This window comes from Caballeronia ptereochthonis, from assembly GCF_001545075.1.
GTDB lineage: Bacteria > Pseudomonadota > Gammaproteobacteria > Burkholderiales > Burkholderiaceae > Caballeronia > Caballeronia ptereochthonis.
The window spans coordinates 56,687-111,954 of record NZ_FCOB02000002.1 but is presented as its reverse complement, the minus strand read 5'-3'; the positions used below and the strand labels follow the sequence as shown (position 1 = coordinate 111,954).

Sequence of the window (55,268 nt, the reverse complement as noted above, 5' to 3'; positions counted from 1 at the left end):
CGATCATGAAATGCTTAGGCATACTGCGCAACGCTTTTTTCAGCGCGAATGCGCGCCGCGTCAGGCCGAATGGGACAAGGCCGGTCGCGTCGACCGTGAAACATGGCTCAAGGCAGGCCGCCAAGGGCTGCTGTGCGTGTCGATTCCCGCCGAGTACGGCGGGGGTGGCGGCGACTTCGGGCACGTCGCCGTGCTCGCGGAGGAACTGACGCGCACGGGCGTGAGCGGACCGGGATTCGCCGTGCATTCGGACATCGTGGCGCCCTATATCGCGCGCATCGGCAGCGAGGAGCAGAAGGAGCGCTGGCTGCCGGGTATTTGCGCGGGCGAGCAGATCCTCGCGATAGCGATGAGCGAGCCCGGCGTCGGCAGCGATCTGAAGGCGGTGCGTACCAGCGCCCGGCGCGAAGGCGACGAATACGTCATCAATGGCAGCAAGACCTTCATCACCAACGGACTGAACGCGGACCTGATCGTGGTCGTCTGCACGACGGATCCGTCGGCGGGTGCGAAGGGCGTGAGTCTGATCGTCGTCGAGGCGACGCGCGAAGGCTTCAGACGCGGGCGCAAGCTGGACAAGATCGGCATGCAGGCGCAGGACACGGCGGAACTCTTCTTCGACGACGTGCGTGTGCCCGTCTCCAACCGGCTTGGCGAGGAAGGCAAAGGCTTCGCCTATCTGATGAGCGAGTTGCCGCAGGAACGGCTTTCGATCGCGGTGAGCGCTGCCGCGCGCCTGGAAGTGTGTCTCGAACATACGCTGAACTACGTGAAGGATCGCCGAGCATTCGGCCAGACCGTCTGGGACTTCCAGAACACCAAGTTCAAGCTGGCCGACATCAAGGCGCAGGCGACCGCCGTGCGTCTGATGATCGATCACTACATCGGCGAACACACGCGCCGCCGGCTGACGCTCGAGGAATCCGCAATCGCGAAGCTCTACGCAACCGAAACACTCGGCAAGGCGCTCGACGAGATGGTGCAACTGCACGGCGGCTACGGCTACATGCTCGAGTATCCGGTCGCGCGCGCGTTCGTCGACGCCCGCGTCTCACGCATCTACGGCGGCACGAGCGAAGTCATGCGCGACCTCATCTCGCGCAAGCTGTGAATCCATCGAATCAACCCACGCGTTTATCGATAACCAGGAGAAGCACATGAGTCGCAAGGTGTATGTCGCAGGCGTCGGGATGATCCCGTTCAAGAAGCCGGGTGCGAGCGAAACGTATGACGTGATGGGCGCCACCGCGATCAGGGACGCGCTCGCCGATGCAGGGCTCGACTACAACGCCGTCCAGCAGGCGTATGCGGGCTACGTCTACGGCGATTCGACCTGCGGCCAGAAAGCGCTGTATCGCGTCGGCATGACGGGCATTCCGGTCATCAACGTCAACAACAACTGCGCCACGGGCTCGTCCGCGCTGTTTCTCGCACGCCAGGCCGTGCAAAGCGGCGTGGTCGACTGCGCGCTCGCCGTCGGCTTCGAATTCATGCGGCCGGGCGCGCTGGCGTCGAACTGGACGGACCGCGCGCCCGCGCTCGAACGGGCGCTCGAACTGACGAACAAGCTCGTCGGCCATACCGAGATTCCCACAGCCATTCGCCAGTTTGCGGGCGCGGGCCTCGTGCACATGCGCAAGTACGGCACGAAGCTCGAGACTTTCGCGCGCATCCGCGCGAAGGCGAGCGAGCACGCGGCGCGCAATCCGCTCGCGGTGTTCCGCAACGTCGTGACGACCGAAGACGTGATGAATTCGCCGATGCTCTGGGAAGGCGTCCTCACGCGTCTGATGGCGTGCCCGCCGACATGCGGCGGCGCGGCGGCGATCATCGTCTCCGAGGCGTTCGCGCGCAAACATGGCCTGCGCACCGATGTCCTGATCGCGGGTCAGGCGCTGGCGACCGATCTGCCGAGCACGTATGAAGCCGACGACATGATTCGCGTCGTCGGCTTCGACATCACGCGCAACGCGGTGCAGCAAGCTTATGAACAAGCCGGCGTCGGCCCCGACGATATCGACGTGATCGAACTGCACGACTGCTTCGCGCAGAACGAACTGCTGACCTACGAAGGCCTCGGCCTGTGCAAGGAAGGCGAAGGCGAGCGCCTCGTGCTCGACGGCGACAACACCTATGGCGGCAAGTGGGTGGTCAATCCGTCGGGCGGACTGCTGTCGAAAGGTCATCCGCTCGGCGCGACCGGACTTGCGCAATGCTACGAGCTCACGCATCAGCTGCGCGGCACGGCGGGAGACCGTCAGGTATCGAACGCGAAGCTCGCGCTGCAGCACAACCTGGGGCTGGGCGGTGCGGGCGTCGTCACGATCTACCAGAAGGCCGCGCAATGACGCTCGACGAAAAACACATCGGCATGAAGCTGCCGGTTTATACGGCGACGGCGGATGCATGGCGCCTGCGTTTCTTCGCGAAGGCGACCGGCGAAACCAATCCGGTCTATTTCGACGAGGCTGCCGCGCACGACGCCGGCTATCCCGGGCTGCCGCTGCCGCCGACGTTCCTGTTCTCGCTCGAGTTTGAACAGCCGTCGACAGCCTGGCGCGATGCGATCGGCATCGAACCGTCGCGCATCCTGCACGGCGAGCAGTCGTTCACCTATCACCACATGGCGTTCGCCGGCGATGTCCTGCGCTTCGAGAGCCGTATCGCCGATATCTACGACAAGAAGAACGGCGCGCTGTGGTTCATCGTGCGCGAGACGCGCGTCGGCAATGCGTGCGGCGAGCACGTGGCCGACCTGCGCAGCGTCATCGTTCAGCGATAAGCAGGAGCATGCGAATGAGCACCATCAGATTCGAATCGGTGAATATCGGCGACACCTTGCCGCCGCTCGCCTTGCCGTCGATCAATCGCACCGCGCTGGCCCTCTTCGCGGGCGCGTCGGGAGACCACAACGCGATTCATATCGATACCGACTACGCGCGCCGCGCCGGTGCGCCGGACGTATTCGCGCACGGCATGCTGTCGATGGCGTATCTCGGCCGGTTGCTGACTTCGTGGGTCGACCAGCGGCAATTGCGTGCGTTCGGTGTGCGCTTCGTCGGCATCACGCAACTGGGACACGTCGTCACATGCACGGGCAAGGTCGTCGACAAGTATGAAGCCGAGGGCGAGCGCCGCGTGCGGCTCGAAGTCCAGACGGTCAATCAATACGGCGAGCCGCGCGTGATCGGCGACGCGGTGGTCGCGCTTTGACGACATTCATTTGAGATTCATGGAGACGTGGTTATGGGAAAGCTTGAAGGGAAAGTGGCTCTGGTCACCGGTTCCGGTCGCGGCATCGGTCAGGCGATCGCGCGAAAGCTCGCGAGCGAGGGCGCGCGGCTCGTCATCAACGATCTCGACGCCGAGCCCGCGATGGAGACCGTCGAGATGCTCAGGAAGCAAGGCACTGAAGCGGTGGCGTGCGTCGGCAACGTGACGGCAGCGGACTTTGCGGATCGCTTCATCGGCACGGCGATGAATACGTACAAGGGCATCGACATTATCGTGAACAATGCCGGCTTCACGTGGGACGACGTCGTGCAGCGCATGACGGACGAGCAGTGGTATGCCGTCATCGACTGTCATATGACCGCGCCGTTTCGCATTCTGCGCGCGGCGTATCCGCATATCAAGGCGCTGCATGCAGCGGATAAGGAAGCGGGGCGGGAGAATCATCGCAAGATCGTCAATATCTCGTCGACCTCGGCGCTCAACGGAAATGCCGGGCAGATGAATTACTCGTCGGCGAAGGCCGGGGTGATCGGGATGACACGCGCGCTGGCTCGTGAATGGGGGCGGTTCAATGTGAATGTGAACTGTGTGGCGTTTGGGCTGATTCACACGCGGATGACGGTGAGCACGGCAGAAGCCGCCACGGTGAAGATCGATGGAAAGGATATTCGCGTCGGGTTGAACGCGGAGACGCTCAAGATGCATGCACAGCGCAATCCGCTTGGCAGAGGGGGTACGCCGGATGAGGCGGCGGGCGGGGTCTATTTGTTCTGCTCGCCGGAGTCGAATTACATCACCGGGCAGACGATCGCCGTGGCGGGGAATGTGCAGTAAGGGGCTTTTCGAAAAATAGTCGGTTCCCTTTTGGGCACGTTCGCAGCGACCGCGGACGTGCCTTTTTCTTTGCTTCTCCGGCTTGCTCCGTGACACGCTTTCCTTGCATCGATGTGTGCGCCGGCATGAGGCGCGTAGCGGTCGAGTCCATGTGTTGCCTGGCTTCGTGACGATTACATCCGATGTAATTGGCGTACAGCACGACCCGCTCTACTCTTTGGCTGTCAGTCACGACCGTCGGAACACCGCAAAACGTTGCCGCGCAGGAGCTGCGCATGGAATGCATGTTGCCCGCGGATGAAGCCACCGAGGCGCGCCATCATCAACTGCTCGCCGCGCATTCGAAGGACCGCTGAGCGGCTTGCGGATACGCCGGGGGTTGCCCCGGCGGCATCTTCGTTTTGAGCCAGCCATCCAAATCCGCTATCCTGACGCAAACCACCTTATTCATCCCCGATGCTCACCCTGTCCCCTCGCGACACCGCCATGCTCAACGGCGACTTGGGCGATGGCCTCGCGCTCGCGATGCGCATTGTCGCGGCGACGGCGCACGTCATGGATGCCGGCACGCTCATCGACGTCACATCGGCGCACATCGACGGCTGCCTCTACCACGGCGCCGCGAGCCTCGACTTCGTGGAGCGCTTCGTCGCGAGCGGCGCCAAGGTCGCGGTACCGACCACGCTCAACGTCGGCTCGCTCGACCTCATTCACCCCGAACTCTTCCGAGGCGAAGCCGACATCGCCAGCGCCGGCAAGCGGCTCATGCAGGCGCACATCGAACTCGGCTGCGAGGCGAGCTTCACCTGCGCGCCATATCAGCTGAAGCATCGTCCGCGCAAGGACGATCAGATCGCATGGGCCGAATCGAACGCGATCGTCTTCGCCAACTCCGTGCTCGGCGCGCGCACGAGCCGTTACGGGGATTTCCTCGATCTTGCCGCCGCCATCACCGGCCGCGTGCCCTATGCGGGCCTGCACGTGACTGAGAATCGCGCCGCGCGCGTCGTCATCGAAGCGCCCGATCTGAGCGCCTCGCCGCATCGCGATGCGAGCTTCGCCGCGCTCGGTTTCCTGCTCGGAGGCGAAGTCGGCGCCACGGTTGCCGCCATCACCGGCTTGCCGGGCGATACCACCGAGGACGAGCTGAAGGCGCTTGGCGCGGCGGCGGCATCGAGCGGATCGGTGGCGCTCTTTCACGCGGTGGGCATCACGCCGGAAGCCGCGACGCTCGATGAAGCGCTGCAAGGCCGCGCGCCGGAACGCACGCTGCGCGTGACCGCGTCGGACCTCGCCGCCGTGCGCGCGCGCTGGAGCCGTGCGAAGCCGGGCGACGCGCTCGCCGCCGTCAGTCTCGGCACGCCGCATTTCTCCGTCGATGAATTCAGCAGGCTCGCCGCGCTCTTCGAGCGTCACGAAGGCGCGCCGCGTTGCGATTTCTATGTGAACACGAGCCGCTTCGTCCTCTGGCAACTCGAAGAGGAAGGTCTCGTGCAAAAGCTCGCGGCTCGCGGCGTGCAGATCGTGACCGACACCTGCACGTACATCACGCCGGTGATGAAGCAGGTGAGCGGGCTCGTCATGACCAACTCGGGCAAATGGGCGCACTATGCGCCCGCGAACATCGGCGTGACGGTCGCGTTCGGCAGCATGAGCGAATGCGTGCGCTCGGCCTTCGAAGGAAAGGTGTGCATCGATGAAAGCGTTTGAGGCCGTCGCCCTCGTTCCGGGCCATGCGCACGCTTCAGGAATCGCGTTGCCGCCGCTCAGCTTCTGGGGCGGCTATGACGCCGAGCGCGGCGTCATCGTCGATGCGACGCACTCCGGCCACGGCCGAAGCCTCGCCTCGCGCGTTCTCGTGATGCCGCGCGCACGCGGATCGAGCTCGAGCAGCAGCGTACTCGCCGAGGCGTTGCGCAACGGCACGGGGCCCGCCGGCATCGTGCTGACGGAGCGCGATCTGATCCTGTCGATCGGGGCGATCGTCGCGAACGAGCTGTATGCGTCGAACGTGCCGGTCGTGATGGTCGACGAAACCGCGTTCGCGCAGATCGCGGCCGCCGACGTTCACATCGAAATCGATGCGCGCGACGCGGCGCGTCCCGCGAGCGTGCGTCTCATCGCGCCATGATCGTCTCGACCACCGAGATGATCTGCTGCGCCGCCGTCTTCACGTGCTGTTCGAGGAGCTTCGCGCCGAGCTTCGCATCACGCTTCCTGCACGCTTCGATCAAGTTCATGTGCTCTTCGTGCGATTGCTCGCGGATCGGCACCTGCACCACCTGAAAGCGGAAGTAGCGGTCGCTGCGGTCGTGCAGCACGCGCAGCATCTGCAAGGTGATGTCGCGCCGCGCGGGCAGATAGAGCGTTTCGTGCAGACGCCAGTTCAGTTGACCCCACATGCCCGATTCCGCCTGATCCATCTCGCTCACGAGCTTCTCGGCCTTCGCGATCTCCGCATCGGTGATATGCGGAATCGCCTGCGAGAACAACCACGGCTCGAGCCGCAGGCGAATCTCGAACGTCTCCTGCACTTCCTCGATCGACAGCTCGGCGACATACGCGCCCTTGTGCGGCACCTTCGTGAGCAAGCCTTCGCCGGTCAGGCGCGTGATCGCTTCGCGGATCGGCACGCGGCTCACGCCGAGTTCTTCGGCGAGCGCTTCCTGCCGCAGCACCTCACCTGGCGCGAGATCGCCGGAGAGAATGCGTTGCCGGATCGCGGTCGTGACGAGCTCGACCGTCGTCGTTCGCACGATCTTGCGCGTGGAATCGCTCGCGCTCGGCGTTTCCATGCGACGGGGTTTGGTGGCGACCGGAGGCATGTGTTTCTGGCGCTTATTCGTAGTGTTGCGGCATCGTAGCATGCCCCGAAGGGAGCCCCCGCAGGGGGCGAACCGTAGGAAATCCCCTTGGGGGACGCACGTCTAGCGCAGCGCCTCGCGCACCCATGCGCCGTTCTTCATCACGCCCGCAATGCGCTCGCCCTGCCCCGTCAGCACGCGAATGTCCCTCAGCGGATCGCCGTCCACGACGAGCAAATCCGCGCAAGCACCCGGAGCGACGATACCCAGCTTGCCTTTCATGTTGACGATTTCCGCACCCACGGCCGTCGCCTGACGAATGACCTCGAACGCGCCGACGATGTCCGCGCGTATCGACAACTCGTCGCTCTGGAACTGGTGCATGTCGCCGAGCAAATCGGTGCCGAGGCCGATCTTCACGCCGCGCCTGTGCAGCATCGCCAGCGCCTCGAGGCCGCGCTTGCGCACCGACTCGTTCTTGTCGAGCGTGTCCTGCCCGAGACCCATCTGCGCGCCGACCCTGGCCATCGCGTCATACGTGACGAGCGTCGGCACGACATAAGCGCCATGCTCGGCCATCACGCCGGCGGCTTCCTCGTCGATCAGATTGCCGTGCTCGATCGTCCGCACGCCCAGCTTCACGGCGCGCGCAATCGCCTTCGGCGTGTACGCGTGCGCCATCACATACGTCTGGTGCGATTCCGCTTCCTCGACGGCGGCCTTCACTTCATCGACCGAGAATTGCAGGTTGCCGATCGGATCGGTCGGCGAAGCCACGCCGCCCGACGCCATGATCTTGATGTGATGCGCACCCGCACGCATCTCCTCGCGCACGGCCTTGCGCATTTCGTCGACGCCGTCGACCACGCGCCCGATCGCGCCCATGTTGCGATTGCAGCCGCAGGGGTCGGGGTCCGAGCTGTCGAAGCGCTCGCGAAAATCGCCGTGGCCGCCCGTCTGCGACAGCGCCTTGCCCGCGACGAACAGGCGTGGCCCCGCGATCACGCCCTCTTCGATCGCGCGCGACAACGCATAGTCCGCGCCGCCCGCATCGCGCACGGTCGTGAAGCCGCGGTTCAGCATGCCCGCGAGAATCGGCACCGCGCGCAGCACGGCGAACGTGTTCGGCAGACGGCTGTTGTTGCCCAGATGCGCCACCGAAGCGATCACGTGCGCATGACAATCGATCATGCCGGGCATCACCGTCTTGCCGCCGACGTCGATGACTTGCGCGCCGCTCTCCCGCACCGGCTCGCGCGTGACTTCGCGAATCGTGCCGCCCTCGACGACGATCGAATAACGGCCGTCGTCGCGCTCATGATCGGCGTCGAGCACGCGCGCGTTCTTCAGTATCAGCATGGTCTCGTTTCTCCCGTTATTTCAGCAGGAATCCGCGTGCGAGCGGATCGCGGTCGTCGACGAAGATGGTGTTGTGTCCCGTCACGCGCGCCCATCCTTCGATGCTCGGCACGATCGCATCGTATTCGCCGACGCGCGCCGCTTCCGTCGGCACGCCCTCGAACAGGGTGCCGATGATGCTCTCATGCACGAAGCGCTCGCCGATCTTCAACTGCCCTTTGGCGACGCGCTGCGCCATGCGCGCCGACGTGCCTGTGCCGCACGGCGAACGGTCGATGGCCTTGTCGCCGTAAAACACGGCATTGCGGGCGCTCGCGCCTTCGATCGCCGGTTCGCCCGTCCACATCACGTGACTCAGGCCGCGTATCGCATCGTTCTCCGGATGCACGAACGTGTATTTCTCGTTCGCCTTCTGCCTCAGCAATGGACTCAGGCGCTGAATGTCGGAAGGCTTCAGTGCATGCAAGCCTTCATAGTTGCGCTGTGGCTCGACGATCGCATAGAAGTTGCCGCCATATGCGACATCGAAACGAATCTCGCCCAGGCCTTCGACTTCGACCGACAGGTCCCGCGAATGCAGAAACGAAGGCACGTTGACGAGCTGCACCGAATCGACGTGCTCGCCATTCATCCGGTAACGCGCGACGACGAGACCCGCGGGCGTATCGAGCCGCAGCACGCCGGGCTCGCGCGGCCGCACGAGTCCGTTTTCGATGGCGCTCGTCACCGTGCCGATGGTGCCGTGCCCGCACATCGGCAGGCAGCCGCTCACTTCGATGAAGAGAATCGCCAGATCGCAGTCGGGGCGCGTCGGCGGATAGAGGATGCTGCCGGACATGACCTCGTGCCCGCGCGGCTCGAACATCAGCGCGGTGCGGATCCAGTCGAACTCGCGCAGGAAGTGTGCGCGCCGCTCGATCATGCTGGCGCCCTCGAGCGGCGGCGCGCCGCCCGCGACGACGCGCACCGGATTGCCGCACGTGTGTCCGTCGATGCAGAAGAACGTGGACTTCATCGCGAGAGTGCCCGCACGTTGGCTATCGCCTTCTCGACGACAGCAATGGTCCGCTGCCGCTCTTCTCCTTCGAGCATGAGACGCGGCGCTTTCACATACTCCGGATAACCCGCCGTGATGTTCTCCGCGAGCTTGATGTACTGCACGAGCTTCACGTGCGTGTCGAGATGGAACAGGTCGATCAACGCGCGATACAGCGCGCGCGCCTTGTCATACTCGCCGTTGACCGCATGATTCAGCAAGTCGACGGACTCTTTCGGCATCGCGTTCGCCATGCCCGAGACCCAGCCCTTCACGCCGAGCGCGACCGATTCCACGATCAGATCGTCGACGCCGCAGAACACGGCGAAGCGATCGCCGAAGCGCGCATAGAGATCGGTGACGCGCGTCGTGTCGTAAGTCTCTTCCTTGATCGCGACGACGTTGGGTTCATCGGCCAGTTGCGCGAGCAGGTCCGGGCGCATGTCCACGCCATAGCCGCGCGGGTTGTTGTAGATCATCAGGCCGAGCTTCGTGGAACGCGCGATCGAACGATAGTATTCGACCGTCTCGCGATGGTCCGAGCGATACGTCAGACCCGGAAACACCATCAGACCTTGCACGCCGATCGCTTCCGCGTCCTTCGCGAATTGCATCGCGTTGGCCGTATTCAGCTCCGCAAGGCCCGAAATGACGGGCACGCGCCCGTTCACCGTTTCGACGGCGATCTTCAGCACCGTGCGCTTTTCCTCGGGCGTCAGCTGGGCGTTCTCGCCGACCATGCCCATCATGACGACGCCGCCGACGCCGTTGTCGATCAGTCGATTCAGGCCGTTGGCGATCGCGTCGCGATCGAGCGAGCCGTCTTCCTTCAGTTTCGTCGTGACGGCGGGGAATACGCCTTTCCAGTTCACTTGCATGTTCGTTCCTCCAGTGGATTGCAGTCTCAGTTCTCGAAGCGTGCGATTGAGTAAGGCGCGAGCGGCAGGCGCGGCGTGCGGCTCGCGAGCACATCGGCGACGAGCGCGGCGGTCGTCGCCGATTGCGTCAGGCCGAGATGCCCGTGACCGAATGCATAGACTACGGACGGCACGCGCGGCGACGCGCCGATCACCGGCAGCGAATCGGGCGTCGCGGGGCGATTGCCCATCCACTTCATGGCCTCCGTATCGTCGATGCCGGGAATGAAGCGTTTGCCGAGCGCGAGCAATGCATCGCTGCGGCGATAGTTCGGCGGTGCATCGACGCCCGCGAACTCCGCCGCGCCGCCGATGCGCACGCCCACATCGAGCGGTGTCGCGACGAACTTGCGCTCGGCGAAAATCACTTCGCGATTCAGCCGGACGCCGTGCTTCGGCAGGGTCGCGTTGTAGCCGCGCTCGCTCTCCAGAAGCACGCGATCGCCGATCGACTTCGCGAGCGCCGACGACCACGCGCCCGCCGCGACGACGATGCGCCGTCCCTTCACGCGCGTGGCGTCGTCGAGCAACACGGCGTCGGGCGATTCGATCGCGCGCGCGACACCCGTCACGAAGCGCGCGCCGAGCGCACGCACGCGCTCGCGCAAGAGCGTGACGATGCGGCGCGGATCGCCGACATGCGACCAGTCGTCGAGAAACACGCCGTGCCGGAACAAGGGGGCGAGCGCGGGCTCGCACTCACGCACTTGCTGCGCGTTCATCGCATGCCAGCGCGCGCCGAGTTCGCGCTTGAGCATCCATTCGGCCTGATCGGCGGCAAACGCCTCATCGGTCTCGTAGACGGTGAGCGCGCCCTGGCGATAGTGCATCGAGGTCGCGCCGATGTCGTCGAACATGGGCAGGATGTCGTCGTAGACACGGTTGTTCAGCAGGGCCAGCGCGTGGGAGATCGCCTGATAGCGCGCCGGCTCGGTCGCGCGGCGAAACGCCATGAACCAGGGCAGCGCCTTCGGCAGATGCTTCCAGTCGAGCGCGAGCGGACCGAGCGGATCGATGAGCCATTTCGCGGCCTTCGTGAACATGCCGTGCACGGCGATGGGCGTGCTCTCCGTCACCGCGATCCCGCCCGCGTTGCCGTGCGACGCGCGATCGCCTTCGAAATCGCGATCGACGATCGTCACGCGCGCGCCGTCGCGCAGAGCGGCCCAGGCGCAGGCGAGTCCGACGATGCCCGCACCGATTACCACGACATCACTCATTTCTTCGTTCGACACATTCATGGTCATTGCAGCGGATCGTGCGCAGTCTCGCGAATCGTCGCGACGGTAATGGTCGAGAGCAGCGCGGCGAGCATCACGAAGTACGCGGGCGAGAGCGGCGAGCCCGTGGCCTTGATGAGCGCGATCGAGATCATCGGCGCGAACCCGCCGAACACCGCATTGGCGATGCCGTAGCCGATCGACATCCACGTCGTGCGGATCTTCGTCGGAAAGAGCTCGGACAGCACGGCCGGCCCCACGCCCGAGAAGATGCCGATGATCACGCCGCCCAGCAGCTGCACCGCGCCGACGATCGCCGCCGACTTGTACTCCAGCATCAGATGGAAGATCGGATACGGCAGCACGAGAAACGCGATGCAGCCGATGGCATAGACCGGCTTGCGGCCGAAGTGGTCCGAGGCCGCGCCCCAGAACGGGATCGATACCGTCATCACGATCAGCCCCGCCGTGTTGAGCCACAGCGCCGTCGACGCATTCATGCCGACGTACTTCGTCGTGAAGGACGGCAGGTAGTTGAGCAGCACATAGAGCGAGACCGTCCACACGATCACGAGCCCGCATGCCTGCAGGCCGAGCAGCGCGGGCGCGCGGCCCTTTGCCTTGGGCGCTTCGTCGTTCGCGTGCTGGTAGACCGGCGTCTCCTCGCTGCGCTTGCGGATGATCCAGCCGATCGGCCCGATTACGATCGCGCCGACGACGAACGGCACGCGCCAGCCCCAGTCGAGCATCGCTTGCGGGCTGAGCAAAGTCGTCATGAGCGCGGCCGCGCCCGAGCCGAGCAGCATGCCGCCGAGGGTGCTGCATTGCTGGAAACTGCCGTAGAAGCCGCGCTTGTTCGGCGGCGCCCATTCGACCAGAAACGCCACCGCGTTGCCCAGCTCGCCGCCGACGGAAATGCCCTGCAGCATGCGCGCGGCAATGAGCAGGACCGGCGCCATGATGCCGATGGACGCGTACGACGGCAGCAGCGCCATGAAGAGCGTGGCGGCGGCCATCAACGGCATGACGAAGGTGAGCGTCCACTTGCGGCCTTTCTTGTCGCCGAGCCAGCCGAAGACGATCGCGCCGAGCGGCCGCGCGGCGAAGCCCAGGCCGAACGCGCCGAAGGTGCCGAGCATGGCGGCGAAATCGTCGCCGGCGGGGAACATGACCTTGGCGATGACGGTCGCGAGGAACGCGTAGGTTCCGAAATCGAACCATTCGAGGATGTTGCCGACGACCGCGGCGGTCACGGCGCGGCTGGACTGGGACGAAACGCGGGGGCTGTCCCCCGCGGCGTAAGGATTCGCAACGGCGTGGGCTCGGTCGGTCATGGCGGCTCCGGGAGTGGACGCTGGCTCTGGGGATGCGATGCGGTTCCGGTGGATTGTGCGCCCATGTCAAAATTGAATCAAGGATTTTGGATCCAAAATAAACGAACGCATGATCGCATTCAGTGCGCCGAAGCGGCTCAGGCCGCCGCGAACTCCACCGTCACGACGAGCCCGCGCGCGGAATGCTCCCGCATGCCGAGCGCGATTTCTCCCCGATGCGCCTGCACGATTTCCTTCGCAATCGAGAGCCCGAGCCCGGTTCCTTCGGTATCCGCCGATGCGCGATAAAACGGCTCGAACACGCGGCTGCGCGCTTCGGCGGGAATGCCCGGGCCGTCGTCGGCGACGGTCAGCGTGACGCGTTGCGCATCGCGCGCCACGGAGACGGTCACGTGACCGCCCGGCTGCGTGTAGCGAATCGCGTTCTCGGTGACGTTGTAGACGAGCGCCGACAGCAGCGCTTCATGCCCGACGATCCACGCGGAATCGGCCAGCTCCGCGCCGAGGTCGATGTCGCGCTTCTGCGCAAACATCGCGAGATTCTCGACGACATCCTGAGCGATCGCGGAAAGATCGACTTTCTGCCTGGCGAGCTGCGTGTAATCGGCGGCTTCGGCCTGCGCGAGCAGCAACAGCTTGTTGGTGAGACCGACCATCGAGCGGTTGCTTCGCTGCATCGCGGACAGCGCCTCGGAAAGCGACGGCTGGATCTCGCGATGCTGCCGCGCGAACTGCAGTTGCGTCTCGAGCAGCGTGAGCGGCGTGCGCAACTGATGCGCCGCGTCCGCGATGAAGCGCCGCTGCGCCGCCACCTGCAGGCCGAGCCGCGCGATGCACTGATTGATCGCCTCGACGATCGGCCGCAACTCCGTGTGCAGGCGCTCGACGCGCAAGGGCTCGAGCTGCATCGGATCGCGGTCCATCACGTCTTCCTTCACCTTCAGGAGCGGCCGCAGTTCGAAGGTGAGGCCGATGCACGCGAGCGCCACCGCGAGCAGCACCATTTCGATCTGACGCACGAGCTGCGGCCGCCACAATTCGCGGATCATCGCGTCGCGCGAAGCCTGCGTCTTGCCGACCGATACGAGCACGCGCCGTATCGCGCCGTTGTCGTACATCTGACGCACGTAGCCGACGGCGCGTATCGATTGGCCGTGAAGCTCCGCGTCGTAATAATTCGGCGAGTCGTGGCCCGCCGCCCGGCGCGTCGGGAAATCGGGCACGCCCGCGAGCAGACGGCCATCGTCGACGCTCACGTTATAGAAGACCTGATCGCCGTATGGCGACGCGAACACTTCGAGCGCGGCAGGCGGAATATCGACGAGCAACCTGCCGTCCGACCATTCCACTTCGCCCGCGATCATCCGCGCGGACGCGAGCAGCGTGTTCTCCTGCACGAGCTCCGCGGTGTGGCGCGCGTTATCGTATGCGGCCTTGCCGGTCACGAACACGTAGATCGCGAGCGGCACCAGCAGCCACCACAGGAGACGAACGCGCAGGCTATTGGTCATCGTCCTTCTTGCGCAACAGATAACCGAGCCCGCGCAGCGTGACGATCGCGGCGGCGCTGCCATCGAGCTTCTTGCGCAACCGCGACACGTAGATTTCGAGCGCGTCCTCGCTCGGCTGGTCCTCGTGCGTGAAGATCGCGTCCAGCAGCGCCGCCTTCGACACGGTCTTGCCCATGCGCAATATCAGCGCTTCGAGCACGCTGCGCTCGCGCGGCGTCACGTTGAGCGGCGCGCCCTTCAGCGTGAACTGGCGGGTGTCGATGTCGAACACGAGATCGCCGCACGATACCTCGTTCGCCGTCGACGACGTGCGTCGGCGAATCATCACCTTCACGCGCGCGACGAGCTCGCGAACTTCGAAAGGCTTGACCAGATAGTCGTCGGCGCCGGCGCCGAGCAATTCCACTTTCTCGTCGATGGAACCGCTCGCCGTGAGGATCATCACCGGCGTCGCATCGCCGCGCTGGCGCAGTCTTCGCAGCACGTTCTTGCCCGAAAGACGCGGCAGGTTCAGATCGAGCAGCACGACATCGTAATGATTCGTGCGCAGCAGTTGATCGGCGGACTCGCCGTCCTGCACGGCCTCGAGCGCGAACGACTCCTGCTCCAGCATCTTCGCGAGCCATAGAGAGAGCGTCGGGTTGTCTTCGATCAGCAGCAGCTTCATGGGTGGTCACGCGGTCGTTCGCGGCATTGCGCGCGATTGTAGGGTGTCTCGCGGCCGGAAGGCGCATCGGGTTAACACCCATGGTTTGTCATCGGGCCAGAAAGCTGGCAGAAGGTTTCACCTTCCTATAATCGCCGCACACATTCGAATAGCGGGCCTTCCATCGACCGACGGCCCCCACCAAGGAGACTACTGATGCGTACCTTGCGCCAGATCGCTGCTTTGTCCGGTATCGCCTTCGCACTCGCGGCCGCTTCCGTATCCGCCCACGCCGAGAAGATCTCGATCATGGTCGGTGGCGCGACCAAGATCATCTATCTGCCGGCGAAGCTGACCGAACAGCTCGGCTACTTCAAGGATGAAGGGCTCGACGTCGAAATCCTCTCGCAGCCCGCCGGCGTCGATGCCGAGAACGAGCTGCTCGCGGGCGCGGTGCAAGGCGTCGTGGGCTTCTACGACCACACCATCGACCTGCAGAGCAAGGGCAAGGAAGTCCAGGCGCTCGTGATCTTCGGCCAGGTGCCGGGCGAAGTGGAAATGGTCTCGACCAAGGCCGCCGACAAGCTCAGGAGCATGGCCGACGTCAAGGGCAAGACGCTCGGCGTGACGGGCCTCGGCTCGTCGACGAGCTTTCTCACGCAATACCTCGCACAGCGCGCGGGCGTGACCTCCAAGGAGTACACGCTCCTGCCGGTGGGCGCGGACGCGAGCTTCATCGCGGCGATCAAGCAGGAGCGCATCGATGCGGGCATGACCACCGAGCCGACCGTCTCGCAACTGCTCAAGACGGGCGAAGCGAAGGTGCTCGTCGACATGCGCACGATCGAAGGCACGCGCGCGGCGCTGGGCGGCACGTATCCGGCGTCGAGCTTCTATGTGCAGCGCGCGTGGGCCGAATCGCACAAGGCGGACGCGGCGAAGCTCTCGCGCGCGTTCGCGAAGACGCTCAACTTCATCGCGACGCACAGCGCCGAGGAGATCACCGAGAAGATGCCGAAGGACTATTACGCGAAGAACAAGGACCTGTACGTGGCCGCGCTGAAGGCGTCGCTGCCGATGTTCACGAAGGACGGCAAGATGCCCGCCGACGGCCCCGACACGGTGCTGAAGGTGCTCGCGGCGTTCAATCCGTCGGTGAAGGGCAAGCATATCGATCTCGCGCGCACGTACTCGAACGAGTACCTCTCGGGTGTCGCAACGGCTTCGAAGTGAGGCGCCCGACAATGAACCAGACGAAACAACCCGCCATCGAGCTGCGCAACGTATCGTGCCGTTTCATCTCGCCGGACGGCCGTGCGACGGTCGCGCTGCGCGACTTCAGCATGTCGGTCGCGAGGGGCGAATTCGTCGCGGTGGTCGGTCCGACCGGCTGCGGCAAGTCCACGACGCTCAGCCTGATCACCGGCCTGCTCAAGCCGACGACCGGCGAAGTGCGCGTAATGGGCCAGCCGGTCGATGGCATCGATCCGCGCATCGGCTTCGTGTTTCAGGCCGACGCGGTGTTCCCGTGGCGCTCGGTGCTCGATAACGTCGCGGCCGGTCCGCTCTATCGCGGCCGCTCGAAGTCGGCGGCTTACGACGAAGCCAACGAATGGCTGCGCCGCGTCGGTCTCGACAAGTTCGGCAAGCATTATCCGCATCAGTTGTCGGGCGGCATGAGAAAGCGCGTCGCGCTCGCGCAGACCTTCATCAACAAGCCGGAAATCCTGCTGATGGACGAGCCGTTCTCCGCGCTCGACATGCAGACGCGCACGCTGATGCAGGACGAACTGCTGCAGCTGTGGTCGGCGAATGCGGGCTCGGTGGTGTTCGTCACGCACGATCTGGAAGAAGCGATCGCGCTCGCGGACCGGGTGTTCGTGCTGACCGCGCGCCCCGCGACGCTCAAGAAGGTCTACGAGATCGATCTGCCGCGTCCGCGCATCACGTCGGAGATTCGCTATCACCCGCACTTCATCGAGATTTCGCGCGATATCTGGCACGACCTGCGCGAAGAAGTGCAGATCGGTTGAACCGCCATAGAGGAACCTTTTTCATGTCCACGCCTCAACAAGCGATGCCCACGGGCATCGATCCCGGCACGCTCGCCCAGGTCGAACGCGAAGCGCAAAAGCGCATCAAGCAGCGCCATGCGCTCGTCATCGGATTGCGCATCGCGGTGCTCGTCTTCGTGCTCGGCGGCTGGGAGCTGTCCGCGCGCCTTCACTGGATCGATCCGTTCTTCTTCTCGATGCCTTCCGCCATCTTCGATCAGATCGTCGAATGGTTCGTCGACGGCACCTCGCAAGGGCCGCTGCTCACGCAAGTGTGGGTCACGCTCGAGGAGACGGGCCTGGGCTTCATCATCGGCTCGGTGGCGGGCGTGATCTGCGGCATCGTGCTCGGCCGCAACAAGCTGCTGTCGGATGTGTTCAGCATCTACATCAAGATCGCCAACTCGATTCCGCGCGTCGTGCTCGGTTCGGTGTTCGTGATCGCGCTCGGTCTCGGAATGGCATCGAAGGTGGCGCTGGCGGTCGTGATGGTGTTCTTCGTGGTATTCGCGAATGCGTTCCAGGGCGTGCGCGAGGCGGATCGCTACATGATCGCGAATGCGCAGATTCTCGGCGCGTCGCGCCGTCAGGTAACGACTTCGGTCGTGATTCCTTCCGCGCTCTCGTGGATTCTCGCGAGCCTGCACGTGAGCTTCGGCTTCGCGCTGGTCGGCGCGGTGGTCGGCGAGTTTCTCGGCTCGAAGCAGGGCATCGGCCTGCTGATCTCGACGGCGCAAGGCGCGTTCAACGCGAGCGGCGTGTTCGCCGCGATGATCGTGCTCGCGGTGGTCGCGCTCGCGGCGGACTACCTGCTCACGGCGGTGGAGCAGCGGTTGCTGAAGTGGCGGCCCGCGGTGAATTGATGCGCTGAAAGACCTGCTCGATGACAAACCCCGCGCGCTTGCGTGGGGTTTGTCGTTCTGGCGGATAAAAATGGATCACAGGATTCGCCGTTCGCGCCGCCGCGCGACCTCCGCCACGCCGATGCACGCCGCCAGCCACGCCCCGCCCGCCGCAAACCCGCCGATCACATCCCCCGGAAAATGCACGCCGATCACGATGCGGCTCGCGCCGATGGCCAGCACGATGAAACACGCCAGCGCGACGATGAGCGGATCCCAGCGCGTCGGCGCAAGGCGCAGCAGCATGTACGCGCACATGCCGTAGCACACGATCGAGCCGAACGTGTGCCCGCTCGGAAACGCGAAGCTGTCGGGCAGCGGCACCGTCGATCCGGTGGGGCGGTCGCGGCGCATCATCGCCTTGAGCGCATGATTGAGCAAGCCGCCCGCGCTCGTGACCGCGGCGAAGTAGACCGCCAGACCCAACCGGCGCGTGAACGCGAGCGCCGCGCACATGAGCGCGCACAAGAGCGTGAGGAACCGCGGATCGCCGAGATGCGTGATCCGGGCGAACCATCGCGCGGCCAGTGCGGGCGTGCCGTCGCGCACGGCATCGAGCAAGAGCTGATCCGCCGATGAAAACGCCGTGCCGTGCGCGATGCGCGTCGCAATGGCGATGAATGCTGACGCGCCGAGCACGGCCGGCACGAACGCCCCAAGCGCAACGGTCCAGGCCGATGCGCGCCCCTTGCGCGCGGACCATGTCCATGCACAACCTGCCGCAAAGGGAACGGCCAGAAGCACGATCGCGATGATCGCCATGGCGTGGCGTTGCGCGAGCGCCGAATATTCCATGATGTGATGTTTCTCCGAGGTTGCGCGGCGCTCGCTCGACGCTCACGAAGCGAGTGCGCGGCCCTCCGCTTCGAGCGGCCGTTCCCAGCCGAACGCCTGTACGCGCGCGACAGGCCTGTCCACGGCGACGACGCCGCAGATTCCGCCGGGCATCGGCAGCGTGAGGCCTTGCCAGTCCGGCGGGCCGTCGCCTTCGCGCGCTTGCGCGCGCTCCGCCCGTGACCGGCCGATCCTCGCCGCTTCGGCCCACAGCGCGTTTCCGGCGGCCGCTTCGTGGGCGCCGGCCGGCTCGACGGTCAGTCCGAGCCCTATTCTCGCCGATGCGACCGCAATCACGATCCATATGCCCGAATACGCGACATCGACGTTGAGCGGGCCTTCGCCGAGCGGATTCGTCACGACGATGCGATCGTCGGGTTCATCGTTCAGGTTCACTTCGTGGGGCGCGCAATCGAACATGTGCGACAGCACGAGCCGCAGCGTCGCGCGCGCGACGCTGAAGCGCCGGCTCAGCGCGGAATTGGGGTGGAATCGCGCGCGCCTGCGTTCCGCCACGCTCAACCAGCTTCCGATGTTCGACGCCGACGCGAAGCGGAATTCGGTCGGCACGAGCCACAAACACAGTTCGCCCGGCGCGGGTGGCGCGTGAATCTGCACGCGCGCCTTGGCGAGATCGTAGTGACGCCACGCGGCGTCGGCGGCGAGGTGCAAGGGGATGCTGTCGGTGGCAGGCATGCGCGTCGACGGGCGAAACGGCGCGCACGCGCCGAAACGCTCCGCATTTCAGGGACAAACCTTCATTGTCGGGTTGGAACCTTATGAGACGCTTAGATACTGAAAGGAAACGGTCCGGCGCATACCCTCCGCCTACTGCCGGCATTCACCGTACAACTCCGGGTCAACCCCGAGTTGAGCTGTCGTCAACGCCACCCTGAAAAATCCTCGATTCCTCCTCGCGCGAAGCCCGCCGCAGAATGCCTTCCATCCACCGCCATGGTGGCGTCAATGAACCAAACGAGCGTACACAGGGAACGAGTCAATGGAAAAGCATCTCTTCATCGGCGAAGGCTTCGAAGGGCCGGGCGTGAATCTCGCCCACATCAACGTGCTGGTCGGCCCGCGCAACGGCCCGGCCGGTCAGGCGTTCGCGACCGCGCTCGCCACACCGTCCGCCGGTCACGCGCCGTTCGTCGTGATCGCGCAGCCGGGCGTGCCCACCAAACCGCTCACGCTCTACGTGAACAAGGCGCAGATCGAAAGCGATTTCCACGGCAACGCGACCTGGGGCGCATCGCAGGCGGGCATCGCCAAGGCGGTGGCCGAATCGCTCGAAAACGGCACGCTGCCGCCCGAGGCGGAAAACGACTGGGTCGTGGTGTCGGCGAACTGGGTCAACCCGAAGACCAACGACCTCGACGCCGTCTTCGAGAACAACTATCGCGCCTGCAGGAACGCGATCATCGCCGCGATGGAAGGTCTGCCGCGCAAGGAGGCCGTGTTCAAGGCCGCGCGTGATGTGTCGAACCCCTTCTACACGCCGAAGGCGCGCTGAGGAGCTTTCGAAAAATGGAATACGTACGTCTGGGCCAATCCGGCCTCAAGGTATCGCGCCTGTGCCTCGGCACGATGAACATGGGCACGCCGCAATGGAAGCCCTGGATCTTCGACGAAGCGCAAAGCGAGCCGATCGTGCGCCACGCGCTCGACGCGGGCGTGAACTTCATCGATCTCGCCGATTTCTATTCGACAGGCGTGGGCGAGGAAGTCGTCGGCCGCATTCTGAAGCGTCTCGTGAAGCGCGATGAAGTCGTCGTCACGACGAAGGTCGGCTACGACATGGCGAGCCATCCGAACGCGGGCGGCCACTCGCGCAAGCACATCATGGACGGCATCGACGGGTCGCTCGCGCGTCTCGGCATGGATTACGTCGACATCTACATGCTGCATTTCTTCGACGTGAACACGCCCGTCGAGGAAACGATGGGCGCGCTCGACGACATCGTGCGCGCGGGCAAGGCGCGCTATATCGGCGTCTCGACGATGTACACCTGGCAGTTCGCGAAGATCATGCAGGCGTGCGAACGCCACGGCTGGCACAAGCCGGTCAACATGCAGTTGCAGCTGAACCTCGCGTATCGCGAGGAAGAGCGCGAGATGATTCCGTACTGCATCGACCAGGGTGTCGGCGTGTCGGTGTTCAGCCCGCTCGCACGCGGCCTCCTGACTTCCGAAGCGAAGTCCACGCGCAACCAGACCGATTTCTTCACCGCGCAGATGTACGGCGATCGCGCGTCGCAGGAGATCGCGGCGTCGGTCGCACGGGTCGCGGCGCGGCGCGGGGTATCGGCGGCGCAGATCGCGCAGGCGTGGGTTCTGAGGCGGCCGGGCATTTCGAGCATGCTCGTCGGCGCGGATTCGGCGGCGCAATTCGACAGCGCGCTCGCCGCGCTCGAAACGAAGTTCGACGAAGACGAACTGCACGAACTCGAGCGCAACTACACGCCGTGCGATCTCATCAACGACTACACGGCGGGACGGCGCATCGCGCGCGAGGCGCGTGCCGCACAAGGCGCCTTCGAAAACGCACTGGAGCGCGCCGCATGAGCAACCTGTTGCGAACGAATCATTACATCGACGGCGCCTGGCGCGAGAGCGCGAGCACGTATCCGGTGCGCAATCCGGCCACCGGCGAAACGATCGCGAACGTCTCGCGCGGCGGCAGCGCGGAAACGCAGCTTGCCGTCGACGCCGCGAAGCGCGCCTTTCCCGCATGGCGCGCGCTGACGGCGAAGGAACGCGGCGCGCGCGTGAAGCGCTGGGGCGAACTCATGCTCGCCAACCGCAACACGCTCGCCGCGCTGCTCACGCGCGAGCAAGGCAAGCCGCTCGCCGAAGCGCTCGGTGAAGTCGCGTATGCCGCGAGCTTCTTCGAATGGTTCGCGGAGGAAGCAAAGCGCAGTTACGGCGACGTGATCCCGAGCCCGAAGCCGAACTCGAAGATCGTCGTCACGCGCGAGCCGGTGGGCGTCGTCGCGGCGATCACGCCGTGGAACTTCCCGCTCGCGATGATCACGCGCAAGGCCGGCCCCGCGCTGGCCGCGGGCTGCACGATGGTGCTCAAGCCGTCCGAAGAGACGCCGCTTTCCGCTTTCGCGCTCGCGGTGCTCGCCGAAGAGGCGGGCATTCCGGCGGGCGTGTTCAACATCGTTTCGGGCGATGCCGCCGCCATCGGCCAGGTGCTGACCGAATCGCCCGACGTGCGCAAGCTGTCGTTCACGGGCTCGACGCGCGTCGGCAAGCTGCTCGCGAGGCAATCGGCGGATACGCTCAAGAAGCTCTCGCTCGAACTCGGCGGCAACGCGCCCTTCATCGTGTTCGACGACGCCGACATCGACGCCGCCGTGCAGGGCGCGATCGCCTCTAAGTTTCGCAACACCGGACAGACATGCGTGTGCGTGAATCGCTTCTACGTGCAGGACGGCGTCTACGATGCGTTCACGCGGGCCCTGACGCGCGCCGTGCACGAACTGCGCGCCGGTAACGGCCTCGCAGGCGAATTCGATCAGGGGCCGCTCATCAACGAGGCGGCGCTGAGAAAGGTGCAGGCGCATGTCGCCGATGCCGTGAGCAAGGGCGCGAAGATTTTGACCGGCGGCAAGCCGCACGCGCTCGGCGGCACGTTCTACGAGCCGACCGTGCTCGCGGATGCCACGCCTTCCATGCTGATCGCCGACGAGGAGACGTTCGGCCCCGTCGCCGCGTGCTTCCGTTTCGAAACGGAAGCGGACGTGATCGCCGCCGCGAACGACACGCCCTACGGTCTCTCCGCGTACTTCTACACGCGCGATCTGGGCCGCGCGTGGCGCGTCGCCGAGGCGCTGGAAAGCGGCATGGTCGGCATCAACGAAGGCATCATCTCGACGGAAGTCGCGCCCTTCGGCGGCGTGAAGCAGTCGGGACTGGGCCGCGAAGGATCGAAGTACGGGCTCGATGAATACATGGAGCTCAAGTACATGATGATGGCGGGACTCGGCCGCTGATTCATCGCTTCACCGCGCACGCACGAACGATAACCCACCGCGTGCGCGGTTTTCATGCGGCGTACGATGCGCCGCTCCACTCGGAAGTGGAGGAGATACTCTTGGATACCCAAAGCTTGAGCCCGCAGGCGCTCGCGCCGCGCGCCGCCGCGCCCGTCGGCGCCACCCACGACCCCATCGCGCTCGACGATGTTCCGCTGAACCGCTTCCACGTGAAGATCGCGGGCCTGACCTTCGGCGCGCATTTCACGGAAGGCTATGCGCTCGGCACGATCGGCTATGCGCTGTCCTCATTGAACAGGCAGATTCCGCTCGATGCGTTCTGGATGGGCCTGCTCGGTGCGTCCGCGCTGATCGGCATCTTCATCGGCAGCCTCGTGTTCGGCTGGCTCTCCGACAGGCTCGGCCGGCAAAAGATTTTTCTGCTGAGCTTCATCATCATCACGGCGGCCGCGTTCGCACAGTTCTACGCGACCACGCCCGCGATGCTCGTCGCGTTGCGCGTGCTGATCGGCTTCGGCATGGGCGGCGACTTCGCCGTCGGTCACGCGATTCTCGCGGAGTTCTCGCCGCGCAAGTATCGCGGCACCCTGCTCGGCTCGTTCAGCGTGATCTGGACGATCGGCTATGTGATCGCGAACGTGCTCGGCATGCACTACGCCGATGCGTCGCCCGATGCGTGGCGCTGGCTGCTCGCCTCCGCAGGCGTGCCGGCGTTCCTCGTGCTGGTCATGCGCATCGGCACGCCGGAGTCGCCGCGCTGGCTGCTCGGCCAGGGCCGTGCGGACGAAGCGCTGCGCATCGTGCGCAGGCACTTCGGCCCGAACGTGACGCTCGATGCGGATACGAGCGAACACGCCGCGCCGGCCGGCGGCTTCGCGCGGCTCTTCAAGCCGGACCTGATTCGCCGCACGCTCTTCAATTGCGCGTTCTTCGTGTGCCTCGTGATTCCGTACTTCGCGATCTACACGTTCCTGCCGGGCATTCTCACCGCAATCCGTCTTCCCGAAGGCTCGGGCGCCGATCTGCTGCTGAACGGCTTTCTCGTGCTCGGCGCGCTGCTCGGCATCTGGCTCACGATCAGGCTGTCGCGCCGTTCGTTCCTGATCGGCTCGTTCGCGGTGTGCTTCATGTCGCTGCTTGCGTTGAGCGCGCTGCCGTCATCGGCGAATGGCGCGATGATCGTCGCGTTCGGCATCTTCACGTTGACGATGTCGGCGTTCTCGAATCTCGTCGGCGTGTTTCCGCCCGAGTGCTTTCCGACCGAAGCGCGCGCGTGCGGCGTCGGGCTGTCGATCGCGTGCAGCCGGCTGGGATCGGCCGTCGGGACATTCCTGCTGCCCATCGGCATCGCGCAGGCCGGCATTCAGATGACGATGCTCGCGCTCGCCGGCGTGCTGCTCGTCGGGATGATCGTGTCGATCGCGTGGGCGCCGGAAACGAAGCATCTGACCTTGAACGAGGCAAGCGGGCGCTGATCGCCCGTCATGGCTGCGCGGCCTTCGCCCCCTCGCCGCGCAGCCATTCCGCAAAGGCCTGCACGCTGTCCGAGCCCGCATGCGAAGGCGCGATATCGAGCCAGTACCCGTAAGGCCCGGTCGATTCCACGGGCGACAACTGCACGAGCGCGCCATCATGCAATTCATCGGCGATCATGTTGCGATCCACCACCGCGAGTCCCGAGCCGGCTCGCGCGGCGTGAATCGCCTGATCGAGCGTCGAGAACTCGATGCCGTTCTCCGCATACGCGCGCGGCAGTCCCGCCGCATCGAGCCAGTTGGGCCAGAGCGTGAGGCGCGCGTCGTTATGCAGAACATGCAGCGTGGGCAGGCGTTCGAGCAGCGCCTCGACGGGCTGCCCTGCGAACTTCATCGCGCCGACCAGCACATGACGCTCGATGAACAACAGCTCCGAACGATGATCCGCGCGCGCCTCGTAGCCGAAGCGGATGCTGCAGTGACGATCGTCGGTGGCATCGGTGCGCACGGAGAGGTCGATGTCGGGCACGGCGTCCATCAGCGAGCCGAGTCTCGGCGACAGCCAGCGCGTCGCGAAAGTCGGCGGTGCCGTCACGGTCAGGCGCTTGCGCTCGCTGCGTTGCGCGGCCGAGAGCGAGCGGGTCACGCGCTCGATCGAATCGAACGCCTCGGACAGGCACGCGAGCAGTTCCTCACCCTGCCTGGTCAAACGAATGCCCTTGTGATCGCGGTCGAAAAGCTTCGTGCCGAGCGCATCCTCCAGCAGACGAATCTGCCGGCTGACCGCGCCCGGCGTCACGCACAGCGCGCTCGCCGACTGGTTGAAGCTCATGTGGCGGGCGCTTTCCTCGAAAAAACGCAAGGCCGTCAGGGATGGCAGGCGGCGCACGGTTGTCTCCTTCGCTTATTTCCATTGTCTGGCTGCGGCGCGCGATCTGCTCATTCCCGGGCCCGCGGCGGCCACCCGCGCTCCTGCTCCTCGATCTGCCGATGCAGCCAGTCGCGGAACAGCGCCACCTGCGGCGCATCGTCCTGTCCCGTGCGCGTGACGAGCCAATACGACTGATGTCCGTCCACCTCGACGTCGCGCAAGGGCATCAGCGTGCCCTGCCGCAGCTCTCGCGAGATCATGTGACGGTCCGCCATCGTGACGCCGAGGCCGTCGACTGCCGCGCGGATCGCGTGATCGAGCAGATCGAACTCGTAGCCCCCGCCCAGATCGACATCGTCGATGTGCGCGGCCTTCAGCCAGTGCTGCCACGTGAGATACCGCTGGTCGCTGCTCGCGAGGACATGCAGCAGCGTGAACGCGCTCAGATCCGCCACCAGCTCGCTGCGCCCGCCGAGCAGCGCGGGCGCGCACACGGCGATGTGCCGCTCGTTCATCAGCAACTGGTTGTCAAGGCCGTCCCATTCGCCGTCGCCGAAACGGATCGCGCAATCGAGCGCGCCCGATTCGACGAGATCGTCCTTCAGGCTCGTGGTGATCGAGAGTTCCAGCTCCGGCGCCGCCGCGCGCAAGGACTGCAGGCGCGGCATCAGCCAGCGGCTCGCGAAGGTGGGCGGCACGTTGACGCGCAGGCGCTTCAGATGCGTCTTCTCCTGAATGCCGCGCACCGTCAGTTCGATACGGTCGAACGAGAGCTTGAGCGCCTGCAGCAGCAGACGCCCCGTTGCCGAGAGTTCCAGATGATGGTGCCGGCGCAGCAGCAGCGCCTCGCCGAGCTGCGTTTCGAGCTGGCGGACCTGCCTGCTCACCGCGCTTTGCGTGACATGCAGCATTTCCGCGGCGCGCGTGAAGCTGCCGGTGTGTCCGGCTACTTCAAAAGCCCTCAGCGCGTTCAGGGCGGGCATCTTTCGCTTCAAATCGGTCTCCTTCCGACCAGAGCGGGCGCTTCAGCGCCTTGCTCCGATCTCATGCCGCCGGAGTCCAGCCCGGCGCTCGACGCGCATTTGACACGCATCCGCGCTGGAGCAAGCCGCGCCGGGGCAGCATTTTACGAATCGAGGCAAATTATGCCGCTTCGGAGCGCGGATCAGGCCGCCGCGAGTTCCGCCGGCGTGGTCACGCGCGCGGCGTTCGCCTGCGCGTCCTCGAGGATCATGTCGGCGCCCTTCTCGGCGACCATCATCGTCGGCGCATTGAGGTTGCCCGAGGTGATGTTCGGGAAGATGGACGCATCGACGATGCGCAGGCCATCGATGCCATGCACGCGCAGACGCTCGTCGACGACCGACGTCGCCGCATCCGGACCCATCGCGCAGGAGCCGCACAGGTGATAGATCGAGCCGGACTGATCGCGGAAGTAGTCGAGCAGCGCCGCGTCGCCGTTCACGTCCCGTCCGGGCGAGATTTCCTCGGCGGTGATGCCGCGCAGCGCGCTCGTCCCCATGATGCGGCGCACCAGCTTGCTGCCCTGCACCGCCTCGCGCAAGTCCTTTTCCGTCGTCAGCGCGTTGATGTGGATCTTCGCGGCGTCTTCCGCGCGGTTCGAACCGATCTCGATGGAACCGCGGCTCGTCGGGCGGCACGGATTGAAGCACAGCAAAAAGCCCGAATACGGTTCCGGCTCGAGCTGCGCCTTGCTGCTCTTCGGAATGCGATACGACAGCGGATTGAAGTACAGCTGGATGTTCGGCTCCGCTTCGCGCGCATCGCCCTTGAAGAAGCCGCCCGACTGGTTGACGCTCATCGAGAGCGGCCCCTTGCGCGCCGTCAGATAGCGCAGCCCCGCTTTCACCTTGCCAACGAGCGAGAGCAAATCGTCGTTCAGCGTCTTGACCGTCGCGCGATAGTAGAAGCTCACGCACAGGTGATCCTGCAGGTTCTTGCCGACCGCCGGCAGCTCGTGTATGACGGGAATGCCGTGTTTCGCGAGCAGCGCCTTCTCGCCGATGCCGGACAGCTGCATCAGCTTGGGCGAATCCACCGCGCCCGCCGACAGAATCACTTCACGCTTCGCACGGAATTGCAGCGACTCGCCGTTGCGCGACGCCATCACGGCGGCCGCGCGCCTGCCGTCGAAGATCACGCGGCGCACGGTGACGTTGCGCTCCACGCGCAGGTTCTTGCGCGACAGCGCCGGATGAAGATATTCGAAGCTGCTCGACGAGCGCTCGCCGTTGCGCGCGTTGATGTCGTAGATGGTCGCGCCTTCGTAGTCCGCGCCGTTGATGTCGCCCGTGACCGGATAGCCCGCCTGCCTCGCGCCTTCGAGGAACGTCGCGCAAATGGGATGGGCGCCATCCTTCATCGATGAAATCCCGATCTTGCCGTCCGCGCCGTGAAATTCCGTATTCCCGGCCCAGTGCGATTCGAGACGGCGGAAATACGGCAGCACGTCGCGATAGCCCCAGCCGCGGTTGCCCGCGCGTGCCCAGTCGTCGAAATCGTGCGGCTGGCCGCGCACGTAGATCATCGCGTTGATCGACCCCGAGCCGCCTTGCACCTTGCCGCGCGGGCAATACAGCTTGCGGTCGTTGAGCTGGGCTTCAGGCTCGCTGTAGTACATCCAGTTGTATTCCGGGTTGTAGTAGGTTTTGGTGAACCCCACCGGAACCTTGAACCAGAACGAGGTGTCCGCGCCGCCCGCTTCGAGCAGCAGGACCGAATACTGTCCCGAATCGGATAGACGGTCCGCGAGAATGCAGCCTGCCGACCCCGCGCCGACGATGATGTAATCGAATTCCATGTTCCCGATGCCTTCAGTTCAGCCCTTCGCGGGCGCGAGATCCTTCACGTCGAATGGCTTCGCCGCCATCTGCAGGTGCAGCCGCTCGCCGGTGTACGGTGTATGCGCCCGCACCACGTCCATGTTCAGCTCGACGCCGAGCCCCGGCTCGTTCGACGGAACGATGTAGCCGTCTTCCCAGCGGATCGGCCGCTTGAGCACTTCGGCATGGAAGCCGTCCCATGTGCCGATGCTTTCCTGGATCAGGAAGTTGGGCGAGCACGCGGCGATCTGGATGCTCGCCGCCGCGCCGACCGGGCCGTTGTAGAGATGCGGCGCGATCTGCGCGTAATGGACCTCGGCGAGACTCGCGATCTTCTTCGCTTCGAGCAGACCGCCCACGCGGCCGACGTTGAACTGCAGGATCGATGCGGCGCGGGCTTCGAGCAGCTTGAAGAACTCGTACTTGGTGGTGAGGCGCTCGCCCGCCGCAATCGGAATGCTCGTCTTCTGCGCGACTTGCGCCATTGCGTCTTCCTGTCCCGGCGGCACCGGCTCCTCGAACCATAGCGGATCGAACTTCTCGAGACGCTGCGCGAGGCGGATCGCCGAGGACGGCACCATCTGCCCGTGCGTGCCGAACAGCAGGTCGGCCTTGCTGCCGATCGCCTCGCGCACTTTGCGGCAGAAGGTCTCGCAGCGGTCCATCACTTCGAGCGAGACCTGATGCCCGGAGTACGCGGTGTACGGCCCGGCCGGATCGAACTTGACGGCCGTGAAGCCGAGCGCCACGTTGTGCGCGGCGCACTCGGCGGCGAGATCGGGATCGTCGTAGTCGTATTCGCCGCAGCTGTTCTTCGGATACAGATACGTGTACGAACGCAGGCGCTCGTGCACGCGGCCGCCGAGCAGCTCGTACACGGGCTTGCCCGCCGCCTTGCCGATGATGTCCCAGCACGCCATCTCGAGGCCGCTCACGACGCCCATCATCGTGAGATCGGGGCGCTGCGTGAAGCCGCTCGAATACGCCTCGCGATAGAAGCGCTCGACATGATGCGGATCGTGGCCGAGCAGATAGCGCTCGAACACGTCGTCGATGATCGGCGTCATCGCCTTCGGATGGAACGTCGCGGAGTAGATCTCGCCGACGCCCTCGATGCCGCACGCCGTGCGCAGCCTCACGAAGATCCAGTACATGCCGCCGATATGCGGCGGCGGAACGGCGACGATATGCGTTTCCAGCGCGGCGATTTTCATCGTTGAGATTCCTGCTTGTCGAGTCGATGCTTGAAGACGAGACCGGCCACGCCGCCCAGCGCGGACATGCAGGCGATGTAGCCGAAGTAGAGTTGATAACCGTGCACGCCCGGATAGTTCTGGGTGAGATAGCCGTTGATGAGCGGCAGCACCGCATCCGGTGAATAGCCGATCACGGACACGAGGCCGATGGCGAGACCCGTGGTTTCCGCGGGCACCTTGCATTGATCGAGCAGCGACCAGTAGAGGCCGCGAATCGCGTACGTCATCACGCCGATGAACAGCACGATCGCGGCGACGAGCGTGTGATTGCCGATCGAAGGCGCCGCCATCAGCACGAGCAGCGCCGCCGCAGCCGCGAACAAGGCGAACACGAGCACGGACGTCTTCGAGAAGCGGTCACCGAGAAAGCCGCCGCCGATGCCGCCGATCGGGCGCATCCACAGCTTGAGCGTCGTGATGAACCCCGCCGCGACCACCGATAGGCCGATTTCCTTCTCGTGCAGATACGCGGAGAAGCTGTAGGTCGCCCAGAACACCTGATAGCCGCAGAACACGATTCCCGCGAGCAGCCACAGTTGCGGGTTCTTCAGCAGCACGGCGAGATCGCGCATGACGTTGCTGTCGCGGCGCTTCGTTTCCTTCGCTTCGGCAGCAGCCGGATCGCGCACGAGTCCGAGCACCACGCCGAGCCCGATGCACAGGAACGCGTACAGGTACACCACGAGCCTGAAGCCCGCGGCGGTCGATTCGCCGCGCGTCTGCGTAACCCACGCGAAAAGCGAGATCGCGACGGTCGCGAGCAGCGCCTCGACCAGGCCACGGCCGCCGTCGAGAAAGCCGAAGAAGCGGCCTTGCTCGTCGGCGGCGGCGATCATCGAGACGCGCTTGATGATCGCGGCCCAGAACGTGAGGCCGGTCGTCAGGCCCCAGCAGCCGAAGATCACGATCAGCGAGCCGAACGAAGGCGCCGTGGAATACCACAGCCCCAGCGCGCCCGTCGCGATCAGCGAAAAGCTGATGAGCACGCGCGGCGCGATGCGATCCGCGAGCCAGCCGCTCGGCAGATAGCAGACCAGAAAGATCGTGCCGAGGGCCGAATAGAGATAGCCGAGCTGCGCTTCGGTGATATGGAAGACTTCGAGCATCGTCGGCTGGTAGACCTGCCGCAGATACAGAATCGGATAGATGGCGCCCGCGGCCAGAACGAGCAGTGCGAGCTGGACATAACGGTCGGCGCGCGTGCTTTCGCGCGGCGTGGCGACGCTCTGGCCGGATTGAGCGGTATTCGATGACACGGGCGTGCTCCTCGAAGGGCAGCGGCGCACGGCATGCGGATGCCGCGCGGCTGGACCTTCAACATGTTTTTTTGGTGGTTGGTCGAAACTGCGAAACGCGTGAGTTGCGAAACGGCCGGCGAATCAGTACTTCATGACGACGAGACGCGTCTGCGTGAACTCGAGCATGCCGTGCTTGCCGTCGTCGCCGCCGATGCCTGAGCGCTTCCAGCCGGCGTGGAAACCCTGATACGGATCGGCGGGCGTGCGATTGATATAGAGCTCGCCGGCTTCGATCGAATTGGCGACCTTCATCGCCGTCCGATAGTTCTCGGTATAGAGCACCGACGAAAGCCCGAACTGGTGATCGTTCGCCATTGCGAGCGCCTCGTCGATCGTGCCGTACTTGAGCACTGCGAGCACCGGCCCGAAGGTCTCCTCCTGGACGATCTCCATCTCCTGACGGCAGTTCGAGAGCAGCGTCGGCGGATAGAAAAAGCCCTTGCGTTCCGGCACTTCGCCGCCGGTCTCGAGCTTCGCGCCCGCCTCGATCGCGCGGCGGACCATTGCGTGAATGCCGTCGCGCGACGCCTTGTTCACGAGCGGGCCCATATGGCTCGGGTCCTCGTGACGATCGCCGGCCTGCTTCGCCTTCATCTGCGCGCGGAGCATGCCGACGAATTCGTCGTGAACGCTCTCCTGTACATAGACGCGCTCGATCGCCGTGCAAAGCTGCCCGCTGTGCGTGAGCTTCGATGCGACGAGTTCGCGCGCGGCCTTTTGCAGGTCGGCGTCCGGCTCGACGATCGCGGGCGTCTTGCCACCGAGTTCGAGCGACGGTTTCGCGATGTTCGCCTTGCAGTACTCCAGCACCTTGCGGCCCGCGTTGACGCTGCCTGTCAGCGTGATCATGCCGACCAGCGGATGCGTGCAGACCGCTTCGGCCGTGGCGTGATCCATCGCGAGAATGTTGATGACGCCCGCCGGCAGCGCCGCGCGCTCGACGGCGCGCGCCAGTTCGAAGGCCGAGAGCGGCGTGTTGTTGCTCGGGCGCACGACGACCGCATTGCCCGCGATCAGCGCGGGCGCGATCTTGCGCATGAGCGTGTAGATCGGGAAGTTGAACGGGATCAGGCACGCGACGACGCCGATCGGCTCGCGATGCAGCACCAGGTTTTCGTCCGGCGTATCGCTCGGAATGACTTCTCCTTCGATGCGGCGCGCCCATTCCGCGTGATAGCGCGTGATCTGCGCTGCGTAGACGGCCTCGTTGGTCGCGTCGAGGAGACTCTTGCCGGACTCCATCGCGAGCGCGGCGCCGATGTCGGCGGAGGCTTCGACGATGGCGTCGGCGAGCCGCTGCATGTGCGCGCCGCGCTCGACGGCGGGCATCAGGCGCCACCGGCGTTGCGCGGCGGCGGCCTGTTCGACGGCGAGAAGCGCCTGCTCGCGCGACGCGTGGTGAACGTGGCCCGCCACCTCCTCGGTCGCGGGATTCAGGATGGCGGTGACCCCATCGCCGGCGGGCTCGATGAAACGCCCGTTCACGAAATTCCGTTCTGGCTTCATTTCTGGCTGTGTCCTTGATCGCTGTGCGCCGCGCCGCACGACCGTCCGTTCCGCGGCCAGCCGCTGCGACATTGCAGCGCATTTGCGGCTCATTCTTCCGTGCGTCGCGCTGCAACGACAAGCGAAGAATTTTCGGGGCGAACATTCGAAAAACTCACGATTGGTCTTCGACTAAATCCTTTTGCAGTGCCACGTACATGCAGCACAATCCGTCGCTCCCGGTCCCGCCGCGCTCGACGCCTGGGGCTTGTTTAAGAAAAGCAAAAAGACTTGAGACTTTCATGAGAATCAAAGCAATTTCGCTGGCCGCGCTCGCGTGGATCGCTAGTTCCGCTCATGCGCAAAGCAGCGTCACGCTGTACGGCATCCTCGACGAAGGGTTCGATTTCACGAGCAATGTCGGATCGAACCGCGTGTATGAGCTCACGAGCGGATATGCCGCGGGCAGCCACTGGGGCATGCGCGGCGTCGAGGATCTGGGCGGCGGAACCAATGCCGTGTTCCAGCTGGAAAGCGGCGTGAACCTCAGCAACGGCGCGGCAGGACAAGGCGGGCGCATGTTCGGGCGGCAGGCCTATGTCGGCGTGAGCCATGACCGTCTGGGTTCGGTCACGCTCGGTCGTCAGTACGATTCGGTGGTCGACTATCTCGCGCCGACGACGGCCAATGGCAACTGGGCGGGCTATCTCTTCGCGCATCCGTTCGACAACGACAACACGGACAACTCGTTCCGCGTGAACAACACCGTGAAGTACGCGAGCCCTTTGCTCGGCGGGTTCCGGTTCGGCGGCGCGTACAGCTTCAGCAATGACGCGAGCTTCGCGAATAACCGGCAGTACAGCGTCGGAGCGTCGTATGCGAATGGCGGGTTGCTGGTGGGAGCGGCCTATCTTCGCGCGGATGGCACAGGCCTCAACGCGAATGGCGCGGTCGCGACGAACGACGCGAGCTTCATCGCGTCACGCATGCAGATTTTCGGCGCGGGCGTGAATTACACGTTCGGCCGGGCGACTGCGGGGTTTGCGTACACGAATTCGAGCTATCGCGATCCGGTCACAAACGGGTATATCGGCGTGCCGCTCGCGTCGGACGGGAATGCGCTCAAGAACCTGAAGTACCAGAACTTCGAAGTGAACGGGAAATATCAGTTCACGCCCGCGTTCTTCATCGGCGCGCAATACGTGTACTCGATCGAAACCTACGACGCGACAGCCGGCACCGTGAAGCCGCGCATTCACTCGGCCGGGCTGATGGCGGATTACTTCCTGTCGAAGCGCACCGACGTTTATGTGCAGGGGGCGTATCAGAAGATCGCGGGCAAGCCGACCGGCTCGGTGATGGACCAGGCTTTTGTGCCGGGCACGCAGGGGCTGTCGTCGAATTCGGAGCAGTTCGTCGCGCGGGTGGCGCTGAGGCACGCGTTTTGAATCGTCCGGACGATTGAAGAGGGTCCGGCCGAACCGGGCTACGCCGAAGACCAGGGATCTCTGCGCCAAGCCGCTTCCTCCCGATGAGTTCTCATCGGCGTGCGGCGTGCTATCGTCATTACGTCGTGAATCGCTTGCCGCTCGCCGCCATCATGAGTCAAGTCCGCTATCCTCTCGGACCCGACGACCGGGTGCATCTGCTGTGCTGGCTCACCTGCGGTTTCCTCGGCGCGTACTATCTCGACGGCGACTGGCCGGATACGTCGTTTCAGGTGCGCGCGGCGCATCGCTGGCTCGACAGGCATCATCGCACCGCCGACTGGATCGAGACCGCGCGTCTTTCGGTGGCGGCGCAGGCGCTCGCCGCGCGCTTCTCCACCCTGCTCGAGAGCGATTCCACCCGCAGCGACATCGAGCGCATTCTCGAAGACGAGGACCTCGATTACGAAAGCGCGCTGGTTCAGCGCATCTATCACGAGTGCTGGGCCGAGCTGACCAACAGGCGCAAGCCCGCGCGCTGACCGGCTTTCATTTTTCCTTCGCCGCTTTTCGCCGCTTCCGCGCCGTGCGGCGCTCAATTTTCATGCCGCGTCTCGGACGAATGTGAGGAAACACACGTCTGGCGCACAGGGCGCATTGCCAACACACCGGCGCGCTGGATCGACCTGGCCGCTAGCTTCCGATCACCAGGAAAATCTCCCCGACCGGCGCCTTCGACCCGTTCGGCACCACCGCCTTCAGCGGGAACCCATACGTCCCGCGAAAACTGACGAAGCGTCCGACCTGAACGCGCACTCCCGCTCCGACACTCGCAAGCGACGCGTCGTTGACTTCGCCCGCCTCGGGGATGCGATTCCACACGTGTCCCGCGTCGAAGAACACGAACGGCTGCATCGCCGCGATGCCGGCCTTGATGGCCGGCGTGCGCAATTCCGTCTGCAGGTTCCAGCCGCGATCGCCTTGCGCCGCATAGGGCTCGTAGCCGCGCACGGTCGCGTCGCCGCCAAGGCCCAGCTCCTCGCTCGGCAAGAGGGTGTTGCCGGTCCACTGGAAAAGCCCGCGCGCCGATACGGAGAATCCTGACTTGCCGAGCGGCATGTCGCGAGCGGCCGACAACTGCGCGTACTGGTAGCGCGGCTTCGCGCCCAGACGCGCCGCATCGTAGGCTTCGTCGTTGCTGCTGCTGTCGAAGTAGCCGGGGCTCGCGTAGAGCGCCGCGTTCAGATGCGTATCGCCGGATCCATCGCTCTTCGCGAGATCGTAGGCGATGACGAACTGATGGATATGCGTGTTCGCATTGAAAACCTGAAAGCCGCCGAATTCGAGGTCGTTGTTGGAGCGCTTGAAGTCGTAGCCCAACTGCATCTGCTGTTGCCACGCGCCCGCGTGGTCGAGAGGCGGCAGGCGCCAGTCATAGCGGAAGCTGACCTGCGAGCTCAGGCCGGTCTGTCCGTAACTTTCCGGCAGACGCGGCGTGCTCTCGGCGAACACGCCGAACAATTCGATGCGATCGAGCCACGGCAGCGGCGCGACGAGATTGAACGCATGCGCGATGAAGCGCGGACGATCGGGCCGGCCTTCGATATCGGGATTGCCGCTCAGGAGGTCGTTACTCGCGGTCATCTGATAGCCGATGCGCGCATCGATGCCGAACAGATTGCCGTAGTCGAAGCCCGCGAGAATGCGATCGCGACCCAGGTCGCGCACGCCGTCGTTGTTGTAGCCGCCGTAGACGCGGAACGGAAAGCGATCTTCGGTTTGCAGCACGACATCGGTCGTGTTGAGCGCGGTGCCCGGCGCATAGATCACGTCCACGCGGCGATACGGATTCGCGTTGAGCAAGGCGAGACCGGACGCGACATCGGACTCGCGGATCGGCTCGCCGCTCGCGAGCGGCATCTCGCGCTCGAGCAGCGCATCGGAGAAGTATCGATTGCCCTTCGGCACCACGCGACCCGCGCGATACTCGGCGATGGCGAACTTAACGATGCCGCTACTCACGTCCTGCTCGGGCACGTACACATCGACGAGCGGCTGGCCCGCGCCGCGATACCGTTGAACGACCGCACGGCGAATTTCGGCGAGGCGCGCGAAGGTGAGCGGCTTGTGAAGATCGGCGGCGAAACCGTCGAGAAACTCGGGCGTGAGCAACGGGGTATCGGTCGACGTGATCGCGCCGCCGGCGGCGGAGTGCGTCGGAGCCGATGACGGCCCGGTTGCATCCGCACGCGCGAACGCGATGCCGCGCAGATCTCGAATCGCGACGTCCTGCGAGGTATCGGCGGGTTCGGGCGGCTGCGGCAAGGCGCGTGGCCGTTCGGCGGCAGGCGGCGCGACCGGAGCGACGTCCCGGTACGATTGCGCAGCTGCATCGCGCGCATCAACGACGATGACGATCGCAGCCGATATGAGTGTTGTGACGATGCGTGCGCGTGTCAATCACTCAAGCGCGCACGGTGATCATGAAACATGTCTCCTCCGGCGTTTCTTGATTGGTCGGCCTCGCATGGTATCAGTGGTCCGCGTGCCACGCGTGTGCGCGATCGAACGATGAAGCCGGCGCGCTTCCCCGCGGCCCCAGGGCGGCCACATGCAAAAACGGCCGCGATCTTTCGATCGCGGCCGTTTCGCTCTCCAAGCGCGATGCTCAGAAGCGGTGACGCAGACCCACCGTCGCCGCGACCTGATTCTGCGTCGTCGACGGAGACAGCGTGTTGATCATCGCCACATTGGCGCCCGCATTGCCGAGATCACCCGATGCGTGCTGATACACGCCTTCGACGTACACGTCGGTGCGCTTCGACAGCGAGTAATCGGCCTGCAGCGAAACCGTATGCCACTTCGGATCACCCGAGCCGTTCGCGCCCGTCACCTTGCCGTCCGTGTACGTGTACGCGGCGTCGAGGCTGAGCGCCGGCGTCAGCGCATAGCGGCCGTTCAGTTCGAAGTTGTTCAGATGCAGGTTCGTGTTGCCCGGCAGCGCGAACGACGTGCCGCCTTGCGATGCGGCGATGAGGTTGTCGTAGTGCGTGTTCGTCCACACGAAGCCGACCGTCGCGGGGCCGTAGGTGTAGTTCACGCCCGCGCCGAAGGTGCGCTGCAGTTCGGCCGTCAGATTGGCGTTGTTGCTCTGGCCCGCCGAAACCGCGCCGTTCGCGTTCAGATTACGCGAGTTGTTCAACTGCATATAGGCCGCCGCGAAGTTCAGCGGGCCGTTGCCGTACGACGCACCCGCGCTCCACGCGCGATTGTTCGAGAACTCGCCGGCGTCGTTCGAGAAGCCATATAGGCCACCGAACTTGAAGCCCGCGTAATTCACGCTCTGATACTTGACGGAGTTCTTGATCGAGAACGAATGATCGAGATTGTCGTTGTCGAACGGATGCGCGCTCAGGTTATTGCCAAAACCCGCGCCGGCTTCCGAAAACGGCGACAGATAATCGACCATCGAATCATATTGGCGGCCGAGCGTCACCGTGCCGAATTGATCGTGTTGCAAGCCGACATAAGCCTGGCGATTGAACATCGTGTTGCTTTCATTGAAGCGGCCATTATTGAGGTTGAAGCCGCTCTCCAACTTGAAGAGCGCGTGCAACCCGCCGCCGAGATCTTCACTGCCTTTCAGGCCGAAATACGTGTCGGAAACCGAGCCGCTGCCTTGCAGCCAGTTGCTGTGTCCGGCGGAATTGTTCGTGTAGACGAGGCCTGCATCCAGAGTGCCATACAACGTGACGCTGCTTTGTGCCTGAGCCGACGCCGCGAACGTGCCGAGAATACCCGCGATGAGGAGAGTTTTTTTCATGATTCTCTGAGAGTCGTGTTCAATGCGAAAGCTTCCCGGGCTCGACAGTCCGTATTGCCGGCTGCTCGCCCTTAAGAAACTGGGACACACTTTATGCGACGGTCACTTGAATGTGTCCGCGTACCACGCGCAATAATCTTTTGCTGATTCTGCCAACCGGCACGCAAGACCCTTCATATTCTTTTAAGCTCAGACGCTTAGCGCATTTCGCCTGTCGATAACGAAGCGAAAGCTGTTGCGCATGGGCGACGTTATTACTGCGCATTCCGGAGAAGTCCATTGCGCCGGGCGCCGTTTATAGCAGCAGCCAACGTTGCTAAGCTTTTTCAAGTCTACAGATCTCCGAGCAGCTTTTCTGAAGGCACGGGGCGGTTTCGCGAGAGGAGGCCGCTCCGTTTTAATCCGTCATTAATATCGGACTTCGAATTCCTTTGAGTCCGATGTCGAAGCACGCCCGAATAAAGCGCGTGCCTTTTCTGCATTCTCCTCTTATTCATTTAGCAAGCACATTCGCAAAATGGGTCGCCCGGCCGACTCCTTTTTGCGCCTTCATAACGTCGTCCTTGCGATCTGCTTTCTCGTCGAAACGACTCGCATTTAGTTGAGTGCGTGCTGAACGATGAGTCGTTCGAAGCATTACCAAGATGCTTGAAAAGTTTGCGCATCGAATGCGCTCGCATCGCTGGCCACTCCATATCCAGGTGCAGGGATCGCGTTATTTCGCGTACTTCTTACGAAAAAAATGTAACTGCTCCGCAAACGTTTGCGCCGGCGGCTTGCAGCCGAATCGAAGATGCGCGTTTTCATTTTGAAACAACTTGAAGCAAGTTCTAACGCCAAAGAGGTACATCCTTTGCTGTAGTTGTAGCCTCTGAATACCAGCTGGAATATCGACATGAAAACTGGCATCGACGCGACCACCGTCCCTGTCTTTCGACAGCGACGGCCCGCACAACTCGCCGAGCGCGAGCTTCAACATCTGGAAATGATTCTGGCGAACTTCGCCGAACGCAATACCGCCTCCGAACGACTTCCCGCCAAGTATTGGGATATGCGCATCGCTCAACTCGATGCCGAATACGATCTCGTGCCGTCGCAAAGTCAGCGTGTCGCCTCGCTTCAACGCAAACTGGCATCACTCGATTCCGCGCTGGACTCCGCCTCGTCGGCCGCAGACGTTCAGGAAGGACAGCAAAGCCGGCGCGCCGCCGCTTAGCCCGGACCTCAATTTCGCGACGAAGGCGAGGAATCTCGCCGTCGTCCCGCATCACGAAAAATCACGCAGGCTTTTCGAGCCACTCGTCGACTATTGCGCGCGCGGCCGTGTGCGCGCTCATCAGCGCGTCCTCGGCGGAAGCGAAGTTCGAATAGCGTGCATTGCCGATACTGAGCGGAGAGAATGCGGCGACCGGCCTCCCCGACCGACTGATCGTGACCACCGCCAGATAGCGAATGGATGCAGGCTGAGGCACGAGCTGATAGCTCGTTGCGATCGCGACTTCGAGCACGAAGCCCTTATGGTTGTATGACCGTATCATCGCAGCACCCCCGCCATACCCGGACGACGCAAAAGGACGCGCCGTGACCATGCGGCGGGCGTGCGTTCGAAGGCACGCGGCATGTTGGTGCACGGCGGCTGACCGTGCAATAGCATAGGGCGTACCCGTCGCCCGGCGCTGGATGCGCGCGCTATTTCGCGCGGCGAATCGCCATGCGCACGACATTCGCGGCGAGATCGGCGCACAGCTCGGCCCATTTTCCGAGCAACGAGGCGTCATCGGTGAAGAAGTATGGTGTGTGCGTCCATTGCTCGACCTGTCCGTCCGCGACCGCGAGCTCGAAGATACGCAGATCTTCATCGTCGCTTACACCCATGCGAACGAGTTCCCTGAACGAACGGATGTCGTGCACGGACACGTTCTGAATGCCGACGCCGTGCAGCACCGCCATCACCGTCTTGCCGATGCGCCAGGCAGCTTCGCGATTGTCCGCCATAACGAAAGCGACGCCTTCGACAGGCGTCTCGAACTTCATTCGGTACAGGCGAGACTTACATTGTTCACTGAGTTGGGTATTCATCGTGCTCAAGCCTACGCGCTCCGCACAGCGCCCAAGCGACGGCCTGTGCGATGGAGCGAGCGTTATCGTGGAAGCGAAAAAGGATTGCAAAGCGCGAGCCAGGTTTCGCCCTCGTCGCTCGCTTAGAACAGCATATGCAGGAGTTGTTCCCGCTAACGCATGCGGCCGCATGCGTGGACCATCGCACGAAAAGCATCGCATTCGAACGAAAGTCCGCGCACGGAATAAAGAAAGTTTCGTGACGGTGGCGCTATTTTTGACGCTGCGATGACGCCTGGGTTCAGGTACCGACCCCACTTGCTCCGCGGCCGATCAGTAAAGTCGCGCGCCTATATGCGCCTCGCAGCATTTGCATCAATGCCGAAGCATCTCGGCTTTGAAGACGTGCACTCAGTGATTCAGTTCTTCGAGACGCAGCCCGTTGGTCTTCGGTCCGAACACGCCGATCGCGAGCGCGACCATCAACATGCATACCGTGATGCCGGCGAACACGCCCGGCACGCCGAAGTCCTTCAGGAGCGATGCGATGATGAAGCCCGACATCATCGCGCCCGCGCGGCTCGCGGAATACACGATGCCACTTGCACGGCAGCGCACCGACGTCGGAAAGAGCTCGCACTGGTAGGCGTGATAGCACACCGAAATGGTTTGACCCGCGAGCGAGATCAGCACGCCGAGTGCGATGAGCGCCGCGGGCGACTTCATCTGACCGAATGCGAGGCCGCTCGCGATCACGACGAGCGCCCCACCGACGATCAGCCATTTGCGCTGGATTCGGTCGGCATAAAGCATGGCGAGCAGCGGACCGATGGGCAGCGCGAACGCGATGATCAACGAATAGAGCAGGCTCTTCGTCACGGTGATGCCTTGACCGATGAGCAGCGTCGGCACCCAGTTGGCGAAGCCGTAATAGCCGATCGCCTGACAGAAGTTGAAGGCGATCAGCATGAGGAGACGCGAGCGATAAGGCGCGTTGAACAATTCGCCCAGCGACGCGCGCCGATGGGCCGGCTGTTCGACGACGGACGCGGGTGGCGGCAGCGCGGCGCCCGATTCGCGCTCGACCACGCGCTCGATGCCGCTCACGACGCGTTCGCCTTCCTCGACCTTCCTGTGCATCGCGAGCCAGCGCGGACTCTCCGGCACCGCGCGCCGGATGAACCACACGATCACCGCGCCCGCCGATCCCGCGAGCACGACGACACGCCATCCATCGAGACCGAACACGGTTTCCGGCACGAGCCAGTACGAGAGAATCGCTGCAACCGGCGCGGCGGCGAACATCACCATCTGATTGAACGCCATTGCGCGGCCGCGCATATGTTGCGGCACGAGCTCGGTCACGTAGCTGTCGATGGTGATGATCTCCACGCCCACGCCGATGCCCGTCATGAAGCGCCAGAAGATCACGCCTTCCGGCGTGGTCTGGAACGCCATGATCGCCGAGCCGATCGAGTACCACAGCAGCGAGAACGTAAACACGCTGCGGCGTCCGTAGCGATCCGGCAGCCAGCCGAAAAAGAACGTGCCGATGAAGAGCCCCGCGAACGTCGCCGCGATGAACCCCGCGATGCCCGTGAAGCCGAAGAACGCATGCGTGGTCGTCTGCAAGAGGCCGCTCTTCGCCATGCCCGGCGCGATGTAGCCGGTGAAGATCAGATCGTAGATTTCGAAGAAGCCGCCGAGCGAGATGAGAAACACGAGCATCCACAGATGCCGTGTGACCGGCAGTCGATCCATGCGCGCGGATATCTGCGCGCCGGGTGTCGTATCGACGTGCATGTCCGGTGAAGCGAGCGGCTGTGCGACCGCGCCAAAGGTTGGCTGCATTGCTTTGTCTCCTGTGATGCGACTCGTGCGACGGCACTTTTGTCATGGATATGCCTGTCGCGGCTTTTATTCGCACGCTATGCGGCGATGTTCCTTTTCAGGCGTCCCAGCACTTCGTCCGTATGCTCGCCCACGCGCGCGAGCGGCTGCCGCACGCCGGGACGCCGCCCGCCCATCGTGAGCGGAAGCAGCACGACGTCCGTGGTGCCGCCGTCGTCCGTCTGCATCGGCACGAGGCCGCCACTCGCTTTCAGATGCGGATCGTCGAGCAGCTGCTCGGGGCGCACGATCGGCGCGTATGGAATGCCCGCCGCTTCGAGTTTTGGCGCAAGCTCGTCCGCGCGATGATGCGCAAGAATCTCGCCGAGCCGTTGCAGCAGATGCGGCCGCACGGCGACGCGCATCGCATTGGTCGCGAGCTCCGGTTCGCGCGCAAGATCAGGACGCCCGAGCACATCGCACAGCGTGACGAACTGTTTGTCGCTCACCGCGCCGATGAACAACTGCTCGCCTTCGGCCAGCGTGAACACGTCGTACACGCTCCACGCCGACACGCGCGAAGGCATCGGCGGCGGCGCTTCGCGCGTCATTGCGTATTGCTGCATGTGCTGTGCGGAAAGGAACACGCAGTTCTCGAAGAGCGCGCTCTGCACTTCCTGGCCGCGTCCGGTGAGATCGCGCTCGCGCAACGCGGCGAGCACGCCGATGGCCCCGAACATGCCGCCCATGATGTCGTTCACCGACGTCCCCGCGCGCAGCGGCCTGCCCGCCGGACCGGTCATGTAGGCGAGGCCGCCCATCATCTGCACGACTTCGTCGAGTGCGAGACGCTTCTCGTACGGCCCCGGCAGGAAGCCCTTGTGCGAGACATAGATGAGCCGCGGATGCGTCTTCGACAGCGTCTCGTAGCCGAGGCCGAGCTTCGTCATCAAGCCGGGACGGAAGTTTTCGAGCAGCACGTCGCACTCGCCGATCAGCTCGAGCGCGGCTTCGCGGCCCTCCTCCGTATTGATGTCCAGCACGACGCTCTTCTTGTTGCGATTGAACGAGCGAAAGAATCCGATGCCGAGCCCCGGCAGGTTGCGCGTCTTGTCGCCGCCGGGCGGTTCGATCTTGATGACCTCCGCGCCGAGATCCGCGAGGATCATGCCGCAGGTCGGGCCCATCACCATGTGCGTGAACTCGATCACGCGAACGCCTTCCAGCGGCAGGGTTGAATGATTCATGTCGTCCTCAGGCTTCAATTGCAGCATCGTTTTCGTATGTGACGGGCAAGCCCGCGAGCGCGAGTGCGCCGTGCAGCGTCTCACCGTCGAGCCAGTGCGCGAGCTTCGCGCGCAGCGTCAGGAGCGCGCGCACGTCGATGCCCGTTTCGACGCCCATGCCGGCGAGCATGAAAGCCAGATCCTCGCTCGATGCATTGCCGCTCGCACCCGGCGCATGCGGACAGCCGCCGATGCCCGCGAGCGTCGCATCGAAGCGCGCCACGCCGGTCTCGAGCGCGGCGTAGACGTTGGCGAGCGCGAGGCCGCGCGTATCGTGAAAGTGGCCGCACCAGAAGCGCTCGCCCGCGATGTGGCGCGCTTTCTCGAAGAGATCGCGCACGGCGGCGGGACCGGCATACCCAACCGTATCGGCGATGCTCACGCGGTCCGCGCCCGCATCGAGCAGCGCCTGCATGTAGCGCAGCACATCGGCCTGAGCGACGCGGCCCTGAATCGTGCAGCCGAACGCCGTGCCGATGCCGCCTTCGATCAGCGTCGTTGCGCCCGCCGCATCGCGCGCGGCGCGCATGCGTGCCACGTCCGCCACGACTTCTTCCGGCGTCTTGCGCAGATTCGCCAGGCTGTGGGCGCGGCTCGCGGAAAGCGGCACGAGCATCAGGTCGGCGCGCGTCTCGATGGCCCGTTCCGCGCCTTTGAGATTCGGCACGAGCGCGGACACGAAAAGGCCGGGCAGCGTCCTCGCATGCGCGACGAGTTCGGCCGTATCGGCGAGTTGCGGCAACAGGCGCGCGGGCACGAACGAGCCGACCTCGATTTCGCGTTGTCCCGCGGCGTAGGCACCGCTGATCCATTCGATCTTGCGCTCGGTCGGCACGATGCTGCGGATGCTCTGCAAGCCGTCGCGCAGGCCGACCTCGCGGATCACGGCCTTCTGGGGGAACGCGGGCATGGCTTTGTCTCCGTGTCTTTTCTGTGTATGGTCTCGACTTTAGAGATTCCGCAAACGCCCTGAAAGCGGTATTTTGGCACCCCAGTGCTTCCCGTTTGGAATGTCAGATGAATCACGAACCACCATGCGCGATATCGACCTGAAAACCTTGCGTCTCTTCGTGACGGTCTGCGAGCACCAGAACATCGCGCGCGCGGCGCAGGAGTCGCACATCGAGCCTTCGGCGATCAGCAAACGCATCGCGCAGCTGGAGACGTCGCTCGGCGTGCCGCTGCTGTCGCGCTCGCGGCGCGGCGTGGAGCCGACGGCCGCGGGCGTGGCGCTGCTCGAACATGCGCGCAGCGTGCTCTTCACGATGGAGCGCATCGCGCACGATGTCGTGGCATTCGGCGGTGGCCTGATGGGACGCGTCAGCATATGCGCGTCGGCATCGGCGATTGCGGAAGCGCTGCTCGACGATATCGCGTCGTTCATGCGCGAACCCGCCAACAAGAACATCAGGGTCGATGTGGAAGAGCGGCTATCGCACGACCTCGTGCGTCAACTGCGCGACGGCGCGGCGTCTGTCGGCGTGTGCTGGGACAGCGTCGATCTGCGCGGCTTGCAGCACCGCGCTTACCGGCGCGACCGGCTCGCGCTCGCCGTGCCCGCCGATCATCCGTTCGCGCGGCGGCGCTCGGTGAGCTTCGAAGAGACGCTCGACTTCGAGCACGTCGGCTTGCCGCCCGCCACGGCGGTTCATACGATGTTGCAGCGCGCAGCGGCGCAGGCCGGCAAGACGATGTCGTATCGCGTGATCGTATCGAGCTTCGACGCCGCGTTTCGCGTCGTCGCGGCGGGCCTGGGGATCAGCGTCGTGCCGCTGGAAGTGGCGGGAACGTATCGGCAGGCGCTCGGCATCGAGGCGATACCGCTCTCGGACCCGTTTGCGGAACGACGCTTCGTCATCTGTTTCAGGGATTTCGCCGGGTTGCAGCCGGCGGCCCGCCGCTTGGTCGAACATCTGGAAGCGCGTGCCGCGCATTAATGCGGTGCGTCGCAGAACACCGTTGCCGCGTCCTTCTTCTCGACGGTCAGATTGACCGATCGCGCGCCGCCCGGCCGCGTGCAATGCGGCTTGCCCGCGGGGACGGTCAGCAGTTGGCCGGCGCGCAATTCGACGGCGCCATCCGCGAATTCGATGACGAGCGTGCCTTCGACAGCCACGAACGTCTCGTCGGAGTCCGGATGAAAGTGCCATCGGTAAGGCGCGTCCATCACGCTGATGTGGACAACGTGGTCGTTCACGCTCGAGATGACGCGGTTCATGTAGCCGTCGCGCGCTGCATCGGCAATGGCTGCGTAGTCGATGGTTTCAGTCATTTGATTGCGGTTTTTTGACTTCGAGCCATTCAGCCTAGCGCGCCGCGCGATGTCGGACAAACGAACATTTCTAACCTGCATGTGAATGCGATTGCCTAACGATGCGCGGCGACCATGCCCCGACGGAGAAGCGCACGGTTGACCATCACACGCCGCTCCGGATACTCGCCGCATTCGCCCGCCCCATGATCGCCGCGATATTGCCGATGGCGGGCTGCGCGTACGCCACCGGCGGCGCTTCGGGCGGCAGCGGCGCTGGGCCGGAATCCGTCGCGCGCGCATAGACCGGCAGCGGCGGCGCGCTCTGCGCGCTGGATGCGACCGGAAACACGGGACCGCCGAGAATGCCCACGCCGATGAACGGGTGCGCCTGAGCGGCCGTCACCAGGCCGAGGCTCAATTTGGCGGCCAGCACAATATGTCTGATTGCTTTCATTTTTCCGTCTCCTCTTGCAGGTTTGTCGATGGAGGCATTCTGCGATGCGAGAATGAGCGAAGAATGAGCGTGCGTCGGGTCCGAAACCGTCAGGAGATGAAGGCGATCCGATTCGTCGCGTAAACTGTGACGTCGACACGCATTCGACGAACTCTCCATGCACAGCCGACTCACCGCGATCCTCATCGCCCTGTCCGCCGCCGCCCTGTTCGGCGCGACGACGCCGATCGCGAAAGCCCTGCTCGGCGCCATGCCGCCGTTCATGGTGGCGGGTCTGTTCTATCTCGGCAGCGGCATCGGATTGGGCGCGGTCATCGTGTGCCGCAGGCTCGCGCGCGCCGCAAGCGCGGCCGACGGCAGCGGGCTGCGCATGCCCGAGCTTCCCTGGCTCGCGGGCGCCATCGTGGCGGGCGGCGTGGCGGGGCCGGCATTGCTGATGCTCGGACTGGCGAGCACGCCCGCCGCGACGAGTTCGCTGCTGCTCAACCTCGAAGGCGTGCTGACCGCCGCCATTGCGTGGATCGTGTTCCGCGAGAACGTCGACCGGCAGGTGTTGCTCGGCATGGCGGCGATCGTCGCGGGCGGCGTGGTGCTTTCATGGCCAACGGATTCGACCGCCGGAAGCGGCGTGTCGGGCGGCGCGCTTCTGATCGTCCTCGCGTGCGCCTGCTGGGCCATCGACAACAATCTGACGCGCAGGATCTCGACCGCCGACGCGACCGTGATCGCCTGCGCGAAAGGTCTCGCCGCGGGCGCGACGAACCTCGGCATCGCGCTCGCGATGGGCGCGCATCTGCCGGCGCCGCAAGACATCATCGCCGCGATGACGACCGGCTTCGGCGGCTACGGCGTGAGCCTCGTGCTCTTCGTGATCGCGCTGCGTCATCTGGGAACGGCACGCACGGGGGCGTACTTCTCCGTCGCGCCGGTGTTCGGCGTGGCGCTATCGCTCGCGATGTGGCCGCGCGCGCCGGGCGCCGCGTTCTGGATCGCCGCCGGGCTCATGGCGCTGGGCGTCTGGCTGCACGTGCGCGAGCGGCACGAGCATGAGCACACGCACGAGCGGCTGGAACATACGCATCGGCATACGCACGACGAACATCATCGACACGAGCATGCCTTCCCGTATTCCGGCGACGAGCCGCATACGCATCCGCACGTGCATCTTCCGATCACGCATTCGCACGCGCACTTTCCCGACATTCATCACCGGCACCCGCACAAGCCCGGCTAGAACACCTTGCCCGGATTGAGCAGGCCGTTCGGATCGAGCGCCGCCTTGATCGCGCGCATCGATGCGATATCGGCCTCGCGCCGCGCGAGATGGAGATAGTCGCGCTTCTTCACGCCGATGCCGTGCTCCGCCGAAATCGATCCTTCGAACTCGCGCGTGACGTCATAGACGACGCGGTCGACGTCGTCGTGATCCTGCTTGCCCCGGCCGGGTATGTCCACGACGATGTGAATGTTGCCGTCGCCGAGATGCCCGTAGGTCATCACGATCGCCTCGGGCCAGCGCGCGCGCAGACGCGCCTCGCATTGCGCCGCCGCGTCGCCGACCTGCGCGATGGAAAAGCTCACGTCGTACGCCGCGTAGTTCGGGATGAAGCGCTCGTATTCGCCGGGCGCGTCGCGGATCGCCCAGAAATCGCGTGCGTGCGCTTCCGAGGACGCGATCGCCGCATCGCTCACGATGCCCGCTTCGAGCATGCCGCCGAGAAATTCCTCGAACGCTTCGCCGTGCCGCGCGGGATCGGTGCCGACGCTCTCCAGCAGCACGTAGAACGGATGCGGTTCGGCGAGCGGCGCCCGCAGGTTCTTCAGATTGGCGATGACGGTATCGTGATAGCCCGCCCACATCACCTCGAACGCCGACACGCCCGGCGCGAGACTCGCCTGCGCGCGCGTGAGCAGCGTGGTGACGGCGGCGAAATCCGGCAGGCCGCACCATGCGGTAGCGGTTGCCGTGGGCTTCGGGCGCAGCCGCAGCACGACGCGCGTGATGACCGCGAGCGTGCCTTCGCTCCCGATCAGCAGGTGCCGCAAGTCATAGCCGCTGTTGTTCTTGATCATCTTGCTCAGGCCGCCGACGACCTCGCCGCTCGCCAGGACCGCTTCGACGCCGAGCACCTGATCGCGCATCATCCCGTACTTGATGACGCGATTGCCGCCCGCGTTGGTCGCGAGATTGCCGCCGATGGAGCAACTGCCGCGCGCGCCGAGATCGAGCGGAAAGTAGAAGCCCGCCTCGCTCGCCGCTTCCTGAACGACCTGCAGCGGCGTGCCGGCTTCGACGGTCATGGTCGCGGAGACTTCGTCGATTTCGACGATGCGGTTCATCCGCTCGAGACTCAGCGCCACTTCGCCGCCGAGCAGATTCGCGCCGCCGACGAGCCCCGTAAGACCGCCCTGGGTGACGACCGGCTGTTTATGCTTCGAGCAGATCGCGAGCGCCTCCGCGACTTCCTCCGTCGTGCGCGGACGGATGATCGCGAGCGGCGTCGCGCCGGGCACGCCGCTCCAGTCCGCGACGCGCCTGTCGCCGAATTCGTCCGGCAGGGCCACGACCTGCGCGCCGAGCGCTTCACGCAATGCCATTACCGCTTCGCTTGCCGCCATGCGTCGTCTCCGTTGTCTTTCGAGTCGAGTTGAGATGCGATAGTTTGAACCAAAACGCGCGAGAATTATCGATCTGGTTTACGACGCATTCGGGGACGGCGATGGAACGATCAGACTATGAGCAGGCGATTGCCCAGTTGACCGGTGCGGCCGAGCTGGTCGCCTCCGGCGTGACGCAGGAGCAGCGCGCGCAGGCCTTCGAGATGTTGGCGTTCTTTCGACTGCTGCGAGGACGCATCGGCGAATCGGGCGTGCCGGTCATCTCCAACGACGAACTCTTCGAGGACACGGCGATCGCCGCGCTCACGATGGCAGGCCGCAAGGAGTTTCTCGCCGCCGCCGCGCTGCTCGAACAGGCGCGAGGGTTGGTGCACGACGAGGCGTCGCCGTGAGCGGCCCGGCTAGAAGAGCGCCGTCTCCAGGGGCACGAGATTGGCCCACTTCACCGCGGTGCGCCGCTCCACGCCATCGTCATGAATGGACCGTATCATCACGCGCTGACCGCGCGCCTCCCCCAGTACTTCGACGATCCGATTGCGATATCGCGCGAGCGTGCCGCGTGGCGGCTTGCGCTTTCTGCTCCTGCGGGGAGAAACTGCGGACATTGGGGATGACAGCGATTTATGACGGTCACATCATAGCGATGCCGGCCGCTTCCCTCAAATACTCATTCTCTTCACTGCGAACCGCCATACCATGCGTCGAATCACTGTTCGGACATCGCCCGTTCACGGCCGGGGCGTCTTCGCCCTCGCCGATCTTCTCCCGGGTACGCTGCTGCTCGAATACAAAGGCTTGCGTCTGTCGTGGAAGGAGGCGCAGCGCGTCCACGCACGTTCCGCCGCGGAGGACGGCCACACGTTCCTCTTCGGCCTCGACGATGGCAGCGTGATCGACGGCGCGCGCGGCGGCAACTCCGCGCGCTGGCTCAATCACAGCTGCGCGCCGAATTGCGAGGCGGAACAGGACGGCGAACGCGTGTTCATTCGCGCGATCCGGCCGATCGAGACGGGGCAGGAGCTGTTCATCGATTATCGGCTGACGGTCGATGGCCGGCGCACCGCCGCGATCAAGCGGCTCTATGCATGCCGATGTCTCGCGGCGGGTTGCCGCGGAACGATGCTTTCGGGGCGACGCTAGCCTTCGCCCGGTCTCGATCGACATGTTCGAGATGCTCGAGACAGTTGACGTGAAAGCGCTGGTGCAGCCGATAGAAGCGAAAAAGGGAAACAAAAAAGGCCCCGAACGAATCGGGGCGAAAGTTCGAGACCACCTTGCGTAGCGTTGAAGCTACCCGACGAGCATAGGCAGATGCGCCTGCGCTTCCCACCAGTAAAGTCCGAAACGCCGTATCCGGATCGACGTTCGCTGATCGATGCCGTCCTTCAGAAATACAGGCGCGCTGCCGATAACACACGCACGCGTAACTCAGGCATCGCAGCCCACCGACACGATGAACTCCGACCCATCCGAGAGCCCGCTCAAGGCCGCCTTCCTGCGCCACGAAGAAACCCTCGCGCCGCCCGGGCGCGTATTCGGCGAGGACGATCACGCCGTCTACCGGACGCTGCTCGAATCCACCAAGGCGATTCCCTGGAAGATCGACTGGGCGACGATGGAATTCGCCTACATCGGCCCGCAGATCGAGGCGCTGCTCGGCTGGGAGCCATCGTCGTGGAAGACGGCGAACGACTGGGCCGAGCGGATGCATCCCGACGATCGCGAGGCGGTGGTCAACTTCTGCGTCTCGCAGTCCCAGGCGGGCACGGACCACGAAGCGGATTACCGCGCCCTCACGCGCGACGGCGGCTACGTGTGGCTGCGCGATGTCGTGCACGTCGTGCGCAAGGCGAATGGCGAGGTGGAGGCGCTCATCGGCTTCATGTTCGACATCAGCGAACGCAAGCGCACCGAGGAAAAGCTCGCGCAGGTGCAGAAGGAACTGGAGCGCCTGTCGTTCAGCGACAGCCTGACGGGCGTCGGCAACCGGCGCCGCTTCGACGACGTGATGGCGCGCGAGTGGGATGCCGCGAAGGCGTCGGGCAAGCCGCTTTCCCTCGTCATGATCGATATCGACTTCTTCAAGTCGTACAACGATTACTACGGCCACCTGCAAGGCGACGAATGCCTGAAGCGCATCGCGCGCGTGCTCGGCGAGGCGGCCGGCGAGCAGCACTTTCTCGGGCGCTTCGGCGGCGAGGAATTCGCGCTGATTCTCGCCGATACCGATGCCGAAGCCGCCCTGCGCACCGCGGAGCGTTGCCGCATGCTGATCGCCGATGAGGCGATCGCGCACCTGCGCTCGCCGCACAATCAGCGCGTGACGGCCAGCTTCGGCGTCGGCACTGTCGTGCCGGGCGAGCGCATCGACGTGACGACTTTCATCAATCTGACCGACGCGCAGCTCTATCAGGCGAAGGACCACGGCCGCAACCGCATCGCGGCCGTGGATCGCGCGGGCATGCAGGGCGAAGGCTTCAAGGCGCAATCGCGCTGATTGCGCGTCGGGGAAACGTTCGCTTCAGACGCGCCCGGTCACCGGAATCGCCGCGCCCGTGATGCACTGCGCCTCGGGCGAAAGCAGGAAGGCGATCACCGCGCCGAGCTCCTCCGGCTTCACCCAGCGGGAGAAATCCGCGTCGGGCATGTCGCGGCGATTCGGCGCGGTATCGATGATCGACGGCAACACCGCGTTCACCGTCACGCCACGGTCCTTGAGTTCTTCGGCGAGCGCTTCAGTCAGGCGCAGGAGCGCGGCCTTCGATGCCGCGTAGGCGCCCATTCCCATCCCCGCTTTCATCGCGGCCAGCGCGCCGATGTTGACGATGCGCCCGCCCTCGCCCGCGCTCAACTGCGCGAGCGCCGCCTTCGATGCGTTGAGCGCGGTCTTCACGTTGACGTCGAACATCGACTGCCAGGTGTCGACGCTGCCGTCCGCGACCGTCTCCCAGCTGAACGCGCCCGCCACGTTCACGAGCGCGTTCAGTCCGCCGGTCTGCTTCACGATGGTGTCGACGGCGTTGCGCGCCGCCTGCGCATCCGTCAGATCGATGCCGGTCACGACGAACGCATCGGCGAGCGGCGCGGGCAAGGCCTCCGCTCTGTCGCTTCGGCCGATGAGCGCGATGCGCGCGCCGCGTTTGGCGAGCACGCGCGCCGTCGCGAGTCCCAGACTGCCGAAGCCGCCCGTGATGGCGACGATCCTTCCTTCCAGGCTGTTCATTGCGTTGTCGCTCCGTTCAATGGCGCCAGAAGAAGCATAGGACGGAATGTGCGTCGCCGCGCGTGCGCTGCTCAGAAGTACAGCTCGGCGGGATTGTCGGCGAGGATTTTGCGCAGCGTGGCTTCGCTGTCGACGCAGCGCGCCATCCAGTCGAGCATGCCGGTATCGTCCGGCGTCGGCTTCACGTTCGGATGCGGCCAGTTCGACGCCCACAGCGAACGCTCCGGATAGCGCGCGGCGAGCTTGCGCACGAGCGGCGCGATGTCGTCGTACGAAGGCGGCCCGACGCGCGAACTCTCGTAAGGCGCGGACAGCTTGATCCAGCAGCGCGGCCCGTCGAGCAAGCGGCACAGCGCGGCGAAGGCGTCGCTCCGCGTCGTCACCGTTCCAAGGAATTTGCCGATGTGATCGATCACGAGCTTCGCGGGCAGACGCGCAAGCATCGCTTCATGCTGTGGCAGCGTGCGACCGTCGAGTTGAAGATTGATGTTCCAGCCGAGCGGCGCGATGCGCGCGGCCATGCCGCTCAGGCTGTCCCACTGCAGAAGCCCGCCCGGCAGCATCATGTAACGCACGCCGCGCACGCCCGCTTGGTGCAGGCGTTGCAGCTCGGCATCGCTCGCGTCCGGCGGCACGACCGCGATGCCGCGCGCGCCCTCGCCCAGCCGCTCGATCGCGGCGAGCGTGCAGTCGTTGTCGAAGCCGTAGCCCGTGGGCTGGACGACGATCACGCGCGAGAAGCCCAGCGCGCGCTGCACTTCGCGATAGGCATCGGCGGGCGCGGGCGGCGGGACGAAGGTCGCGCTCGGCGCGAGCGGAAAACCTTTCTCATAGACGTGGATGTGGCAATCGCACGCGCCGGCCGGCATGGTCGATTTCGCGACGCTCATTGCGCGTGACTCGACAGCGTGTGCGCGGCGGCATCGAATCGGGCGAGCCGGAGCGCGTGCGGCGCGTTCACCGCGCCCGGCGGAATGCGCCCCTGAAAGAGCGCTTCGGTCTGCGCGACGGTTTCCATCGACTGATGCTCGATCGCCGCGGGCGTCAGGCCGCCGACATGCGGCGTCGCGATCACGCGCGGATGCAGCGCGAGCGCGGGCGACGGCATCTGATCCGGCGCGCGTCCCACGTCCAGCGCGCAGCCGGCGAGATGTCCGCGATCGAGCGCATCGAGCAGCGCGGCGTCGTCGACGAGCTCGCCGCGCGCCGCGTTGATGAAATACGCACCCGGCTTCATCGCCTCGAAGGCGCTCGCGTTCATCAGGTTGTGTGTCTTCGCGTTTGCAGGCGCGAGGCAGACGACGAAGTCCGATTCGGCCAGAAGCGTATCGAGCCCGCTCTGACGCACGCGGCCGTCTTTGACCTCGGCGAATGGATCGGAGACGATGACGCGCATGCCGAAGGCCAGCGCCAGATCGCACAGACAGCGCGATATCTGCCCGTAGCCGATCACCCCGAGCGTGCTGCCGCGCAACTGGCGGCCCATCCTCGGCGCGGGCGCGCCGCGCTGGTGATAGGCCTCGGCGTAGAAGGTCGTGAAGCGGCCAAGGTCCAGCATCGCGCCGATCACCCATTCGGCCACCGCCGGCACGAAGCCCGCGCTCGCCTGCGTCACCAGAACGCCGTGCTCGCTCGCGGCATCGACGTCCACGGTGCGGATGTCCACCGCGCAGCGCACGAACGCGGCGAGATTCGGCAGCGCGGCGAAGAGCGCGCGCGGCGCGGGCGTCTGCCGGTAGCCGATGATCGCGTCGGCGTCGCGCGCCGCGATCGCCAGTTCGTCCGTCGTCAGTTCGCGGCACTCGGTGTTGAACGTGACGTCGGCGATCGCCTTGAGCGCGTCGGCCGCGCGCGCGCCGAAGTAATGTTCCAGCATGTGCCGGGGATGGCTGACGAATACCTTGTTCATGTCCTTGTCCTGGATTGCTTTGCCTGTGCCGGACGTGCATCGCCCGGCGGTGCGACGGATTCGCGCTCGACGAGCGTGATTTCCGTGAACAGCGCCTGCTCCGAATCGGGCATCGGTTCGTCGTTCTGACGCATCACGCGTTCCACCATCGCGGCAGCCATCGCCGGAACGGGAAGCTGCACGGTCGTGAGCGCCGGATTCGAGATCGCGGCGAGAAAATGCCCGTCCATGCCGACGACCGACACATCCTCCGGCACGCGCAGGCCTGATTCGCGCAAGCCCGCCATCAGGCCGAGCGCCATCAGATCGTTCACCGCGACGATGCCGGTCGGCCGTTCCGCGTCGCCCGCGAGCTGCCGCGCGAGCGCGCGTCCGTTTTCGGCGATCATCGAATCGCCGTATTCGTTCACCGGGCCGCTGTCGAGCACGCGTGCGCTTTGCGACAAACCCGCTTCCTCCGCCGCCGCGAGAAAACCGCGAATCTTGTCGCGACGCGAGAGCGTCATGCCCGCGAGCGTCGCGTAGCCGAGCCGCGTATGGCCGCGCGCAATCAGATGCCGCGTCGCGAGGCGCGCGGCCTCGAAATTGTCCGGCGTGACGTGATCGATGCGCGTCGTTTCGCCTTCGTTCGCGCGCCGGTCGTAGCTCACGACGACCATGCCGCGCTCGGCGGCGGTTTCCAGATGACGCTCATCCGCGAGCGACGAAATCACGATCACGCGCCGCACGCCGTGCGAGAGCAGATCCTCGAAGAACGACGCCTCCTTCGCCGGATCGCGATACGTATTGCCGATCAGCACGCGATAGCCATAGCGCTCCTGCGCGTAAGTCTCGACCTCGCGGGCGATATAGCCGTACATCGGATTCGCGATCGACGGCACGAGCAGCCCGACGAGCGGCGTCTGCCCGGTCTTCAGCTGGCGCGCGAGCGTGCTCGGGCGGTACTGCAGCGCGCTCATCGCGGCCTGCACGCGCGCCAGGGTTTCCTGGCGCATCTGGTCCGTGCGGCCGTTGAGCACGTTCGAAACGGTGCTGACGGAAACGCCGGCGTGGCGGGCGACGTCCTGAATGGTGCTCATAACGGGGTTCTACTGCCGGCTACAGGCCGAGCCGGGTCGGCAGCCACAGGGAAAACGATGGCACCAGAATGAGTACCACAAGCGCGATGCACAGCACCACCAGATATTTCAGCATCGGGCGCGCGACGGCTTTCATGTCGGTGCCCGTGATCGCGCAGGTCGCGAACAATCCGAGGCCGACGGGCGGCGCGAACAGCCCGAGCCCCATCGCGACGACGATCACCGTGCCGAAGTGCAGCGGATTGATGCCGAGCTGCGTCGCGATCGGCGTGAGGAGCGGCCCGAAGATGATCAGCGCGGGCGCGCCTTCGAGCACCGCGCCGAACACGATCATGATGAGCACGGAGAGCAGCAGGAACATCGTCGGGCCGTACTGGTGTGCAAACGCGATCATCGTGTCGGAGACGAGCGCGGGAATCTGCTCGATGGTCAGCGCGAACGAGACGCTCGACGCCGCCGCGACGATGAAGAGGATGCTGCTCGCCATCGACGCCGAGCGCACGAACACGCGGGCGACCGACTTCGGCGTAAGCTCCCGGAACGCGAGCCAGCCGACCACGAGCGCGTAGACGACGGCGAACGCGGACACTTCCGTCGAGGTCGCGATGCCCGAGGTCACGCCTTTGCCGATCATCGTGATCATCACGAGCGCGACGAGCGCGCCGCCGAGCAGCGGCAGCCAGGCGCGCGGATTCGTCAGCGCGCTGGCGATATCGATGCGCTTGCCGAAGATCACCGCGACGATCGCGAGCGCGATGGCCAGCACCGCCGCCGGCACGACGCCCGCGAGAAACAGCCCGGCAATCGAAATGTTCGCGACGAAACCCATGATGATCATGTTCACGCACGGCGGAATGGTTTCGGCCATCACCGCACTGCACGCGAGCAGCGCCGCCGCTTCGTTCGGGTCCTGCTTGCTCTGGCGCACGGCGGGCATCACGACGCCGCCCACTGCCGCGATATCCGCGAGCTTCGAGCCGGAGACGCCGGAGAAGAATGCCGTCGCCATGATGGTGATGAGGCCGAGGCCGCCGCGCACGCGTCCGAACAGGCGCAGCAGGAGTTCGATCAGCCGCGACGACATGCCGTTGGTTTCCATCAGGAGCCCGGCGAGCACGAAGAACGGAATCGCGAGCAGCACGAAGTGGTCGGTGCCCGCCATCACTTGCTGCGAGTAGACGAGCATCGGCAGGGACGGCTCCGCGAGGAAATACAGCAGCGCCGAGAACGCGAGCACGAAGCCGATCGGCACGCCGAGCACCAGACCGGCGACGAAGCCCGTCACGAGCAAAAAGCCCGGCTTCGCGGCATGCGCGGGAACGAGGGCGTTCCACGCGAAGAGCGCAGCGGCGAGCAGCACGCAGCCGATCAGCGTGCCGACGACGGTCT

The 55,268-nt window shown here is 64.9% G+C and carries 54 protein-coding genes and 1 pseudogene (2 of these 55 running past the window's edge); 23 read left to right on the top strand and 32 right to left on the bottom strand.

What is annotated here, in order from left to right:
• From AWB83_RS02495 to AWB83_RS02460, 8 genes and pseudogenes are all read left to right on the top strand, one after another.
• On the top strand, nucleotides 1-1,111 hold the 3' portion of the coding sequence (locus tag AWB83_RS02495; RefSeq protein WP_087042672.1) for an acyl-CoA dehydrogenase family protein. Its footprint begins 29 nt before the window's first position; 1,111 of the gene's 1,140 nt are visible here — the last part of the coding sequence; its start codon lies off the left edge, out of view; it ends in the stop codon at nucleotides 1,109-1,111.
• Nucleotides 1,112-1,157: 46 nt separating this feature from the next.
• The gene (locus tag AWB83_RS02490; RefSeq protein ID WP_087042671.1) at nucleotides 1,158-2,348 is read left to right on the top strand and encodes a lipid-transfer protein; all 1,191 of its coding nucleotides are present in this window, start codon (nucleotides 1,158-1,160) and stop codon (nucleotides 2,346-2,348) included.
• Complete coding sequence (locus tag AWB83_RS02485; protein WP_087042670.1) at nucleotides 2,345-2,782, top strand: MaoC family dehydratase N-terminal domain-containing protein; 438 nt, start codon at nucleotides 2,345-2,347, stop codon at nucleotides 2,780-2,782. The genes AWB83_RS02490 and AWB83_RS02485 overlap by 4 nt, the downstream gene beginning before the upstream one ends.
• 14 nt (nucleotides 2,783-2,796) lie before the next feature.
• Nucleotides 2,797-3,213 carry a MaoC family dehydratase gene (locus AWB83_RS02480; RefSeq protein WP_087042669.1) on the top strand — a complete coding sequence of 139 codons (417 nt, stop codon included), beginning with the start codon at nucleotides 2,797-2,799 and terminating at the stop codon, nucleotides 3,211-3,213.
• A gap of 33 nt (nucleotides 3,214-3,246) precedes the next feature.
• Complete coding sequence (locus AWB83_RS02475) at nucleotides 3,247-4,068, top strand: SDR family NAD(P)-dependent oxidoreductase (protein WP_087042668.1); 822 nt, start codon at nucleotides 3,247-3,249, stop codon at nucleotides 4,066-4,068.
• A gap of 227 nt (nucleotides 4,069-4,295) precedes the next feature.
• A pseudogene (locus tag AWB83_RS37050) lies at nucleotides 4,296-4,424 on the top strand (transcriptional regulator); the annotation flags it as partial.
• Between the two features lie 100 nt (nucleotides 4,425-4,524).
• Nucleotides 4,525-5,778 (top strand): aconitase X, encoded by a 1,254-nt coding sequence (locus tag AWB83_RS02465; protein ID WP_087042667.1) that lies wholly within the window; start codon nucleotides 4,525-4,527, stop codon nucleotides 5,776-5,778.
• Nucleotides 5,765-6,199, top strand: a complete 435-nt coding sequence (locus AWB83_RS02460; RefSeq protein ID WP_087042666.1) for an aconitase X swivel domain-containing protein — start codon at nucleotides 5,765-5,767, stop codon at nucleotides 6,197-6,199. The genes AWB83_RS02465 and AWB83_RS02460 overlap by 14 nt, the downstream gene beginning before the upstream one ends.
• Here AWB83_RS02460 and AWB83_RS02455 read toward each other — a convergent pair.
• The 8 genes from AWB83_RS02455 to AWB83_RS02420 form a co-directional block, all read right to left on the bottom strand.
• Nucleotides 6,186-6,863 (bottom strand): GntR family transcriptional regulator, encoded by a 678-nt coding sequence (locus tag AWB83_RS02455; RefSeq protein WP_244197539.1) that lies wholly within the window; start codon nucleotides 6,861-6,863, stop codon nucleotides 6,186-6,188. The two genes, AWB83_RS02460 and AWB83_RS02455, sit on opposite strands and share 14 nt — an antisense overlap.
• 132 nt (nucleotides 6,864-6,995) lie before the next feature.
• The gene (locus AWB83_RS02450) at nucleotides 6,996-8,231 is read right to left on the bottom strand and encodes a metal-dependent hydrolase family protein (protein ID WP_087042664.1); all 1,236 of its coding nucleotides are present in this window, start codon (nucleotides 8,229-8,231) and stop codon (nucleotides 6,996-6,998) included.
• Nucleotides 8,232-8,247: 16 nt separating this feature from the next.
• Nucleotides 8,248-9,246 carry a 4-hydroxyproline epimerase gene (locus AWB83_RS02445; RefSeq protein ID WP_087042663.1) on the bottom strand — a complete coding sequence of 333 codons (999 nt, stop codon included), beginning with the start codon at nucleotides 9,244-9,246 and terminating at the stop codon, nucleotides 8,248-8,250.
• Nucleotides 9,243-10,145 (bottom strand): dihydrodipicolinate synthase family protein, encoded by a 903-nt coding sequence (locus AWB83_RS02440; RefSeq protein WP_087042662.1) that lies wholly within the window; start codon nucleotides 10,143-10,145, stop codon nucleotides 9,243-9,245. The genes AWB83_RS02445 and AWB83_RS02440 overlap by 4 nt, the downstream gene beginning before the upstream one ends.
• A 26-nt stretch (nucleotides 10,146-10,171) precedes the next feature.
• The gene (locus AWB83_RS02435; RefSeq protein WP_087042661.1) at nucleotides 10,172-11,431 is read right to left on the bottom strand and encodes an NAD(P)/FAD-dependent oxidoreductase; all 1,260 of its coding nucleotides are present in this window, start codon (nucleotides 11,429-11,431) and stop codon (nucleotides 10,172-10,174) included.
• Nucleotides 11,428-12,738, bottom strand: a complete 1,311-nt coding sequence (locus tag AWB83_RS02430; protein WP_087042660.1) for an MFS transporter — start codon at nucleotides 12,736-12,738, stop codon at nucleotides 11,428-11,430. The genes AWB83_RS02435 and AWB83_RS02430 overlap by 4 nt, the downstream gene beginning before the upstream one ends.
• 137 nt (nucleotides 12,739-12,875) lie before the next feature.
• The gene (locus AWB83_RS02425; protein WP_087042659.1) at nucleotides 12,876-14,249 is read right to left on the bottom strand and encodes a sensor histidine kinase; all 1,374 of its coding nucleotides are present in this window, start codon (nucleotides 14,247-14,249) and stop codon (nucleotides 12,876-12,878) included.
• A complete protein-coding gene (locus AWB83_RS02420; RefSeq protein WP_087042658.1) occupies nucleotides 14,239-14,916 on the bottom strand; it encodes a response regulator in 678 nt (225 codons plus the stop codon). The genes AWB83_RS02425 and AWB83_RS02420 overlap by 11 nt, the downstream gene beginning before the upstream one ends.
• 195 nt (nucleotides 14,917-15,111) lie before the next feature.
• On the opposite strand from AWB83_RS02420, the gene AWB83_RS02415 reads away from it, so the two are divergent.
• The 3 genes from AWB83_RS02415 to AWB83_RS02405 are packed head-to-tail and all read left to right on the top strand — an operon-like array spanning nucleotide 15,112 to nucleotide 17,812.
• A complete protein-coding gene (locus AWB83_RS02415; RefSeq protein ID WP_087042657.1) occupies nucleotides 15,112-16,128 on the top strand; it encodes an ABC transporter substrate-binding protein in 1,017 nt (338 codons plus the stop codon).
• A gap of 11 nt (nucleotides 16,129-16,139) precedes the next feature.
• Complete coding sequence (locus AWB83_RS02410) at nucleotides 16,140-16,928, top strand: ABC transporter ATP-binding protein (RefSeq protein ID WP_087042656.1); 789 nt, start codon at nucleotides 16,140-16,142, stop codon at nucleotides 16,926-16,928.
• Nucleotides 16,929-16,951: 23 nt separating this feature from the next.
• Nucleotides 16,952-17,812, top strand: a complete 861-nt coding sequence (locus tag AWB83_RS02405) for an ABC transporter permease (RefSeq protein ID WP_087042655.1) — start codon at nucleotides 16,952-16,954, stop codon at nucleotides 17,810-17,812.
• A gap of 75 nt (nucleotides 17,813-17,887) precedes the next feature.
• On the opposite strand, the gene AWB83_RS02400 is transcribed toward AWB83_RS02405, so the two are convergent.
• Together AWB83_RS02400 and AWB83_RS02395 are read right to left on the bottom strand one after the other, a co-directional pair.
• On the bottom strand, nucleotides 17,888-18,646 hold the full coding sequence (locus AWB83_RS02400; RefSeq protein ID WP_087042654.1) for a phosphatase PAP2 family protein: 759 nt from the start codon (nucleotides 18,644-18,646) through the stop codon (nucleotides 17,888-17,890).
• Nucleotides 18,647-18,688: 42 nt separating this feature from the next.
• Nucleotides 18,689-19,381: a 4'-phosphopantetheinyl transferase family protein gene (locus AWB83_RS02395; RefSeq protein WP_087042653.1), complete on the bottom strand. Its 693-nt coding sequence runs from the start codon at nucleotides 19,379-19,381 to the stop codon at nucleotides 18,689-18,691.
• 304 nt (nucleotides 19,382-19,685) lie between these two features.
• Between AWB83_RS02395 and fae the strand changes: the two genes are divergently transcribed.
• The 4 genes from fae to AWB83_RS02375 all read left to right on the top strand — a co-directional run bounded on the left by fae (nucleotide 19,686) and on the right by AWB83_RS02375 (nucleotide 24,164).
• A complete protein-coding gene (gene fae, locus AWB83_RS02390; protein ID WP_087042652.1) occupies nucleotides 19,686-20,198 on the top strand; it encodes a formaldehyde-activating enzyme in 513 nt (170 codons plus the stop codon).
• Between the two features lie 14 nt (nucleotides 20,199-20,212).
• Nucleotides 20,213-21,250, top strand: a complete 1,038-nt coding sequence (locus tag AWB83_RS02385; RefSeq protein ID WP_087042651.1) for an aldo/keto reductase — start codon at nucleotides 20,213-20,215, stop codon at nucleotides 21,248-21,250.
• Nucleotides 21,247-22,686, top strand: a complete 1,440-nt coding sequence (locus AWB83_RS02380; protein WP_087042650.1) for an NAD-dependent succinate-semialdehyde dehydrogenase — start codon at nucleotides 21,247-21,249, stop codon at nucleotides 22,684-22,686. Before AWB83_RS02385 ends, AWB83_RS02380 begins: the two co-directional genes overlap by 4 nt.
• Nucleotides 22,687-22,787: 101 nt before the next feature.
• Nucleotides 22,788-24,164: an MFS transporter gene (locus AWB83_RS02375; RefSeq protein WP_096059348.1), complete on the top strand. Its 1,377-nt coding sequence runs from the start codon at nucleotides 22,788-22,790 to the stop codon at nucleotides 24,162-24,164.
• A gap of 7 nt (nucleotides 24,165-24,171) precedes the next feature.
• Here AWB83_RS02375 and AWB83_RS02370 read toward each other — a convergent pair whose 3' ends face one another.
• The 6 genes from AWB83_RS02370 to aldA form a co-directional block, all read right to left on the bottom strand.
• Nucleotides 24,172-25,053, bottom strand: a complete 882-nt coding sequence (locus tag AWB83_RS02370) for a LysR substrate-binding domain-containing protein (RefSeq protein WP_087042649.1) — start codon at nucleotides 25,051-25,053, stop codon at nucleotides 24,172-24,174.
• Between the two features lie 50 nt (nucleotides 25,054-25,103).
• A complete protein-coding gene (locus AWB83_RS02365; protein ID WP_087042648.1) occupies nucleotides 25,104-26,018 on the bottom strand; it encodes a LysR substrate-binding domain-containing protein in 915 nt (304 codons plus the stop codon).
• 182 nt (nucleotides 26,019-26,200) lie between these two features.
• A complete protein-coding gene (locus AWB83_RS02360) occupies nucleotides 26,201-27,856 on the bottom strand; it encodes a GMC family oxidoreductase (RefSeq protein WP_087042647.1) in 1,656 nt (551 codons plus the stop codon).
• Nucleotides 27,857-27,874: 18 nt separating this feature from the next.
• Nucleotides 27,875-29,092, bottom strand: coding sequence for a mandelate racemase/muconate lactonizing enzyme family protein (locus tag AWB83_RS02355; protein ID WP_087042646.1), 1,218 nt, complete (start codon nucleotides 29,090-29,092; stop codon nucleotides 27,875-27,877).
• On the bottom strand, nucleotides 29,089-30,390 hold the full coding sequence (locus AWB83_RS02350) for an MFS transporter (protein WP_087042645.1): 1,302 nt from the start codon (nucleotides 30,388-30,390) through the stop codon (nucleotides 29,089-29,091). Before AWB83_RS02350 ends, AWB83_RS02355 begins: the two co-directional genes overlap by 4 nt.
• Before the next feature lie 123 nt (nucleotides 30,391-30,513).
• Nucleotides 30,514-31,938 carry an aldehyde dehydrogenase gene (gene aldA / locus AWB83_RS02345; RefSeq protein WP_087042644.1) on the bottom strand — a complete coding sequence of 475 codons (1,425 nt, stop codon included), beginning with the start codon at nucleotides 31,936-31,938 and terminating at the stop codon, nucleotides 30,514-30,516.
• Nucleotides 31,939-32,219: 281 nt separating this feature from the next.
• Here aldA and AWB83_RS02340 point away from each other — a divergent pair, with 281 nt between their 5' ends.
• Together AWB83_RS02340 and AWB83_RS02335 are read left to right on the top strand one after the other, a co-directional pair.
• Nucleotides 32,220-33,365, top strand: coding sequence for a porin (locus AWB83_RS02340; protein ID WP_087042643.1), 1,146 nt, complete (start codon nucleotides 32,220-32,222; stop codon nucleotides 33,363-33,365).
• A gap of 83 nt (nucleotides 33,366-33,448) precedes the next feature.
• Entirely contained in the window at nucleotides 33,449-33,886 is a 438-nt protein-coding gene (locus AWB83_RS02335) for a hypothetical protein (RefSeq protein WP_374729043.1), read from the top strand.
• 151 nt (nucleotides 33,887-34,037) lie between these two features.
• Here AWB83_RS02335 and AWB83_RS02330 read toward each other — a convergent pair whose 3' ends face one another.
• Nucleotides 34,038-35,804 (bottom strand): ShlB/FhaC/HecB family hemolysin secretion/activation protein, encoded by a 1,767-nt coding sequence (locus AWB83_RS02330; protein WP_087042642.1) that lies wholly within the window; start codon nucleotides 35,802-35,804, stop codon nucleotides 34,038-34,040.
• A 208-nt stretch (nucleotides 35,805-36,012) separates the two neighbouring features.
• Nucleotides 36,013-37,167: a porin gene (locus tag AWB83_RS02325; protein ID WP_087042641.1), complete on the bottom strand. Its 1,155-nt coding sequence runs from the start codon at nucleotides 37,165-37,167 to the stop codon at nucleotides 36,013-36,015.
• 895 nt (nucleotides 37,168-38,062) lie between these two features.
• On the opposite strand from AWB83_RS02325, the gene AWB83_RS02320 reads away from it, so the two are divergent.
• Entirely contained in the window at nucleotides 38,063-38,383 is a 321-nt protein-coding gene (locus tag AWB83_RS02320) for a hypothetical protein (protein ID WP_087042640.1), read from the top strand.
• A 61-nt stretch (nucleotides 38,384-38,444) separates the two neighbouring features.
• Here AWB83_RS02320 and AWB83_RS02315 read toward each other — a convergent pair whose 3' ends face one another.
• From AWB83_RS02315 to AWB83_RS02295, 5 genes are all read right to left on the bottom strand, one after another.
• Nucleotides 38,445-38,705 carry a hypothetical protein gene (locus tag AWB83_RS02315; protein WP_087042844.1) on the bottom strand — a complete coding sequence of 87 codons (261 nt, stop codon included), beginning with the start codon at nucleotides 38,703-38,705 and terminating at the stop codon, nucleotides 38,445-38,447.
• Nucleotides 38,706-38,856: 151 nt separating this feature from the next.
• A complete protein-coding gene (locus AWB83_RS02310; protein ID WP_244197538.1) occupies nucleotides 38,857-39,162 on the bottom strand; it encodes a hypothetical protein in 306 nt (101 codons plus the stop codon).
• Between the two features lie 474 nt (nucleotides 39,163-39,636).
• Nucleotides 39,637-41,076, bottom strand: coding sequence for an MFS transporter (locus tag AWB83_RS02305; RefSeq protein ID WP_087042639.1), 1,440 nt, complete (start codon nucleotides 41,074-41,076; stop codon nucleotides 39,637-39,639).
• 77 nt (nucleotides 41,077-41,153) lie between these two features.
• On the bottom strand, nucleotides 41,154-42,302 hold the full coding sequence (locus AWB83_RS02300) for a CaiB/BaiF CoA transferase family protein (protein ID WP_087042638.1): 1,149 nt from the start codon (nucleotides 42,300-42,302) through the stop codon (nucleotides 41,154-41,156).
• 7 nt (nucleotides 42,303-42,309) lie between these two features.
• The gene (locus AWB83_RS02295) at nucleotides 42,310-43,251 is read right to left on the bottom strand and encodes a hydroxymethylglutaryl-CoA lyase (protein ID WP_087042637.1); all 942 of its coding nucleotides are present in this window, start codon (nucleotides 43,249-43,251) and stop codon (nucleotides 42,310-42,312) included.
• A gap of 124 nt (nucleotides 43,252-43,375) precedes the next feature.
• On the opposite strand from AWB83_RS02295, the gene AWB83_RS02290 reads away from it, so the two are divergent.
• On the top strand, nucleotides 43,376-44,278 hold the full coding sequence (locus AWB83_RS02290) for a LysR family transcriptional regulator (RefSeq protein ID WP_087042636.1): 903 nt from the start codon (nucleotides 43,376-43,378) through the stop codon (nucleotides 44,276-44,278).
• Here the strand turns inward: AWB83_RS02290 and AWB83_RS02285 are convergent.
• Together AWB83_RS02285 and AWB83_RS02280 are read right to left on the bottom strand one after the other, a co-directional pair.
• A complete protein-coding gene (locus AWB83_RS02285) occupies nucleotides 44,275-44,613 on the bottom strand; it encodes a cupin domain-containing protein (RefSeq protein ID WP_087042635.1) in 339 nt (112 codons plus the stop codon). The two genes, AWB83_RS02290 and AWB83_RS02285, sit on opposite strands and share 4 nt — an antisense overlap.
• 145 nt (nucleotides 44,614-44,758) lie before the next feature.
• A complete protein-coding gene (locus tag AWB83_RS02280) occupies nucleotides 44,759-45,049 on the bottom strand; it encodes a hypothetical protein (protein ID WP_087042634.1) in 291 nt (96 codons plus the stop codon).
• A gap of 157 nt (nucleotides 45,050-45,206) precedes the next feature.
• Between AWB83_RS02280 and AWB83_RS02275 the strand changes: the two genes are divergently transcribed.
• Nucleotides 45,207-46,283 (top strand): DMT family transporter, encoded by a 1,077-nt coding sequence (locus AWB83_RS02275; RefSeq protein WP_087042633.1) that lies wholly within the window; start codon nucleotides 45,207-45,209, stop codon nucleotides 46,281-46,283.
• On the opposite strand, the gene AWB83_RS02270 is transcribed toward AWB83_RS02275, so the two are convergent.
• Complete coding sequence (locus AWB83_RS02270) at nucleotides 46,280-47,668, bottom strand: FAD-binding oxidoreductase (protein WP_087042632.1); 1,389 nt, start codon at nucleotides 47,666-47,668, stop codon at nucleotides 46,280-46,282. The genes AWB83_RS02275 and AWB83_RS02270 overlap by 4 nt on opposite strands.
• 101 nt (nucleotides 47,669-47,769) lie before the next feature.
• On the opposite strand from AWB83_RS02270, the gene AWB83_RS02265 reads away from it, so the two are divergent.
• Complete coding sequence (locus tag AWB83_RS02265; RefSeq protein WP_087042631.1) at nucleotides 47,770-48,060, top strand: hypothetical protein; 291 nt, start codon at nucleotides 47,770-47,772, stop codon at nucleotides 48,058-48,060.
• 9 nt (nucleotides 48,061-48,069) lie between these two features.
• Here the strand turns inward: AWB83_RS02265 and AWB83_RS02260 are convergent, their stop codons facing one another.
• Entirely contained in the window at nucleotides 48,070-48,273 is a 204-nt protein-coding gene (locus AWB83_RS02260; protein WP_087042630.1) for a hypothetical protein, read from the bottom strand.
• 91 nt (nucleotides 48,274-48,364) lie between these two features.
• Between AWB83_RS02260 and AWB83_RS02255 the strand changes: the two genes are divergently transcribed.
• Nucleotides 48,365-48,808, top strand: coding sequence for an SET domain-containing protein (locus AWB83_RS02255; RefSeq protein ID WP_087042629.1), 444 nt, complete (start codon nucleotides 48,365-48,367; stop codon nucleotides 48,806-48,808).
• A gap of 313 nt (nucleotides 48,809-49,121) precedes the next feature.
• The gene (locus tag AWB83_RS02250) at nucleotides 49,122-50,165 is read left to right on the top strand and encodes a sensor domain-containing diguanylate cyclase (protein ID WP_087042628.1); all 1,044 of its coding nucleotides are present in this window, start codon (nucleotides 49,122-49,124) and stop codon (nucleotides 50,163-50,165) included.
• 24 nt (nucleotides 50,166-50,189) lie between these two features.
• On the opposite strand, the gene AWB83_RS02245 is transcribed toward AWB83_RS02250, so the two are convergent.
• The 5 genes from AWB83_RS02245 to AWB83_RS02225 form a co-directional block, all read right to left on the bottom strand.
• On the bottom strand, nucleotides 50,190-50,891 hold the full coding sequence (locus AWB83_RS02245) for an SDR family NAD(P)-dependent oxidoreductase (RefSeq protein WP_087042627.1): 702 nt from the start codon (nucleotides 50,889-50,891) through the stop codon (nucleotides 50,190-50,192).
• Nucleotides 50,892-50,962: 71 nt separating this feature from the next.
• Complete coding sequence (locus AWB83_RS02240) at nucleotides 50,963-51,781, bottom strand: amidohydrolase family protein (protein ID WP_244197537.1); 819 nt, start codon at nucleotides 51,779-51,781, stop codon at nucleotides 50,963-50,965.
• Nucleotides 51,778-52,800 carry an NAD(P)-dependent oxidoreductase gene (locus tag AWB83_RS02235; RefSeq protein WP_087042626.1) on the bottom strand — a complete coding sequence of 341 codons (1,023 nt, stop codon included), beginning with the start codon at nucleotides 52,798-52,800 and terminating at the stop codon, nucleotides 51,778-51,780. Before AWB83_RS02235 ends, AWB83_RS02240 begins: the two co-directional genes overlap by 4 nt.
• The gene (locus AWB83_RS02230) at nucleotides 52,797-53,879 is read right to left on the bottom strand and encodes a LacI family DNA-binding transcriptional regulator (protein WP_087042625.1); all 1,083 of its coding nucleotides are present in this window, start codon (nucleotides 53,877-53,879) and stop codon (nucleotides 52,797-52,799) included. The genes AWB83_RS02235 and AWB83_RS02230 overlap by 4 nt, the downstream gene beginning before the upstream one ends.
• Before the next feature lie 19 nt (nucleotides 53,880-53,898).
• Nucleotides 53,899-55,268, bottom strand: the 3' portion of a protein-coding gene (locus tag AWB83_RS02225; RefSeq protein WP_087042624.1) for a TRAP transporter large permease. 529 nt of this gene lie beyond the right edge of the window; only the last 1,370 of its 1,899 coding nucleotides appear in the window; the start codon falls outside the window, past its right edge — the gene reads right to left on this strand; the stop codon is at nucleotides 53,899-53,901.

What these genes read in the sequence shown, in the direction of transcription:
- AWB83_RS02490 (WP_087042671.1), top strand. Translation starts at nt 1,158, where the DNA reads ATGAGTCGCAAGGTGTATGTCGCAGGCGTCGGGATGATCCCGTTCAAG.
- AWB83_RS02485 (WP_087042670.1), top strand. Translation starts at nt 2,345, where the DNA reads ATGACGCTCGACGAAAAACACATCGGCATGAAGCTGCCGGTTTATACG.
- AWB83_RS02480 (WP_087042669.1), top strand. Translation starts at nt 2,797, where the DNA reads ATGAGCACCATCAGATTCGAATCGGTGAATATCGGCGACACCTTGCCG.
- AWB83_RS02475 (WP_087042668.1), top strand. Translation starts at nt 3,247, where the DNA reads ATGGGAAAGCTTGAAGGGAAAGTGGCTCTGGTCACCGGTTCCGGTCGC.
- AWB83_RS02465 (WP_087042667.1), top strand. Translation starts at nt 4,525, where the DNA reads ATGCTCACCCTGTCCCCTCGCGACACCGCCATGCTCAACGGCGACTTG.
- AWB83_RS02460 (WP_087042666.1), top strand. Translation starts at nt 5,765, where the DNA reads ATGAAAGCGTTTGAGGCCGTCGCCCTCGTTCCGGGCCATGCGCACGCT.
- AWB83_RS02455 (WP_244197539.1), bottom strand. Translation starts at nt 6,863, where the DNA reads ATGGAAACGCCGAGCGCGAGCGATTCCACGCGCAAGATCGTGCGAACG.
- AWB83_RS02450 (WP_087042664.1), bottom strand. Translation starts at nt 8,231, where the DNA reads ATGCTGATACTGAAGAACGCGCGCGTGCTCGACGCCGATCATGAGCGC.
- AWB83_RS02445 (WP_087042663.1), bottom strand. Translation starts at nt 9,246, where the DNA reads ATGAAGTCCACGTTCTTCTGCATCGACGGACACACGTGCGGCAATCCG.
- AWB83_RS02440 (WP_087042662.1), bottom strand. Translation starts at nt 10,145, where the DNA reads ATGCAAGTGAACTGGAAAGGCGTATTCCCCGCCGTCACGACGAAACTG.
- AWB83_RS02435 (WP_087042661.1), bottom strand. Translation starts at nt 11,431, where the DNA reads ATGACCATGAATGTGTCGAACGAAGAAATGAGTGATGTCGTGGTAATC.
- AWB83_RS02430 (WP_087042660.1), bottom strand. Translation starts at nt 12,738, where the DNA reads ATGACCGACCGAGCCCACGCCGTTGCGAATCCTTACGCCGCGGGGGAC.
- AWB83_RS02425 (WP_087042659.1), bottom strand. Translation starts at nt 14,249, where the DNA reads ATGACCAATAGCCTGCGCGTTCGTCTCCTGTGGTGGCTGCTGGTGCCG.
- AWB83_RS02420 (WP_087042658.1), bottom strand. Translation starts at nt 14,916, where the DNA reads ATGAAGCTGCTGCTGATCGAAGACAACCCGACGCTCTCTCTATGGCTC.
- AWB83_RS02415 (WP_087042657.1), top strand. Translation starts at nt 15,112, where the DNA reads ATGCGTACCTTGCGCCAGATCGCTGCTTTGTCCGGTATCGCCTTCGCA.
- AWB83_RS02410 (WP_087042656.1), top strand. Translation starts at nt 16,140, where the DNA reads ATGAACCAGACGAAACAACCCGCCATCGAGCTGCGCAACGTATCGTGC.
- AWB83_RS02405 (WP_087042655.1), top strand. Translation starts at nt 16,952, where the DNA reads ATGTCCACGCCTCAACAAGCGATGCCCACGGGCATCGATCCCGGCACG.
- AWB83_RS02400 (WP_087042654.1), bottom strand. Translation starts at nt 18,646, where the DNA reads ATGGAATATTCGGCGCTCGCGCAACGCCACGCCATGGCGATCATCGCG.
- AWB83_RS02395 (WP_087042653.1), bottom strand. Translation starts at nt 19,381, where the DNA reads ATGCCTGCCACCGACAGCATCCCCTTGCACCTCGCCGCCGACGCCGCG.
- fae (WP_087042652.1), top strand. Translation starts at nt 19,686, where the DNA reads ATGGAAAAGCATCTCTTCATCGGCGAAGGCTTCGAAGGGCCGGGCGTG.
- AWB83_RS02385 (WP_087042651.1), top strand. Translation starts at nt 20,213, where the DNA reads ATGGAATACGTACGTCTGGGCCAATCCGGCCTCAAGGTATCGCGCCTG.
- AWB83_RS02380 (WP_087042650.1), top strand. Translation starts at nt 21,247, where the DNA reads ATGAGCAACCTGTTGCGAACGAATCATTACATCGACGGCGCCTGGCGC.
- AWB83_RS02365 (WP_087042648.1), bottom strand. Translation starts at nt 26,018, where the DNA reads ATGCCCGCCCTGAACGCGCTGAGGGCTTTTGAAGTAGCCGGACACACC.
- AWB83_RS02360 (WP_087042647.1), bottom strand. Translation starts at nt 27,856, where the DNA reads ATGGAATTCGATTACATCATCGTCGGCGCGGGGTCGGCAGGCTGCATT.
- AWB83_RS02355 (WP_087042646.1), bottom strand. Translation starts at nt 29,092, where the DNA reads ATGAAAATCGCCGCGCTGGAAACGCATATCGTCGCCGTTCCGCCGCCG.
- aldA (WP_087042644.1), bottom strand. Translation starts at nt 31,938, where the DNA reads ATGAAGCCAGAACGGAATTTCGTGAACGGGCGTTTCATCGAGCCCGCC.
- AWB83_RS02340 (WP_087042643.1), top strand. Translation starts at nt 32,220, where the DNA reads ATGAGAATCAAAGCAATTTCGCTGGCCGCGCTCGCGTGGATCGCTAGT.
- AWB83_RS02335 (WP_374729043.1), top strand. Translation starts at nt 33,449, where the DNA reads ATGAGTTCTCATCGGCGTGCGGCGTGCTATCGTCATTACGTCGTGAAT.
- AWB83_RS02325 (WP_087042641.1), bottom strand. Translation starts at nt 37,167, where the DNA reads ATGAAAAAAACTCTCCTCATCGCGGGTATTCTCGGCACGTTCGCGGCG.
- AWB83_RS02320 (WP_087042640.1), top strand. Translation starts at nt 38,063, where the DNA reads ATGAAAACTGGCATCGACGCGACCACCGTCCCTGTCTTTCGACAGCGA.
- AWB83_RS02315 (WP_087042844.1), bottom strand. Translation starts at nt 38,705, where the DNA reads ATGATACGGTCATACAACCATAAGGGCTTCGTGCTCGAAGTCGCGATC.
- AWB83_RS02310 (WP_244197538.1), bottom strand. Translation starts at nt 39,162, where the DNA reads ATGGCGGACAATCGCGAAGCTGCCTGGCGCATCGGCAAGACGGTGATG.
- AWB83_RS02305 (WP_087042639.1), bottom strand. Translation starts at nt 41,076, where the DNA reads ATGCAGCCAACCTTTGGCGCGGTCGCACAGCCGCTCGCTTCACCGGAC.
- AWB83_RS02300 (WP_087042638.1), bottom strand. Translation starts at nt 42,302, where the DNA reads ATGAATCATTCAACCCTGCCGCTGGAAGGCGTTCGCGTGATCGAGTTC.
- AWB83_RS02295 (WP_087042637.1), bottom strand. Translation starts at nt 43,251, where the DNA reads ATGCCCGCGTTCCCCCAGAAGGCCGTGATCCGCGAGGTCGGCCTGCGC.
- AWB83_RS02290 (WP_087042636.1), top strand. Translation starts at nt 43,376, where the DNA reads ATGCGCGATATCGACCTGAAAACCTTGCGTCTCTTCGTGACGGTCTGC.
- AWB83_RS02285 (WP_087042635.1), bottom strand. Translation starts at nt 44,613, where the DNA reads ATGACTGAAACCATCGACTACGCAGCCATTGCCGATGCAGCGCGCGAC.
- AWB83_RS02280 (WP_087042634.1), bottom strand. Translation starts at nt 45,049, where the DNA reads ATGAAAGCAATCAGACATATTGTGCTGGCCGCCAAATTGAGCCTCGGC.
- AWB83_RS02275 (WP_087042633.1), top strand. Translation starts at nt 45,207, where the DNA reads ATGCACAGCCGACTCACCGCGATCCTCATCGCCCTGTCCGCCGCCGCC.
- AWB83_RS02270 (WP_087042632.1), bottom strand. Translation starts at nt 47,668, where the DNA reads ATGGCGGCAAGCGAAGCGGTAATGGCATTGCGTGAAGCGCTCGGCGCG.
- AWB83_RS02265 (WP_087042631.1), top strand. Translation starts at nt 47,770, where the DNA reads ATGGAACGATCAGACTATGAGCAGGCGATTGCCCAGTTGACCGGTGCG.
- AWB83_RS02260 (WP_087042630.1), bottom strand. Translation starts at nt 48,273, where the DNA reads ATGTCCGCAGTTTCTCCCCGCAGGAGCAGAAAGCGCAAGCCGCCACGC.
- AWB83_RS02255 (WP_087042629.1), top strand. Translation starts at nt 48,365, where the DNA reads ATGCGTCGAATCACTGTTCGGACATCGCCCGTTCACGGCCGGGGCGTC.
- AWB83_RS02250 (WP_087042628.1), top strand. Translation starts at nt 49,122, where the DNA reads ATGAACTCCGACCCATCCGAGAGCCCGCTCAAGGCCGCCTTCCTGCGC.
- AWB83_RS02245 (WP_087042627.1), bottom strand. Translation starts at nt 50,891, where the DNA reads ATGAACAGCCTGGAAGGAAGGATCGTCGCCATCACGGGCGGCTTCGGC.
- AWB83_RS02240 (WP_244197537.1), bottom strand. Translation starts at nt 51,781, where the DNA reads ATGAGCGTCGCGAAATCGACCATGCCGGCCGGCGCGTGCGATTGCCAC.
- AWB83_RS02235 (WP_087042626.1), bottom strand. Translation starts at nt 52,800, where the DNA reads ATGAACAAGGTATTCGTCAGCCATCCCCGGCACATGCTGGAACATTAC.
- AWB83_RS02230 (WP_087042625.1), bottom strand. Translation starts at nt 53,879, where the DNA reads ATGAGCACCATTCAGGACGTCGCCCGCCACGCCGGCGTTTCCGTCAGC.